At 53.4% G+C, this 57,513-nt stretch carries 53 protein-coding genes and 1 pseudogene (1 of these 54 only partly in view); 29 read left to right on the forward strand and 25 right to left on the reverse strand.

Annotated features, from left to right (window positions below; translation table 11 throughout):
• From G491_RS35485 to G491_RS0113820, 3 genes are all read right to left on the reverse strand, one after another.
• A partial coding sequence (locus G491_RS35485; protein WP_248635396.1) for a DUF6444 domain-containing protein occupies positions 1-238 on the reverse strand: 238 nt, incomplete at its 3' end.
• 241 nt (positions 239-479) lie between these two features.
• Complete coding sequence (locus G491_RS0113815; RefSeq protein WP_028315009.1) at positions 480-1,775, reverse strand: MgtC/SapB family protein; 1,296 nt, start codon at positions 1,773-1,775, stop codon at positions 480-482.
• A gap of 228 nt (positions 1,776-2,003) precedes the next feature.
• Entirely contained in the window at positions 2,004-3,581 is a 1,578-nt protein-coding gene (locus G491_RS0113820) for a sigma-54 interaction domain-containing protein (protein ID WP_028315010.1), read from the reverse strand.
• Between the two features lie 329 nt (positions 3,582-3,910).
• Between G491_RS0113820 and G491_RS30850 the strand changes: the two genes are divergently transcribed.
• The 7 genes from G491_RS30850 to G491_RS0113860 all read left to right on the forward strand — a co-directional run bounded on the left by G491_RS30850 (position 3,911) and on the right by G491_RS0113860 (position 11,195).
• Positions 3,911-5,128 carry an acyl-CoA dehydrogenase family protein gene (locus G491_RS30850; protein ID WP_051327259.1) on the forward strand — a complete coding sequence of 406 codons (1,218 nt, stop codon included), beginning with the start codon at positions 3,911-3,913 and terminating at the stop codon, positions 5,126-5,128.
• Positions 5,129-5,139: 11 nt separating this feature from the next.
• A complete protein-coding gene (locus G491_RS0113830; RefSeq protein ID WP_028315011.1) occupies positions 5,140-6,255 on the forward strand; it encodes an acyl-CoA dehydrogenase family protein in 1,116 nt (371 codons plus the stop codon).
• 81 nt (positions 6,256-6,336) lie between these two features.
• The gene (locus G491_RS0113835; protein WP_028315012.1) at positions 6,337-8,031 is read left to right on the forward strand and encodes an acyl-CoA mutase large subunit family protein; all 1,695 of its coding nucleotides are present in this window, start codon (positions 6,337-6,339) and stop codon (positions 8,029-8,031) included.
• A gap of 1 nt (position 8,032) precedes the next feature.
• Positions 8,033-8,431, forward strand: coding sequence for a cobalamin B12-binding domain-containing protein (locus G491_RS0113840; protein WP_028315013.1), 399 nt, complete (start codon positions 8,033-8,035; stop codon positions 8,429-8,431).
• 14 nt (positions 8,432-8,445) lie between these two features.
• Complete coding sequence (gene meaB / locus G491_RS0113845) at positions 8,446-9,384, forward strand: methylmalonyl Co-A mutase-associated GTPase MeaB (protein ID WP_028315014.1); 939 nt, start codon at positions 8,446-8,448, stop codon at positions 9,382-9,384.
• A 549-nt stretch (positions 9,385-9,933) separates the two neighbouring features.
• A complete protein-coding gene (locus G491_RS36720; RefSeq protein WP_084511532.1) occupies positions 9,934-10,071 on the forward strand; it encodes an SEC-C metal-binding domain-containing protein in 138 nt (45 codons plus the stop codon).
• Positions 10,072-10,235: 164 nt separating this feature from the next.
• On the forward strand, positions 10,236-11,195 hold the full coding sequence (locus tag G491_RS0113860) for a hypothetical protein (protein WP_028315015.1): 960 nt from the start codon (positions 10,236-10,238) through the stop codon (positions 11,193-11,195).
• A 71-nt stretch (positions 11,196-11,266) separates the two neighbouring features.
• Here the strand turns inward: G491_RS0113860 and G491_RS33960 are convergent, their stop codons facing one another.
• Positions 11,267-11,953, reverse strand: a complete 687-nt coding sequence (locus tag G491_RS33960) for a TetR family transcriptional regulator (protein WP_051327260.1) — start codon at positions 11,951-11,953, stop codon at positions 11,267-11,269.
• A 168-nt stretch (positions 11,954-12,121) separates the two neighbouring features.
• A complete protein-coding gene (locus G491_RS0113870) occupies positions 12,122-12,727 on the reverse strand; it encodes a TetR/AcrR family transcriptional regulator (RefSeq protein WP_015948896.1) in 606 nt (201 codons plus the stop codon).
• 272 nt (positions 12,728-12,999) lie between these two features.
• Here G491_RS0113870 and G491_RS0113875 point away from each other — a divergent pair, with 272 nt between their 5' ends.
• Genes G491_RS0113875 through G491_RS0113885 form a run of 3 tightly spaced genes read left to right on the forward strand, consistent with a single transcriptional unit; the run spans position 13,000 to position 16,367 of the window.
• Positions 13,000-13,356, forward strand: a complete 357-nt coding sequence (locus tag G491_RS0113875) for a hypothetical protein (RefSeq protein ID WP_015948895.1) — start codon at positions 13,000-13,002, stop codon at positions 13,354-13,356.
• Positions 13,357-13,386: 30 nt separating this feature from the next.
• Entirely contained in the window at positions 13,387-15,054 is a 1,668-nt protein-coding gene (locus G491_RS0113880) for a thiamine pyrophosphate-binding protein (protein WP_028315016.1), read from the forward strand.
• A 35-nt stretch (positions 15,055-15,089) separates the two neighbouring features.
• Complete coding sequence (locus tag G491_RS0113885; RefSeq protein WP_051327261.1) at positions 15,090-16,367, forward strand: SMP-30/gluconolactonase/LRE family protein; 1,278 nt, start codon at positions 15,090-15,092, stop codon at positions 16,365-16,367.
• Between the two features lie 242 nt (positions 16,368-16,609).
• Here the strand turns inward: G491_RS0113885 and queC are convergent, their stop codons facing one another.
• The 4 genes from queC to G491_RS0113905 form a co-directional block, all read right to left on the reverse strand.
• Complete coding sequence (queC, locus tag G491_RS0113890; protein WP_028315018.1) at positions 16,610-17,314, reverse strand: 7-cyano-7-deazaguanine synthase QueC; 705 nt, start codon at positions 17,312-17,314, stop codon at positions 16,610-16,612.
• A gap of 90 nt (positions 17,315-17,404) precedes the next feature.
• Positions 17,405-18,052 carry a radical SAM protein gene (locus tag G491_RS0113895; protein WP_015948882.1) on the reverse strand — a complete coding sequence of 216 codons (648 nt, stop codon included), beginning with the start codon at positions 18,050-18,052 and terminating at the stop codon, positions 17,405-17,407.
• Complete coding sequence (gene queD / locus G491_RS0113900) at positions 18,053-18,433, reverse strand: 6-carboxytetrahydropterin synthase QueD (protein WP_028315019.1); 381 nt, start codon at positions 18,431-18,433, stop codon at positions 18,053-18,055. It lies immediately after the preceding gene.
• Positions 18,434-18,551: 118 nt separating this feature from the next.
• A complete protein-coding gene (locus G491_RS0113905; protein ID WP_028315020.1) occupies positions 18,552-20,240 on the reverse strand; it encodes a flagellar assembly protein A in 1,689 nt (562 codons plus the stop codon).
• 350 nt (positions 20,241-20,590) lie between these two features.
• Here G491_RS0113905 and G491_RS0113910 point away from each other — a divergent pair, with 350 nt between their 5' ends.
• Positions 20,591-22,297: an AMP-binding protein gene (locus tag G491_RS0113910; RefSeq protein ID WP_028315021.1), complete on the forward strand. Its 1,707-nt coding sequence runs from the start codon at positions 20,591-20,593 to the stop codon at positions 22,295-22,297.
• Between the two features lie 10 nt (positions 22,298-22,307).
• Positions 22,308-23,099: a thymidylate synthase gene (locus G491_RS0113915; protein ID WP_028315022.1), complete on the forward strand. Its 792-nt coding sequence runs from the start codon at positions 22,308-22,310 to the stop codon at positions 23,097-23,099.
• Positions 23,100-23,910: 811 nt separating this feature from the next.
• Here the strand turns inward: G491_RS0113915 and G491_RS0113920 are convergent.
• The 10 genes from G491_RS0113920 to G491_RS0113965 form a co-directional block, all read right to left on the reverse strand.
• Positions 23,911-24,564, reverse strand: coding sequence for a hypothetical protein (locus G491_RS0113920; RefSeq protein ID WP_157468286.1), 654 nt, complete (start codon positions 24,562-24,564; stop codon positions 23,911-23,913).
• On the reverse strand, positions 24,479-26,269 hold the full coding sequence (locus G491_RS36315; protein WP_028315024.1) for an RHS repeat-associated core domain-containing protein: 1,791 nt from the start codon (positions 26,267-26,269) through the stop codon (positions 24,479-24,481). The genes G491_RS0113920 and G491_RS36315 overlap by 86 nt, the downstream gene beginning before the upstream one ends.
• Before the next feature lie 865 nt (positions 26,270-27,134).
• Positions 27,135-27,299: a hypothetical protein gene (locus G491_RS35495; RefSeq protein ID WP_157468289.1), complete on the reverse strand. Its 165-nt coding sequence runs from the start codon at positions 27,297-27,299 to the stop codon at positions 27,135-27,137.
• 892 nt (positions 27,300-28,191) lie between these two features.
• Entirely contained in the window at positions 28,192-28,515 is a 324-nt protein-coding gene (locus G491_RS0113935; protein WP_028315026.1) for a DUF6694 family lipoprotein, read from the reverse strand.
• Positions 28,516-28,585: 70 nt separating this feature from the next.
• Positions 28,586-29,101, reverse strand: coding sequence for a peptidylprolyl isomerase (locus G491_RS0113940; protein WP_015948876.1), 516 nt, complete (start codon positions 29,099-29,101; stop codon positions 28,586-28,588).
• Between the two features lie 90 nt (positions 29,102-29,191).
• Positions 29,192-32,713, reverse strand: coding sequence for a pyruvate:ferredoxin (flavodoxin) oxidoreductase (nifJ, locus tag G491_RS0113945; RefSeq protein ID WP_028315027.1), 3,522 nt, complete (start codon positions 32,711-32,713; stop codon positions 29,192-29,194).
• Between the two features lie 204 nt (positions 32,714-32,917).
• On the reverse strand, positions 32,918-33,745 hold the full coding sequence (locus tag G491_RS30860) for a nitrilase family protein (protein ID WP_169829437.1): 828 nt from the start codon (positions 33,743-33,745) through the stop codon (positions 32,918-32,920).
• 59 nt (positions 33,746-33,804) lie between these two features.
• Positions 33,805-34,251: a siroheme decarboxylase subunit alpha gene (ahbA, locus tag G491_RS0113955; protein ID WP_015948873.1), complete on the reverse strand. Its 447-nt coding sequence runs from the start codon at positions 34,249-34,251 to the stop codon at positions 33,805-33,807.
• Positions 34,252-34,305: 54 nt separating this feature from the next.
• The gene (locus G491_RS0113960) at positions 34,306-34,692 is read right to left on the reverse strand and encodes a secondary thiamine-phosphate synthase enzyme YjbQ (protein WP_028315028.1); all 387 of its coding nucleotides are present in this window, start codon (positions 34,690-34,692) and stop codon (positions 34,306-34,308) included.
• A gap of 123 nt (positions 34,693-34,815) precedes the next feature.
• Positions 34,816-35,133, reverse strand: a complete 318-nt coding sequence (locus tag G491_RS0113965; protein ID WP_015948871.1) for a TusE/DsrC/DsvC family sulfur relay protein — start codon at positions 35,131-35,133, stop codon at positions 34,816-34,818.
• A gap of 211 nt (positions 35,134-35,344) precedes the next feature.
• Between G491_RS0113965 and mobA the strand changes: the two genes are divergently transcribed.
• Complete coding sequence (gene mobA, locus G491_RS0113970; protein ID WP_051327263.1) at positions 35,345-35,986, forward strand: molybdenum cofactor guanylyltransferase; 642 nt, start codon at positions 35,345-35,347, stop codon at positions 35,984-35,986.
• Positions 35,979-36,458, forward strand: coding sequence for a cyclic pyranopterin monophosphate synthase MoaC (gene moaC / locus G491_RS0113975; RefSeq protein WP_015948869.1), 480 nt, complete (start codon positions 35,979-35,981; stop codon positions 36,456-36,458). Before mobA ends, moaC begins: the two co-directional genes overlap by 8 nt.
• A 16-nt stretch (positions 36,459-36,474) precedes the next feature.
• On the opposite strand, the gene G491_RS0113980 is transcribed toward moaC, so the two are convergent.
• On the reverse strand, positions 36,475-37,488 hold the full coding sequence (locus G491_RS0113980; protein WP_028315030.1) for a hypothetical protein: 1,014 nt from the start codon (positions 37,486-37,488) through the stop codon (positions 36,475-36,477).
• Between the two features lie 245 nt (positions 37,489-37,733).
• Here G491_RS0113980 and rpmH point away from each other — a divergent pair, with 245 nt between their 5' ends.
• The 7 genes from rpmH (at position 37,734) to G491_RS0114010 (ending at position 43,393) form a co-directional block, all read left to right on the forward strand.
• The gene (gene rpmH / locus G491_RS0113985) at positions 37,734-37,868 is read left to right on the forward strand and encodes a 50S ribosomal protein L34 (RefSeq protein ID WP_015948867.1); all 135 of its coding nucleotides are present in this window, start codon (positions 37,734-37,736) and stop codon (positions 37,866-37,868) included.
• Between the two features lie 5 nt (positions 37,869-37,873).
• Positions 37,874-38,230 (forward strand): ribonuclease P protein component, encoded by a 357-nt coding sequence (gene rnpA, locus G491_RS0113990; protein ID WP_015948866.1) that lies wholly within the window; start codon positions 37,874-37,876, stop codon positions 38,228-38,230.
• Positions 38,136-38,435: a membrane protein insertion efficiency factor YidD gene (yidD, locus tag G491_RS34935; protein ID WP_428829358.1), complete on the forward strand. Its 300-nt coding sequence runs from the start codon at positions 38,136-38,138 to the stop codon at positions 38,433-38,435. The genes rnpA and yidD overlap by 95 nt, the downstream gene beginning before the upstream one ends.
• A 41-nt stretch (positions 38,436-38,476) precedes the next feature.
• Positions 38,477-40,150, forward strand: a complete 1,674-nt coding sequence (yidC, locus tag G491_RS0113995) for a membrane protein insertase YidC (RefSeq protein WP_028315031.1) — start codon at positions 38,477-38,479, stop codon at positions 40,148-40,150.
• Between the two features lie 13 nt (positions 40,151-40,163).
• Complete coding sequence (jag, locus tag G491_RS0114000; RefSeq protein ID WP_028315032.1) at positions 40,164-41,123, forward strand: RNA-binding cell elongation regulator Jag/EloR; 960 nt, start codon at positions 40,164-40,166, stop codon at positions 41,121-41,123.
• A gap of 48 nt (positions 41,124-41,171) precedes the next feature.
• On the forward strand, positions 41,172-42,551 hold the full coding sequence (gene mnmE / locus G491_RS0114005) for a tRNA uridine-5-carboxymethylaminomethyl(34) synthesis GTPase MnmE (RefSeq protein WP_028315033.1): 1,380 nt from the start codon (positions 41,172-41,174) through the stop codon (positions 42,549-42,551).
• A 167-nt stretch (positions 42,552-42,718) separates the two neighbouring features.
• Positions 42,719-43,393: a zinc ribbon domain-containing protein gene (locus tag G491_RS0114010; protein WP_015948861.1), complete on the forward strand. Its 675-nt coding sequence runs from the start codon at positions 42,719-42,721 to the stop codon at positions 43,391-43,393.
• Between the two features lie 72 nt (positions 43,394-43,465).
• On the opposite strand, the gene G491_RS0114015 is transcribed toward G491_RS0114010, so the two are convergent.
• The 3 genes from G491_RS0114015 to nadD are packed head-to-tail and all read right to left on the reverse strand — an operon-like array spanning position 43,466 to position 45,028.
• On the reverse strand, positions 43,466-44,008 hold the full coding sequence (locus G491_RS0114015) for a type I restriction enzyme HsdR N-terminal domain-containing protein (RefSeq protein WP_028315034.1): 543 nt from the start codon (positions 44,006-44,008) through the stop codon (positions 43,466-43,468).
• Positions 44,001-44,381, reverse strand: coding sequence for a ribosome silencing factor (gene rsfS, locus G491_RS0114020; protein WP_028315035.1), 381 nt, complete (start codon positions 44,379-44,381; stop codon positions 44,001-44,003). The genes G491_RS0114015 and rsfS overlap by 8 nt, the downstream gene beginning before the upstream one ends.
• Complete coding sequence (nadD, locus tag G491_RS0114025; RefSeq protein WP_028315036.1) at positions 44,378-45,028, reverse strand: nicotinate-nucleotide adenylyltransferase; 651 nt, start codon at positions 45,026-45,028, stop codon at positions 44,378-44,380. The genes rsfS and nadD overlap by 4 nt, the downstream gene beginning before the upstream one ends.
• A 322-nt stretch (positions 45,029-45,350) precedes the next feature.
• Between nadD and G491_RS35500 the strand changes: the two genes are divergently transcribed.
• The 8 genes and pseudogenes from G491_RS35500 (at position 45,351) to G491_RS33965 (ending at position 55,120) form a co-directional block, all read left to right on the forward strand.
• Positions 45,351-45,521 (forward strand): hypothetical protein, encoded by a 171-nt coding sequence (locus G491_RS35500; protein ID WP_157468292.1) that lies wholly within the window; start codon positions 45,351-45,353, stop codon positions 45,519-45,521.
• A 115-nt stretch (positions 45,522-45,636) separates the two neighbouring features.
• Positions 45,637-46,752 (forward strand): hypothetical protein, encoded by a 1,116-nt coding sequence (locus G491_RS0114035; RefSeq protein WP_028315038.1) that lies wholly within the window; start codon positions 45,637-45,639, stop codon positions 46,750-46,752.
• Positions 46,753-46,756: 4 nt separating this feature from the next.
• Positions 46,757-47,458 carry an AAA family ATPase gene (locus G491_RS0114040; RefSeq protein WP_028315039.1) on the forward strand — a complete coding sequence of 234 codons (702 nt, stop codon included), beginning with the start codon at positions 46,757-46,759 and terminating at the stop codon, positions 47,456-47,458.
• A gap of 78 nt (positions 47,459-47,536) precedes the next feature.
• Positions 47,537-49,228: a B12-binding domain-containing radical SAM protein gene (locus G491_RS0114045; protein WP_028315040.1), complete on the forward strand. Its 1,692-nt coding sequence runs from the start codon at positions 47,537-47,539 to the stop codon at positions 49,226-49,228.
• Positions 49,229-49,394: 166 nt separating this feature from the next.
• Positions 49,395-50,618, forward strand: coding sequence for an inorganic phosphate transporter (locus G491_RS0114050; protein WP_051327265.1), 1,224 nt, complete (start codon positions 49,395-49,397; stop codon positions 50,616-50,618).
• A gap of 15 nt (positions 50,619-50,633) precedes the next feature.
• Positions 50,634-51,302, forward strand: coding sequence for a TIGR00153 family protein (locus G491_RS0114055; protein ID WP_015948852.1), 669 nt, complete (start codon positions 50,634-50,636; stop codon positions 51,300-51,302).
• Between the two features lie 485 nt (positions 51,303-51,787).
• Positions 51,788-52,285: pseudogene (locus G491_RS36725) on the forward strand (PocR ligand-binding domain-containing protein); the annotation flags it as partial.
• Complete coding sequence (locus tag G491_RS33965) at positions 52,286-55,120, forward strand: hybrid sensor histidine kinase/response regulator (protein ID WP_248635398.1); 2,835 nt, start codon at positions 52,286-52,288, stop codon at positions 55,118-55,120.
• A gap of 38 nt (positions 55,121-55,158) precedes the next feature.
• On the opposite strand, the gene G491_RS0114065 is transcribed toward G491_RS33965, so the two are convergent.
• Complete coding sequence (locus G491_RS0114065) at positions 55,159-56,415, reverse strand: glutamate-5-semialdehyde dehydrogenase (RefSeq protein ID WP_028315042.1); 1,257 nt, start codon at positions 56,413-56,415, stop codon at positions 55,159-55,161.
• Positions 56,412-57,513, reverse strand: partial view of a glutamate 5-kinase gene (gene proB / locus G491_RS0114070; protein ID WP_028315043.1) — the 3' portion only. 89 nt of this gene lie beyond the right edge of the window; only the last 1,102 of its 1,191 coding nucleotides appear in the window; its start codon lies off the right edge, out of view — the gene reads right to left on this strand; it ends in the stop codon at positions 56,412-56,414. The genes G491_RS0114065 and proB overlap by 4 nt, the downstream gene beginning before the upstream one ends.

Below are 57,513 nucleotides of genomic sequence, written 5' to 3' on the forward strand. Positions count from 1 at the left end.
GATCGGACGAGGGCGGTTTGCTGGAATTACCGGAGTTCTTGTTGAGCTGGGCTTCCAATTTTTCAATGCGTTTGTTTTGCTGTTGAATGATTTGGCCCTGTTCCTGAACAAGCTGGGTGAGTTGGTCCACGGATTGTTGAAGCTGTTGGACGGTGCGTTCCAGATAGAGCACATACTCACGCATAGGTTGGGGAGTGAGTTGCCAGTCCAGGTCGGATATGGGGCGCTTGGGTTTCATGAAACAACCCTAGCACATAACACAGAGGACGTCTAGTAGGAATAATTCCTAAGTAGGACTTTTTTTAGCCCCCTGAACGCTTACTTTTTATTTATGGATCATATTTTTGAAAATACGATCCACAAGTCCCTTTGTGAATAACACAATAGCAACTAAATATAGGCATGGTGCGCCGATAATAACGCTGTGAAAATAATTATACAGCATTGCCTATTGGGCGCAGCGGAACGGATTTACCGTCCTAAAGAACCAAAAGGACCAGCAGGCCGAGAAGGGTGACCGAAAGAAGAATGCCCCCCACCAGGGAGCCGAATTTCCAGCCGCCGGAGTAAACGGCGATGCCGCTCTTGACCACGCTGTTGGAGACCACGGCAATGGTTATGCCGACGGCCCCCACATGCCGGTCGAGGGTGAGGCTTTTCGTCTGCTCCACGATGGAAAGGGTGATGGGGTCCACGTCCGCCAGGCCGCTCACCAGGGAGGCCAGGTACAGGCCCTGGTCGCCCAGGGCGTTCTGGGCGATCTTAGCCGCAAAGAGGATTCCCACGAAAACCAGGGCGAACTTGAGGGCAGGCCCAATGGAAAAGGGGTTGGAAAGGGTCAGTTCATCGGCTTCAGTGCGTTTGCCGGCCGTCCCCTGGTTATGGGCGCCGCGCCACAGGAAGATGGAGGCGATGAAGGCCCCTGCCATCATGGCGCCGATGGACCAGACCAGTTCCCGGGTCAGGGCGCGATCCAGGATGAAAACCACCATTAGAACCCGTGCGAACATGGTGGCATTTGCAATGACCGTGGCCATGGCGCAGGCTTTCCTTAAAGCCGGGGCGCTCTTGGCCTGGGCCGCCATGGAGGCCGTCACCGCCGTGGAAGAGGTGAGCCCTCCGAACAGCCCGGTTATTCCCAAGCCCCGCTGGGCTCCGAGAAACTTGGTGCAGAAATACCCCACAAAGCTGATGCCCGAGATCAGGATCACCAAAAATGTCACCTTGTAGGGATTGAAAACATCATAAGGCCCGATGGTGCGGTTGGGAATGAGGGGAAGAAGGATGAGGATGATGACCAGGAACTTAAGCGTGTCAGTGAACTCGATGCGCTTGAGCTTCCCCAGCAGCTTGGGCATATTGCCTTTCATGGCCAGGAGTATGGTGATGATCAGGGCCAGCACCACGGCCGAGTGGGCTTGGTGATAGCATAATGCGCCAAGGGCCGCACAGACCACTCCGGCGATTTCCGTGGTGATGCCCGGATCCGGGTCCCGGTCGAGGACGTATTTCAAGGCCAGAAAAAGGATCAGACCGGCCAGGATGACCGGCGCGGCAAAGGAGTATTCATTGCCCAGAAGGGCTGCGGCGAACCCGCCCAGAGAGAGAATGGAAAAGGTGCGCACGCCCAGGAGGGTGTTGGGCGGGCCTTCTTCCTCCTCCCCTGGCTTGTCGCAGCTCTTGGACGAGGGAGCCAGGCTCCGTTCCAGCCCAATTAAGATGCCTATTCCCAGCGCGTACAGGATTTTTTCAAAAGTCGCCCAGTCCAGATCCATAAATCAACCTTCCCTCTTTTTTATCCCAGATTAAGAGATCTTCCCCTTGAAAAATGTTAAGCTGGTTAGGATTTCATCAGCTATCATATTCCAACAGGCAAAACAACATAATGAAAACCCGTTTTTGGGCGGCACGCTTCTTTCGTTGAAGCTCAGAAACTCGTCTATATTCCTCATTTAACTGTTGCAAATTTTGCAACAGGCGCCTCCCGAAATATCCGTAATTCATTATAAATTGGATTGATACTTGTCTTTGACCTCTTTCAGCTTAAAGGGAATGCCCAGCTTTTTCATCTTAGTGCGAAGCGTGCTTGGATTGACGTCCAGGATTTTTGCGGCGCCGTTGGGCCCGTTGATCCTGCCTTTGGTCAGGGCCAAAACGTTTTCTATGTGGTCCGCCACCACGGTTTCTAAAGGAAGAGGTGTTTTGGATTTTTCCTTGTACGCCCCGAATTTCGCCCCTCCCTCGGTTTTGGCGATGTTCAGGTTTTTGAACGACAAGGCGCCGCCGTCCCACAAAATAAGGGCCCTTTCTATGATGTTCTCCAACTCGCGCACGTTGCCGGGCCAGTGGTAGTTCATGAGGTGGTAAATGGCTTTGTTGTCCAGCTTGGGGGCGGGATATATTTTCAGGTCCCGGGATTTTTTCCGGATAAAATGGTCGGTGAGGGCGGGGATGTCATTTGTCCTGGTGCGCAACGGAGGGACGACAATGGGAAACACGTTGATCCTGTAATACAAATCCTCCCGGAACGTCCCTTCGGAAACCATCCTGGCCAGGTTCCGGTGAGTGGCCGCAATAATCCGTGCGTTCACCTTAATGGACTTGGACCCGCCCACCCGCTCGATTTCCTGGCTCTGGAGCACGCGCAAAAGCTTGACCTGGATGTCCGGCTTCAACTCCCCTATTTCGTCCAAAAAAATCGTCCCGTGATGGGCGCGTTCAAAGCGCCCTTTTCGCCTTTCGGAGGCGCCGGTGAAGGCTCCGGCTTCATGGCCGAAAAGCTCGCTTTCCACCAGGGTTTCCGGTATGGCGCCGCAATTGACGATAATCAGCGGCCCGTCCTTCCGGGGGGACATGGAATGGATGGCGTTGGCGATCAACTCTTTGCCCACCCCTGTCTCTCCGTTTATCAATACAGGGGTGTTTTGCGGAGCGATGAGGTTGATCATTTTCACCACGTCCCGAAGGCCCTGGTTGCGCCCGATTATCTCGTTGGGGGTGATCCGCTTTTTCTGAAGTTCAAGCCGATCATCCAGAATGCTTTTTAATTTGACGACCTCCTGCATGAGGAGCAGATTGCCCACAGCCATGGAGAAAGGAATCTTCAGCAGGGAAAAAAGCTCCAGCTCCCCTTGCGTATAGCGGTCCCTGCCATGGGCCGCGACGGTGACGGAGCCAAAGCGCTTCCCCTCCCTTTTAAGAAACATGGAAATACTGGAGTAATTCCGCCCGGTGAACGCCAGCAGCGTTTCACTGATCGGGTCCTCTTCCGGCCGATTGATAATCCGGATGTCCGGGAGGGTTTGGCTCCTTAAAAAATCCCGCGTCTTCGGGGGCATCAGGAGTATGGCCTCCTTCATTTCCTCGGGGAAGCCGCCCGATATTGGGTTTTCTTCGTCCCGGGGCTGCCAGACAATCGTCCGAATGGATTTTAAGGACGGCTCCAATAGCTGGATCGCCAAACCATCCGCGGGCATGTATTTCGCCAACACAAGCAGGCAATGATGGATGACGGCCTCAAGCTCCCCGTCCTCGCCCAGGGCCTGGGTCGTCTCCCGATAAAAGGCGTCCGCTTTGACCATGCACCCTCTCCTTTGTTATTGATTGCCCTTATATATATCAAAAATGCGGAATAAAGCAAATATATCTTTCTTTTGATTGATTATTCTTCATAAATAATAGGAGTTTATCGAGAAAATATTAATAGAACTGAGATAGATTGACATATTTATGCAATAACGCGCTTTTATTTACTTTATACCGCATAAATTTTCATCCCAAAAACTTATGGCGCTATAAGCAACTTTTAATATTAGCAATAATAATATAGCCGCTTGCTGGCATAATCTCTGCAGAACAGTCAAAAAGGCCCTCTTAACCTATCTTTTAATCAACCTCAACAGGAGCGGTTATGGATTACAACCTGACGAAGCAGCAGATTGCCTTAAAAAAGGAGTTTGAACATTTTTTTCAGGAGGAAATGAAAAAAGCGCCGCCGGAGTACTGGCAAAGCGGGCAGTTTGAAACGGTCTACATCTCGGATGCCGGGTGGGAATTTTATAAATACATGAAGGGCAGATACGCCGAAAAAGGCTGGGCCGCCCTGGCCTGGCCCATAGAATACGGCGGCGCCGGCCTCACCTTGATGGAGCAGTTGCTGTTTGACGAAGCCCAGTCATTATACGGGGCGCCCCGCGACATCTACGGCATCCGAATGTTCGGGCAAGCCGTCCTGGTGTTCGCCACGGAGGAGCAAAGGAAAAGGATTCTGCCCCCCATTGTCAGCGGGGAAATTCAGTACTGCCAGGGCTGGAGCGAGCCTAATGCGGGCTCCGACCTTGCGGCCTTGACCACAACCGCTGTTCGGGACGGGAATGAATATGTGGTCAACGGCCAGAAAACATGGACCAGCGGGGCGCATCGCTCGGACAAAATTTTTCTGCTTGCCAGGACGGACCCGAATTCCTCGCGGGGGGAAGGGCTTTCGGTGTTCAACGTGGATTTGAAGCTGCCCGGGATAGAAATCAGGCCGGTCCATTTTATGAACGGGGATCATGTTTTCAATGAAGTCTATTTTACGGACGTCAGGGTTCCCGCATCCGAACTCATTGGGGGGGAGGAAAACGACGGCTGGCGTCAGACCCGGGCCACCATGAATTTCGAGCGGTCCCTGATAGCATTTTTCGCTGGGACCAGGCGGCGTCTGGACGAATTTATCGAATATGTAAAGACAACCAAGCGCGACGGCCGCTATCTGGCGGAAAACCCCATCATCCGGCATAAGATCGCACAACTCCATGTGGACATCGAAGTGGGGCGCTCTCTTGCTTATTCCACGGCGTTCGCCGAGTTAAGCGGGAACATGCTTTTTTCCGCGGCCGCGGCGTCGGAATCCCGCGTTTTCGGCGGCGAGTTGTACCAACGGGTTGCCAACGTGACTACTGAAATCATGGGCCTTTACGGGCAGGTGGAGTCTTCCAGGTGGGCCCCCCTCCATGGCATTGCCAGCGACGGCTATCAATTTAACATCGGATTCAACATAGGCGGCGGAACCTCGGAAATACAGCGCAACATCATTGCCTGGATCGGCCTGGGAATGCCCAGACTCAAAACCGTCAAAACCAAATAAGGGGGGTGCTCATGGATCTTTCTTTCAGTTCGACTCAGAAGCTGCTGCGGGATTCCGCGGCCAAATTTTTATCCGCGGAATGTCCTTACGCCCGGGTCAAGGAAATAGAAGATTCCGAGCAGGGATACGATCCTGTAATCTGGGCCCAAATGGCCGACCTGGGCTGGCTGGGATGCGCTTTGCCCGAGGAGTACGGCGGCACGGCCAGTTCGTTTGTGGACCTCATCATCATTCAGGAAGAGATCGGCAGGCGCCTGGCGCCCAGCCCCTTTTTCTCCACCGTGGTCCAGTGCAGCGAACTCATCCGGGCAGGAGGAAGCGAGGAGCAAAAATCCGAACTGCTCAACGCCATCGCCGAGGGCAGGTTGATTATGTCCCTGGCCCAATACGAGCCGGAGGCCAGCTACCTGGAATCGGGCATAAAAATGCAGGCCACTCCCCAGGGAGATCAATATATTCTCAGCGGCGTCAAAATGTTCGCCATGGACGCCAATATTTGCGGCAAGCTGATCACGGCGGCACGAGTTCCGGATATGGGCGTCACCCTTTTCCTGGTGGACGCGGATCATCCGGATATTTCCATCTCCAAAATTCCTACCATTGGAAAAGACAACGCCTGTGAGGTCATCCTGAATAACGCGGCGGTTCCCAAGTCTGACGTCATCGGGGAGGTCGGCGACGGGTGGGAGCTTCTTGAAAAAATGAACGCCAAAGCCGCCGTTGCAAAGGCCGCCGAGATGGTGGGCGGCAGCAAGGCCTGCGTGACTATGGCCGGCGAATACGCCAAAATGCGGGAGCAGTACGGCGTCCCCATCGGGGGCAATCAGGCCATCCAGCATTATCTGGCCAACATGCTCGTGGCCTACGACACCAGCTACAGCTATTTGTATCAGGTGGCCTGCATGGTTGATGAGGGCAGGGACTTCGCCTTGGAGGCCTCTACGCTCAAGGCTTGCTGCAACCAGAATTACAAGTTCATCAGCGAACGCGCCGTCCAAATACACGGGGCCATCGGAACAACCAGAGAATGCGACATCAGCCTGTTTTACCGAAAGGCCAAAGCGTGCGAATACGCCTGCGGCGACACCTTTCTGCATTTGGATAACATAGCTGACAGCCTGCTCTAAGTAGCCCCGGCTTGCTGCGGGGGACGTCATTTCAAAACAGGAACACGGATATTTTCAGCAATTATCCGGAAAGAGGGAGCTATGAAAAAAGACACTGTCCAACTCGACCGCCATGCCGGCGGATTGGTAAGATGGGCGACTCAAGGCCATATTGAAGTCAAGGAATTTTACACGCCGGAGGATGTCGCAGATCACTCCTATGAGGAAACCCTTGGAGACCCGGGCCAATATCCTTACACGCGGGGACTGTACCAAAGCATGTACCGGGACCGGCTTTGGCTTAAATCGTTCATCGTGGGCTATGCGACGGTGGAGGAGACCAACGAAGCCTTCAAAAAATACATTGCCGCCGGGATGAACGACTTAAGAATCGGCGGCGATTTGAACGCCCAGGTGGGGCTGGACCCGGATCATCCTTCCGCGTTCAACTCCATTTCGTGCGCCGGCCCCACCGTGCCCGGGCTGTACCGGTTCGAAAAAATTCTTGAGGGCATTGATCTGGAGCAGGGGGTGTACGAACTGGGCGACGCCAGCCCTTCCAGTTGCCTGTTTCGTTACTCCATGCTGCTGGCTTTGATGGAAAACCAGGAAAAGGACATCAGCAGAATTCGGGGGAACGCCGTCAACGACCCCATCCGGTCCAAGCTGGTATTCGGCATCCGCGATTTCACCACGGAAATCAATAAACGCATCTGCCTGGATTTTATCGAATTCTCGAAGAAGCATACGCCCAAATGGCACCCATTCTCACCCAACGGGGTGGACCTGAACCAGTCCGGCATGGACGCCGTGGCGGAAGTGGGCGGCGTTCTGGCTTTGGGCGAGGCCGTCTGCCGGGAGCTGCAAAACTCACGGGGCATATCCGTAGACGAATTCGGACCCATGGTGTTTTCCATGGACGCGGATTCGGATTTTTTTGAAACCATTGCAAAATTCCGGGTCGCCCGAAGGATGTGGGCCAGGATCGCGAAGGAGAAGCTGGGCGCGAAGACGGAAAGGGCCATGAAGTTGAAGATAGGCATCAGGACTTCGGGGCTTTCCCTCCAGGAGCAGAACCCCCTGAACAACGCCGCCCGGATCACCTTGCAAATTCTAAGCTGCGTTTTTGGGGGCGTTAACTCCCTGGACTCGTCGTGCATGGACGAAGCCCTGGGGCTGCCATCCTTCGAAGCCAGGATGTTCAGCTTGAACGCCCAGCACATCGTAACCCATGAAGCGAATATTCCCATGGTTGCGGACCCGCTTGGCGGATCCTACTACCTGGAGTGGCTGACAAACAAAATCGAATCGGACGTCACTGCCTATATGGCGGAAATGGAGGCCAACGGCGGAATATTCGAATGCATGGAAAACGATTGGCTAAAAGGCAAGATGCTGGAAAACCGCAGGAAAGTCCAGAAGGAGAGGCAGGACGGCAAACGGCTGATCATCGGTGTGGACGCGTTCAAATACCCGGAGGGGCCCATCAATCAGGCGATCATCGATTCCGCTTACCATGCGCCGCCCCTGGACGTGCGCATGAAAGTCCTGGCCGAGTTGAAGGAGTTCCGGGAAAGCAGGGATCCGGAAAAACTGAAACAAGGGTTAAAGGCCGTTTATCTGGCGTCCAAGCATGGCGAGAACGTCGTCAGGCCAATCATAGACGCCATCAAGGCCGGAATGACGCTTGGCGAGATGGTGGGCGTGATAAGGCTTGGTTACAGCCTGCCGTACGACAACCTCAATCAAATCGACACGCCTGAATACGTCAAAGTAATGCTCAAGGAGGCCAATTGATATGGAAAACAGAAAAATCCGCATACTCATCTCAAAGATCGGGTCGGATATCCATGAATTGGGCGCGTTCATGCTCCTGAACGCGTTCCGGGACGCCGGCATGGAGGCTATCTACACAGGCCGTTACCAGTCCCCGGCCGGGGTCGCCAAGGCGGCGGTGGCCGAGGACGTGGACGTCATTGCCTTGAGCGATCACACAGGCAGCATGCCGATTATCGCGGACTTTGTCATTCAGGAACTCAGAAAACTCGATGCGGACGATATCCACATTATCGCCGGCGGGCTTATTTCCACGGACGACGTTAAAAAGCTGGAGGAAATGAACGTCACCGGCAATTACACCGCCGGAACGCCGCTGGATGAAATTATCGAACACGTGAGAAAAGTGGTTCGCGCCTGAAAGAGAAGCTGAAAATGCCAAGAAGACTGCCGGTTGAGAAGGTCATTGAACTGATCGAAAAAAGGGACGTGAGGGGCCTGTCCAAAGGCGTTTCCATGATCGAAGACGGGGGGGAAGATCGGAACACGCTACTAAAACACGCCAAGAGCCGAATATCCTCGCCCGCCTTGTCCATAGGCTTTACAGGCCCGGGCGGAGTTGGAAAAAGTACGCTGATTAACAGCGTGATCAAAAAGCTGCGAGAATTCGACAAACACGTGGGCGTGATCGCCGTGGACCCCACCTCCCCCTATACGGGAGGCGCGGTGCTGGGCGACAGAATCAGGATGTTCGAACATAGCAACGACGACAAGGTGTTCATCAGAAGCCTGAGCACCCAGGACGCCATGGGCGGCATCTGCGAAGCCGCAAAACACGCCCTTAATCTGTACAAGGCCTTTGATTTTGACGTTATCCTGCTTGAAACCATCGGCGTTGGCCAGGACGAGGTGGACGTCTCCATATACGCCGACATCACCCTGGTGGTCTTCGCTCCCGGATTCGGCGACATCATGCAGGCCTGTAAAGCGGGAATTATGGAGATCGCGGACATTTTCGTGGTCAACAAGGCGGACAGGCCCGGAGCTGACGCGCTGCAGGAATATCTTCACAACATTCTTCAGTTCTCCAATGGAAATCACCGGCCGGAAATTGTCAAAACAGTCGCTGAAAGCGGCGAAGGAATCGACCAGTTGATTGCCGCCCTATCCCGTTTGGCGAAATTCCCCAGACAAAGCCCGGAGGAGAAGCAAAGACGGCGGGTCTCGGACGAAATTCGATCCTTTGCCCTGGCTGAAGTAAACCGGTTTATCAACAGCCGCCTGAACGAAATGGCCGAACCGGTGATAAATGGAGACCTTAGCTCCCAGGAAGCATCTGAAATTCTTTTAAAACAGCTTTTTAAAGCCCAATGACATTGCGTCAGCGTGAAGTTCGACTGCCGCCATTGGCGCCAGATAACTCCAGGGGGCTGGCCATTCTTGAGGTCAGCCCTTTTTTTCCCAGATCTTTCGCGCTATTTCAAGGGCGTAAAACCGGTCTTTTGCATAGTTTTCCCATCTTTTTTGACTAAGCTGTTGCAATGTCAAAACGGCCATGCTAAAGGACGGCTCCTGAAAGGCAAACAAGCCGAAATTTTATCACCCCGCTCCTCACAAAGGACGGAAAGGAGGTTGCCCATGTTTTATCCCATTCTATCCCGCTGGATAATCAACCTCCGTCCGGTTCCCTAACCAAAGACACCGGCCGGAGGGCCCGGCTCATTTGATCCCTGCCAATGCGACAGGCGTCATGCTGAGTCTAACAGGCGATTTGCGCCCGGTTTTCACCGTGCGCCGCCCTAGCCCAAAGGAGGTGCATCATGTCCAAACAACATCCACTCAACGCGCAGGCAAGGTTTTGAACCCACGAACAAGCGCCGCAAGGGATACCCATCCGAGACAAGGGTAAAACGCGGTCTGCGCATCGTTCACGGGGACAAGGAGCTTGAAGAAAAACTCGGCAGGAACGACCCCTGCCCCTGCGGATCCACCAGACGATTCAAGAACTGCTGCATGAAAACCAAGCGGTACGACGGATCGCTGAGGGACCACTACTTTTAGGGAAAAGGGTTGAAAACAGCCGCGCCCAACCCCTTTTTGCAAAAGTGCAAAAAGGGAACGCAACGGCTGTGCGGAAAAGGCCGGCCTGGGCGGATTTTCGCCTAAACGCCTGAATGGCGGCCTTTTCCCTGTTTTCTCCCATCCCTGCGAGGAGAAAAAAGTCCATGAAAGAGGAAACAGTTAACGAAATCATTGACTGCCTTCCCAAGGGAAGAACGCCTTTCTACTACTTCAGGGACCGGTACGCATTGATGATGCTCTCTTACTTTGTAGGGGACGGCAAGCGGGTTCAGGAAATCAAAAAAAGTCCATTGGGAAGGCTTATGAACAAACCCATTGTTAAGAACGCAGCCAAAAACGCAGGCTCCGGCCTGCTGACCAAAGGCGCCCTGGATTCCGTCTGGCCCATGACGCCGGAATGCTACCTGCTGACCCTTGGCAAATGGGGCAAAAACGACAGGTGGAACACATGGTGCGACCAGACTTCCAGGCGGGGAACGAACCTGGTTCTGCAATTGAACTTTTCGGGCAGGCACAACCAGCCGTTTAAACGGATTTTCGATGCAAAATATGGAAGCCCCTTTGAATGCTGTGGGCACCCAAATGCGGGCAAAGGCCGCAATACGCTTGCCTGGGCCAGAATCGACCTGGACCTTGACACTGATGAGGCCCTTATCGAAGAAGTTCAAAGCGATTGGGTTAAGATGGCCTTGAACGGAAAGGAAAACGCGGATAGGATTACAAAAGATCCCAGCGATAAACCGAATATCCACAGGTACTTCGAACACGTTGGATGCAGCCCTGAGGAGCTTAGGACCTATGTCGACGGCATTTTAAAGCCCCACATGAAAATATGGGACGAGGCCATGCTTTCCGCGGCCGTCTGGTTCTTAAAGGAGGAAATCGGCATCAGAAAGATTTTTTTCCATACATTCGATTCAGGGTGCAACCTCAAAGGGTTCATTTTTGGCAAGCCGCCCAGGTCGTTGTACACCAAATTGCCTGAAAAATTTTGTTTCACAAAGACAAGGGACTATCCCCAATTCCTGGAACGAAAAAGCAACCGGAGAGTCAAGGGCATCCTGAAAAGCAAGGACCTCCGGTTTTTCCATCTGGATTTTTAGGCCAATAAATAAAAGGCCCTCCCGCCTGTATGGGGGAGGGCTTCAGCAAAGAAAATCTTGCAGCATCGGCGTCAATGCGCCTGCCTTGTGGTGATGGGCATGCGCTTGGCCGCCTGCCAGACCAGTTTGGCGAAACCGCCGCCCTGGATAATGGCCCCAACTTGGGCCACCCACACGCTTCCTGGGCCGATGACGTTGGAGGGCCGGACGATTACGGCGCCGCCGGCAAACCGGGATTCATAACCTTTGACCAGGGCTTCGGCCTCCATTTTGGCGTCCCCGTAAAACACGCCGGTCTTTTGGCAGGGATCGGATTCCTTGCGCCCTTTAAGATGCTTGCCTATTTCACGGATAGGCTGGAGCGCGAAGTTGTAAAACTCCTGGGAGACCGCCAACTCGTGGCTGGCGGCCGCTTCCATGGGCGTGCCGAAGTAGTCTTGAAACTTGGGCACATGCCAGGTGAACATGAGGTTGTAAAAATGGGAGTCCTCCAGGCCGAAATCCAGGTAGGCCGCGGCCAAAGCCTTGAGCCGGTCCATGGGAGCCGCAACCCCTTCCAGGGCCGTGCGGCATTTTTCGTGCAGCCGCTCAAAGCCTTTGGTCAGGACCGCAAGGTACAGTTCGTCCTTATTTTCGTAGTAAACGTAAAGCGTGCCGCTGGACACCCCCATGCTGCGCGCCACGCCCCGCATGGTCAGCCCGTCGAATCCTTTTTGCCCCAGCAGTTCCAGGGCGTGGTCCAGGATGCGGTTTTTCATGGCCTGGATTTCTTCGGGGGGTCATGGGTTTTTTGGGCATTGGGAGTCTCCTTGATTGTTGACTGCCGTTTATTGAACGCCGTCCAATTTATTTTTCAAGAAAAATTGGCGACTATACAATCAAAGCGGCCGGCGGCGCTCCTTGCTCATTTATCGAATGGCTTACTTTTACCGGGGTTTGATAAACTGGTAGATCATGTTTGTGAGGGCGTTGATGAGGCGTTCCTCCTCCATGCGATGGCCTATGAACTTGGCGGTGTGGGCCGCGTTTTCCACGGAATTATGGATTATCAGAGCGGAAGCGCGGGCGTCCTTAATGTGCAGCAGATCCTTGAAAGTAATAATAAGGGACTCCAACTGGGCCACCTGCCTTTCCCGGTCCCTTTCATACACCTCGTTGATGTCCGGATCGGAATAGCGCAGGGCGTGGGTCTGGCGGTGGAATTCCGGGGATATATCGTAAGCCCTGAACACATGCCGAACCAGGCTTCGCACTTCCTCCTCCCCCCATTTCTCAGGCGGGGATGAGTTCACCTCTCCCCAAATGGCGGTGTAGTGCCTGTCCAGATAGTCCTCCAGCATCTCCAAAAGCAGGGTCTTCTTATTCTTGAAATAGGCGTAAAAGCTGCCGATGGAAACCCCGGCCTTCTTCACGATCTCCTTGGAATTGGTCCCGTGGATGCCTTTTTCCGCAAACAAGGCGAAAGCCGCGTTCATGATGGCGGCCCGCGTTTTGATGCTTCTATCCTGTTGAGGCTGTCTTACCTTGCCCATGCCGTTCCTTTCTTTGCATGGCCGCAATGTAGCCAACTCGCACCGGGGTGTCAATCCCATAAATCCATCCCCCTATAAACATTATCGGGTTAACCAGCTATAATTCATGTAAATAATATTTATTGACAATATGAACTAAAGTTCGTATTCTTGCATAAATGAACTTTAGTTCGTGTTTTTGGCGCATGTGCGCCTCCACCCATAAGCGGACGCCCTGATAACCCGAAGCCTTAAACCTATCCGCCAGGGCGGCCTTAGTTACGGAGATAAGTATGAGATTTTCCCTTCTTTTGTACGCCCTGTATGCAGCGTTGCGGGTGGCCTCAAAGACTCACAAGGGGTTCAGGCATTTCATCCGCAAGGCCAGAGTGAAAATTCTGATCAAGACCGCCGCCGGGGAGCCTGCGCGGCTTTTTATTTTTGACCAAGGGCGCATCAGTTCCCTGCCCGGCGATCACGCGGATTACGACGCGGCGCTGGTCTGGAAGGATGCAGCCGCTGGCTTTTCCGTGATGACCAGCAGGAAAAAAGACGCCGTGTTCAACGCCGCGGCGCGGGGAGACCTGAAGGTGTTGGGAATGAGCGTATACGCCATGTGGTTTCAGGAAGCCATCGATCAACTCATGTAAAATCGGAACAAAATTTCATAGGAGGATTCCATGTCACAAATAACCGGCGGACATCTGGTCGCTAAGTATTTAAAGGAAATTGAGGGCGTCGAGGCGGTTTTCACCCTTTCAGGCGCGCATATCGAGAACATTCTGGACGGGTTGAACGAGTTCGGCATTCGCAGCGTGGACGTCCGGCACGAGCAAGCGGCGTCCATGATGGCCCACGCCTGGAGCCTGTACACCGGAAAGCCTGGCGTTTGCCTGGTGACGGCTGGGCCCGGCTTTACCAACGCCCTGACCGGCATTGCCAACGCGTTTTTGGACAACGCCCCCTTGGTCGTCCTGTGCGGCCGGCACCCTTTGAGGGACGACCTCAAGGGCGCTTTGCAGGAGATGAACCAGATCGACATGGTCAAGTCCGTTGTTAAATGGAGCGCCACGTGCCACGACATCAAACGCATTCCGGAGTACCTTTCCATTGCATTCCGCCAAGCCGTGGAGGGAAGGCCCGGCCCCGTTTTTCTGGAGCTGCCCCCGGACATCCTGTCTATTGCCGTGGACCTGAAATCGGTGGACATCCCCAAGCGGCGCACCCTGAAGACCTCCGTGACGCCCGTTAAGGAGGACCTGAAAGCCGCCGCCAAATTGATCGATCAGGCAAAAAGGCCCTTGTTGATTGGCGGCAGCGGCGTGGGCTTTAGCGAATGCGGCAAGCAGGTCGCCGCCTTTGCGGAAAAGACCGGAATCCCCTTCGCCCTGTTGAACAACGGGCGGGGCGCCCTCCCGGACAGCCATCCCCGCTCCATCAATGACGGTGGCTTTACGGCGGTCATGGCCGCCCTGCCCCAGGTGGATCTGGTTATCATCGTGGGCTTGCGTTTGAACTGGGTCATGGAGTCAGGCCAGACCTTTCCCGACGCCAAGGTGGTGCGGATCGACATAGACCCCACGGAAATCGATCGAAACCGGACCTCCGACGTTGGGTTGGCGGGCGACGCCGGACAAATTCTTGACCTTTTAACGCCCATGGTCGCAAGCAAGGATAGAAGCCAGTGGGAAAAAGACCTTCGCGCCGCTTACGGGGCGTTTTTGGTGACGGAGCGGGAGCAGCGCGAAACGCCGTCCTATCCCATCCATCCCAACCGGTTGGTCGCCCAAATCCAAAAGGTGGTGGGCGAAGACGCCTATTATGTGGTGGACGGCGGAGACACCAGCTATTACGGCAGCGCTGGTTTTTCCTCCATCCATAAGGCCGGGGTCACGGCGCCTGCAAGCTCTTTGCTGGGGTGCATTGGCACAGGCGTTCCCTTCGCCCTGGCCGCAAAGATCGCGCATCCAAACAAGCCGGTGATCCTGCTGAACGGCGACGGCTCCTTTGGTTTCAACGGCATGGAGTTTGACACGGCCGTGCGCCTGAACATTCCCATTGTCTGCGTGGTGAATAACGACTGCGCCTGGGGCATGATCAAGCACGCCCAGGAGATGAGCATCGGCCCGGAGCGCTGCACCTGCTCGGAATTGGGAACCCGTCATTACGAAAAAATGGTGGAGGCCCTGGGCGGATACGGCGAGTTTGTGGAAAAGGACGAGGACATCGTCCCGGCCTTGAAGCGGGCCATTGAATCCGGCAAGCCCGCCTGTGTGAATGTCATGACCGACTGCACTGCGGTGAGTCCCGCCACGGTGGTGTTTTATCAGACCTTGTCCGATTTTTAATAAGAGGCGGACCATAGTTGCAAATGGAGGGAAGCATGGGGTTTTTGACCGGTAAAAAAGGAAAGGCGATCAGCATAATACTTATGGCCTTGTTTGCTGCGGGCGCCATCCTCTGGACGGCGACGGCGCCTCCGCCGTATATCCGCATCCATCCGCCCATTGAAATGGGGGAGGTTCCGCAAGGCGTCACGGATGTGCAGGCTGAGGGCGATCCCTTGGGCGAGCTGTTGGTGGAAATGAAAGACTTGCCCGGACACGACGAGATCGTCCTCCAGGAAGATCTCGGCCGCGCCTTTGTAACCTGCATGGACGGCAAAATCTGGAAGGTGGATTTTATCGCCAATACCGCAGAGCCCTTTGTGGACCCGCCCCTGATGGCGGCGGGCGCCCGGCAAATACCCGGCGCCCCGGACACGATCGTGTTCTGCACATCGTACCTGCACGGTGCAGCCTATCCGGAAGGCGAGAAGGTCGGGATTTACAAACTGTCCGTTTCCTCCAGACAGGTCGCCCCATTACTCACCAGAGCCCCCGTCATCCGCGAGACCTACGCAATCCCCGGCGAAAACACCGGGGCGGTTTACACCGGCGAAAACTTCAGGCCGTTTAAAATAGAGGAAATGACCGAGCAAAACAGCCGCCCCCTTATGTTCTGCAACGACCTGGACATAAGCCGGGACGGCAAGCGCATTTATTTCAGCGAGCCTTTCGCCTATGAGGGCGCTTCCATGGGAGGCGGCGCCGTGGCCGAAGCCGTCTCATTGGGAAAAAACGGCATGCTGTGGCAGCTTGATCTGGAGGACGGCAGCGTAGGGCTGGTTGGCCGGGGGTACTCATTTTTGGACGGCGTGCTGCTGGAGTATGAAAACGGCGACCGGGAAAGCTCCATCCTCATAACCGAGACCATCAAATTCCGGATATTGCGGCTGCATCTGGAGGGCGCCAAAGCAGGCAAGGATAGGGTGCTTTGGAAGAACCTTCCCGGCATGCCGGACGGATTGGACCGGGACGCCCAGGGCAGAGTCTGGGCGGGCTTGCTGAAAAGGCGCTCGCCATTGGTGAACTTCATCCACGCGAATCCCTGGATCAAGCCTTTGTTTCTGCGAATTCCGCCGTCCATGGTTCCGGCGGGCAAGGAAACGGGGATTATCGCCTTTTCGCCGGATTGCTCCCAAGCGCTTTATTCCACCATGCACGACGGCAACGCCATGAGCGACATTTCGGTTGTCGTTCCCGGCCGGGACAGGTTCTATTTGCCTCGGTTCGACCTGGAATCCCATGGATTGTACAGCATGAACAACCCATTGGATTAATATATTGCGACTGTGTTTAAGGGAGGGTCATATATGAAATAAGATCGCCATTGTCACCGGCGGAGGCGCAGGAATCGGCAAGGCTGCGCGCCTTGCTTTGCCAGGAACGGCGCCCATGTGGTTATTATTGAAAATATCGAGGCGGACGTTAACAGCGTCGCCGAAGAAATCAGTGCTCTGGGACGGTTCAGCCCCTATCCGCAGCTAAGGTAATAAAAAAGGCGCCGCAATGTTGCGCAGGTTCACCCGCCAAAATACTTAGTGGGGTCGGGAACGCCGGCCTCTGCAAAGCCTTTTTTACGAAGCAGACAGGAGTCGCACTGGCCGCAGGCCAGGCCTTCAGGCGAGGGGTCGTAGCAGCTATGGGTCAGACCGTAATCCACGCCCAAGGCGATCCCCTTTTGGATGATTTGCGCCTTGGTCAGGTCTATCAAGGGGGTGTGAATTTCGATCTTTGTACGGCTTTCCACGCCCGCCTTGGTGGCCAGATTGGCCATGGCGGTAAAGGCCTGGATGTATTCGGGGCGGCAGTCGGGGTATCCGCTGTAATCCACCGCGTTCACACCGATGAAAATATGCGAGGTTTCCAGAACTTCGGCCCATGCCAGGGCGAAGGAAAGGAATATGGTGTTCCGGGCGGGAACGTAGGTGACGGGGATTTCCTTTTCCATATCTTCCGGCGCCCGGCCCTTGGGAACGTCGAGATCAGCGGTGAGGGCCGAGCCTCCAAAGCACGTCAGGTCTATGTTTGCAACTTGATGCCGGACGGCGCCCAGGGTTTTAGCGACCCTTTTGGCAGCCTCCAGCTCCGTGGTGTGGCGCTGTCCGTAGGAAAAGCTGAGGGCGTAGACCTGGAAGCCCATGTCCTTGGCTATGGCCATGGCCGTGGCGGAGTCCAGGCCGCCGCTTAATAAAACAACTGCTTTTTCCTTTTGGATGGCGTTCATGGGAAAAACCGCGTTCTTTCAATTCCTTGTTGATTTCGCACTCTTTCAGCAGTCCACCTTTTTATTACTGGTCCAAGATGCAACCTGCCTTTACACGCCGCGAGCGTCCTTGCCCCATATGAATTTATGCATTTGCAGATGCAGCCGTACTTCCAGGCGGTCTTGCAGAATCCATTCGGCCAGGGTCTTGGGGTCCAGTTCGCCGAAGACCGGGGAAAAATGGATGGCGTTCATCCGGCATCCGTCAAAATCCAACAGGCGAACCCGCTTGCGTGCAAACTCGTAATCCTCCCGGCTGGCGATGACGAACTTGAGCTCGTCCTTTTCGGTCATGCGCGAGAGATTGCTGTAATCGTTGTGCTCCTCCATGCCGCTGGAGGGGCACTTAACGTCCACGATGCGGATGCACCTGGAGTCCACTTTGGCAATGTCCTGGCTGCCGTTGGTTTCCAAAAGCACCAGAAGGCCTATATTCAAAAAGGCGTCCACCAGGGCCGGAGTCTCTTTTTGCAAAAGGGGCTCCCCTCCGGTTACTTCCACAATGGGGCATCCAAACTGGCCGGCCTTTTCCATGATTTCCGAGATACTCATGGTCAGGCCCGCGTCATAGGCGTAACCCGTATCGCACCAGCGGCACCTTAAATTGCACCCGCTCAGGCGGATAAAGACGCAAGGCATTCCCTGATACGTGGACTCTCCCTGAATCCCGTAAAAAATCTCGCAAACATCCAGCGCCATTTACTCCTCCCAGTAGGCTGCGCCCGCGCCGGGAGCTTCAAAAACCTTCACCCGGCTGACCTTGGTGTACTCGTTGTTAAGATGCGATCCCAGTTGCTTATAAAGAAACATGGCGACGTTTTCGGAAGTGGGATTTACGCTTTGAAATGCGGGATGGTCGTTTAGCATGCAATGGTCCAGGCCTTGGGTGATTTCTTCTACGGCATTTTTAACGTCCTTGAAATCAATCCCTATTCCCACGTCGTCCAGCTTACGGCATTGAATGGAAACTTCGACCATCCAATTGTGGCCGTGAATACGGGAGCAGTCCCCGTCGTAGCCGGTTAGTGCATGCGCTGCGCTAAAATGGGTTTTAACGTATATTTCAAAAACTCCGGCCATAACGGTTTTCTCCAACGGGTTAGTTTTGGAACATTGTACTTCCTATCAGGAAATACCCCATATGATGCTTGTTCGTCAAATGTTGGCTTTGGGAAATTTGGCGGGCGGGGGTTGAACCTCATACTTTTTGACGGGCTACCTCCATAATCCAGATGGGGCGGTCGTTTTCGTCCACGGTGCGTTTTTCCTTGATTCTGATGAAGGACATGTCCTCCGGCATGGTCAGGGAGGCATGAACCCCTTTAAGCAGCGTGCCGGAAAACACCGCGCCCTTGGTTTTAAGCTCCGGGAGCCCTGGCTCCTCTTTATCTTTGGCTATGAGATATTCGATTTCCTGCTCCAGGTCTTTGATGCGTTCTTCCAAAGCCTGTTTTTCTTTTTCTTTATTGCGCTTGTCATCAAAAACCAGTTCTTGCTTTTCCAGCAAGGTGTCAAGGGCCTCCCCCACCTGGACGGATTGCTGCCTGATGGCGGCCGCCCTCATGGTCATGGCGGAGACGTCCCCTTCTCCTTCCTTGATTTTCCTGTCCAGATCCCTGGCCGCCACCATGGCTTTATCCTGCACCTGAGCCAGACGGCCTACGTTTTCCTGCAACTTTTCCTGAGCCTTGTTGATCTCCGCCAGCAAAACGTCTTTTTTCGCCATCTGTTTTTTTGTCAGTTGAATCTCTTCTTTGATTCTATCCAACTCACGCATGAGCCGTTCGTCCACCCCCAGCAGCAAAGTGCAGGGCTTGGAGGAATCCGACCCCACCTGCATGGCCTCCACCCCCTGTTTGGCGCACACGCCTGAGGAAAGGATTTTCCCATGGGGGATGATGCAGGCCCCGGTGGTAATGACCCTGGAGTCGAGGATTTGCTTTCCAACCACCACGTCGCCCACGGCCTCGATGGTGGACCCGTAGACGTGTTTGGCCCGGACGGTTCCTCCGGCCTGAATTTTCGCGCCCAAAATTCCGCCCATAACCACCACGTCGCCTTTTACGTTGATAACGGCTTTGCCGATTTCCTTGGCGGTCAGGCTGCCGCCCTTGACTTCAAAGCCGTCCTGAACGCTGCCCTTGACTTCTATAGCCCCTTCAAAACGCACATGGCCCGTCTCAAGGCTGACGTCTCCAGGAATGGTAAGGCCCGGGAACACGAACAGACGCCCGTCGCCGGTGACGGCCGGCCTGCCGTCCGTTGACGCGATGACAGCGCTTCCGTCCTCGGACTTTATGGCGCCCTTCCCCACCCGGACCATGGTCTTTGCTGACTCCACTTTTGGAGGCTCGATTTGCTGGCCGAAAACGTCCATGCCGGGGACGCCTTGCGAGCCCTCCACAACCCTGGCGATGACGTCCCCCTTCTGAACCTGGGGAATTTCCCCCCGATCCTTGAAGTCCAGCTCCCCCCCTTCTTTGATTTTGCCGACCTTAAGGGGATCAATATCAAAAAGGTATTCAATGTGCCGGGCGGTTCCGGGGACGGCCGGCGCGCCCTGGGCGACCGCTGCAGGCTCGCCATCGGCCCTTGCCTTTTCTATGGCCTGGGCAATTTCTTCCTGGCCGGCAATCCCGTGGATGATGTTGCGGGCGTCCAGAAGATCCAGGACCTTTTCGGGCGTAATTGCAGGCGCTTCCGGGTCTGTGCATACCAATGCCGCTTCCATGTCGTCATGGAATATTTCGATTTCCCAGCCGTGTTCCTGGCGACGAACCGCTCTTCCTTCCTGGGAAGGATCAAGGTTCTGCACGCCTCTTATTGGCCTGGAATCATCAATACTTTCTATTTTGCCGGTTCCGTCCGGCGATGCTTCAGAGGCCATCCTTCGCCCCCGCCATTTGCGTGATATAGGTTGTAAAAAGACTTTTCCGCCGCCCGGCCCGCAGGCCGTTGCAAGGCTAAATTACCTAATGCAATCATGGCGCCATCCCATTAATTTTACATTGTTTTTTAACTTCATGGCGACCTGAATGCATTATATTGGGCCTTAAAGCGATTAATCGCCCCAACGACGCATTTGCTTGTATAGAACGCCTTATTTTTGCTACACTAAGAAATGATCCAGTTTCAATCAATCTCCACATCCGTTAAATGATCCAGAACAAATATTTGTGTGTACGTTCTTTGTCTTAAACCCACCGTGCAGAATTCTTGCTGCAGAAAGGACGCATCATGCATTACAGCGACAAACCCTGGCTCAAACATTACGACCCCGGCATAGAAGCTGACATTGAAATTCCTTCTCTCTCTTACAGGGATATTCTGGACCAGGGACTGACCCGGTTTCCCGACAAACCCGCTTTATTCTTCATGGGAAAAGCAATCACATTCAAAGACCTGGACCGGATGTCCGCCCGGTTTGCGGCCCATCTGGCGAAATGCGGATACGGCGTCGGCGACGTGGCGGGGATTCATATGCCCAACATCCCCCAATACCTGATCGCCCTGGCCGGAATTCAAAGGGCGGGCATGGCGGCCACCGGCATATCCATGCTGCTCAAACCCAGGGAGCTGGCCCACCAGCTCAACGATTCGGGCGCCAAGGTTCTTGTCACCCTGGATGTTTTCTTTGAGCAGACCCTGTGGGAAATCAGGGATCAGGTTCCGGCCTTGGAAAAGGTGTATTACGCCAATGTGGGGGACTTTATGCCTTTTGTGAAAAAATCCCTGGGCGCCGCCCTGAAAAAAATCCCCACCGGCCTGATCCAGCCCATATCCGGAAAGACCGTGGAGCCCATTCTAACCATTCTCAAGGAGGGGGACCCGACGCCCCCCAAGGTTTCGGTGAAACCGGAAGACACTTGCCTTATCCAGTACACCGGCGGCACCACCGGCCTGCCCAAGGGCGTGGTGCTGACCCACCGTAACATTGTGGCCAACGTGGAGCAGCAGGTGCGGTGGAGCAAATTTGAAAACGGAAAAGACGTGTTTTGCTCCGGCTTTCCGTTCTTCCATATGGCCGGCAAGATGATGGGCATGGCAGCCATGTCCACCAGCAACGCCCAGTGCCTGATTCCGGACCCCAGAAACACCAAGCACATCGCCAGCGAAATCAAAGCCCACAAGGCCACGGTCCTGGTCAACGTACCCACTTTGTACCAAATGCTTTTGGATGAACCGGCTTTTAAATCCCTGGATTTTTCCAATGTGCGAATGTGCGTGTCCGGCGCCGCGCCTTTTTCCGTGGACGCCATCAAGCGGTTTGAAGCCCTTGTGGGGAAAGGCAAGGTGATCGAGGTGTACGGCATGACGGAAACTTCGCCCCTTTCAACCTCCAATCCCCATGTGAATCCAAAAAAAATCGGCTCCGTGGGCATGCCCCTGCCCAACACGGACATCATGATTATGGACGTGGAGACCGGAACCCAGGAAATGCCCTTTGGGGAAGAGGGGGAAATCGTGGTCAGCGGCCCCCAAGTCATGGCCGGATACCACAACAAACCTCACGAAACCAGCCACGCCCTGCGCGAGCACGACGGCAAGATTTGGATGCACACCGGCGACGTTGGCCGTATGGATGAAGACGGATACATCTATCTGGTGGACCGGGCCAAGGACATGCTTATTGTGGGCGGATACAAAGTATTTTCCCGCGAAGTGGAAGAGGTTCTTTCCAATATTCCCAGCGTGGAACTGTGCGCCATCATAGGAATTCCCAACCCGGAAAGGCCGGGCAGCGAAACCGTAAAGGCGGTGGTGCAGCTTGCGGTGGAGTATCTTGAGCGCGACAGGGGTCAGTTGAAAGAAGAAATCCTTGCTTATTGCCGGGAAAATATGTCACCTTACAAAGTGCCCAAAATTGTAGAATTCGTGGATGCTATACCCCTTACCGCCGTGGGCAAGGTGGACAAAAAGGCGCTACGCCCTCCCAAGCAATAAGGACAGGTTTATGAAAATTCATTCCATTCAGGCGCGCGACCTGCCTGATCTTTGGTTTCAAGCCGTACACGACATTTTGGACCATGGAAGCCGTTTTGTGATCGACCGGGGCTCTTACGCCGGACAAACCCGGCTGGAGTACGACTATTTCACCGGACATGTAAAGTTTCCCGGAACCCAACCCCTGCTGCCGGACATTCCGCCGGCCTGCGGCATCCCCAACCCCGTGGAGCATGATTACATCTACGGCGGAGAAGGTTATGAGCGCTCTTACATAGAATACCTCATGACCCCCCATAAGGAGGAAGGGGAATCCTACACCTACGGGGAACGCCTGACCGGCGCGCCCATCACGGGCGACAAGCTGGACTGGTGGCAGGCCCAAAACAAGGAGATCATCGACTTCCGGGAGCCTGACGGCAAAGTGGTCTACGAAAAAGACGGCCGGCTTTACCTGAACCAAATCGAATGGATTATCCAAACCTACAAGAATTTCGGGCACCGAAACAACCAGATGGTCCTGCAGGTGGCCCATCCCTCGGACCTGACCCTGCTCGACCCTCCCTGCCTGCGCTCCATTGACACCCGCATCCAGGATGGAACCCTGCACTTTTTCGTGTACTTCAGGTCCTGGGACTTGTGGGGAGGCCTCCCGGCCAACCTGGCGGGAATCCAGAACCTCAAGGAGTACATGGCCACGGAGATCGGCGTCAAGGACGGGGAAATGGTCGTGGAAAGCAAAGGCCTCCACCTGTACGGCTACGCCGAAGACCTAGCCAAGCTCCGCTGCCTGAGAGACTAAACCAATATTAACATCAAACAGGGCCTTTTCTCCAAAATAGAGAAAAGGCCCTGTAAAAAACCGGCCACCAAAGGCAAACTGCAAAAAAGCAGAAAAGCGTACCTCCGGCGGGTCGCTTTTTTGAAAAAAAGCTCCGCAAAAAACCTTTAAAAGGCGACTCGCGCAGGGCGTCTTTCAAAATCGTAACTTAAGTTGAGCCCAGCCAAACTCAACAAATTCAAGGACATTTAAAGTAGTTGGGCCTCCCAGGCAGAGCAGTATCCCGCCGTGATCATGCAGCGACATGTAGGTCGGATTACGCGGAGCCAGGATAGAGGTCCAGACAAGACGGGGTTAAAATTTCCATAAAAAGTGATAGACGCCCATCCCTTCATGCGGAGCAATCCGACAAGACAGAGGATAATCGGGAGGCTGTGTTTCCAATGCATTTGGGCAGCCCTGGCAGAGTCCCTGCTTTACGCCGCCGGGCTCGCGTAGGGACATTTGGTTCAAACAAAGAGATTGTGGATAACCCGCAACTTGGCTGAGTTGGCAATGCTTACAAACCAACGGCATTTCCACCGTCTCGCCGCCGTTTTTGCTAAAATATGGCCCCTATGTAATGAAAAATAATATATGATTTCAAAAAGATATAGAGTTAGTGACTTATTAAGGGACGTCCCCCTGAATTTCCCATGATTTCATAATCATATAGAGTTAGTGACTTATTAAGGGACGTCCCCCGGAACGTTCAAAAGTCAAAATCACCCTTGACAGGAGGCATTATAGGATGTCTCCAAGAATTCATTGGGTGTCCCCGAAAACACAACGATCATCGATATTGTTTTTCAATTTTACTTCCCAATTTACCCCATTTGAATTCGATTTCATTTTTCCGCAAGAAATTGACAAATCGTTTTTCGTTATTCCACCCTACATATATTTGTCCATCAATCAGTTCAAAATAAACGTACATACCCAAGCGGATATTGTCTATATTTGCAAGAGGAACGCAAATAGGTTCCTTTTTATAAAATATCCAGAATATTACCTTTTCAGCATCTATATCATATATTAGTTTGTAGACCGTCTTCCTCAGAGCGACTCTGGCAAACAGATAAAGAGCAATAAAAATAGCGGGTATTATAGAAACTGAGGCTTTAGGCAAAATGAGAGTCCCCCCTGAAAACAGTTTCCCAAAAGAAATGCTCTCAAAAACAGCAAGGCCAAACCAAGCAATTAAAAGTATTTTTCCTAAATGGCTTAAAAATGTTGCATTAAATCCAACGTCAAAAACATACTTGGCACAATCATCTTCACTATTGCAGTTCATATCAACCGCCCCTTCAAATAAATAGGTAATATGAGGGGAGAAGGCTTCTCCCCTCGTTTTCATAAACTTATGGCGTATAAGCCCCATCGTCACTTTCATTCGATGATCCGGTATTCCCTGAGCCAGTATAATCTGAGTCATCAGATCTTCCACAAGAGTCTCCTGCTTTATCTTTATGCCCCTGGCCTTGAACCGAATTGACGGTGTCTGAGGGGGTACTAGTTGTATTTCCATGCGATTGATCTGTTGCGGTCTGGTCATCCCCTGGCTTATTTTTGTCCTTCTTTTGTGTTGAAGAGGCTACGCTGTTATCATAGGACTCTAAACCAACATTTACCGTCGCCGCAACAGTGTTATAGGTAGCAGGAACAGTTGTAGTTGCGATTGCTTCTCCTAATTTAGCCTCCGCTGCGGTCATTGTGCCGGATGTACAAGCGTTTTTGGCTGCTGTAGTCATTCCTCCTGATGCGAGGCCATTTCCTATATCCATCGCCTGGGCCTTTAGATCTCCGGCTTGGTTTATCGCTTCAGCATAGGGATCGGTTTCATCATTGTTATCGTAGGCTGCATCAATAAACCCGGTGGTGGCTCGCCCGGCCAAACCTCCATAGTAAGAAGCAGCCATTGATGATAGTGCAGGGTTAGCAGTTCCCGTTACGGCTCCAACGCCAAATCCAACCAGTCCACCGACAATACCTCCTGCAATTTTGCTTGATAGACTCTTGCCGTTAGCAATTCCACTAAGTGCACCGCAAAAGCCCCCAACTGCCGCCCCTATCCCTGCTCCTGCAAAGCCAAAATGCCCACTAGGATCAGTGTATCTTAATGGATTATTCCGGCAATAGGCGTAGGGATTGAGCTGTTGGGGATCGTATAGATTGGGTATCAAAGAATCCGGGCTGATGAACCGGCCGATGGCGGGATCATAATGCCTGGCGTCGTAATTGTAAAGGCCCGTGGACTCGTCCAGTTCCTGGTCCGTGTATTTGTAGGGCGTGGGAGTTGCCACAGATCCGGTGTAAAAGCGGTCCTCGCCGAAGGGCCGGTAGTCGGCCTGTTCCACCACGGCGCCGGAGTCGTCCGTCACCACGGTGGAGCTTCCCAGATGATCCTTGGAAAAATACTGGACGCCCTCGCCGTCCGTGATCTTGGCGATGCGCCTGTCCGCGCCGAAGATGTACTTGGTCGCCACGCCGTCCTTGACTTCATACAGGCTGCCTGCGTAAAAGGTCGTGCTTTCGCCCACCACTTCCTTGCGCACCCGGGCGCCGTTTCCGTCATAATAGAAATTGGTGGTCACATCCGGCTGGCCGGACACGGATTTCACCACCTGGGTTGGCATGTTGTCCGCGTTATAGTCAATGGCCAGGGTGGCGCTGATGCTGCCGGCGCCTTCTAACTTGGGACACGCCGTGATGTTGCCGTTGGCGTCGTAGGAGTAGTTATATACGGTTCCGCCCGCCGTCACCGTATCCAGCTTGTGGGTGACGCTGTTGTACGCATAAATCATGGACGATCCGTCCTGGGATTTGGTCAGGATGTTGCCTATGGAGTCGTAGGTCCAGGCCATGGAGCCCGTGGTGGAGGCCTCGCTTGTCAGCCGGTGCAGGTCGTCGTAGGCGTAGGTGTAGGCGTGGCTCCGCATGTTGTCGGTGATGGAGGCGATATTGCCGCCGTCCGTATAGGTATAGGCGTAATTCTGGTAATCGGTCGCGCCGTAGGAGGTCTGGATGGCCATGAGCCGCGTGGAATCCGGGTCGTAGGTATGCTCCGTGGTCACGCCGTTGGCGTAGTCCACCTTTTTTTTTGGGGGGTAGCCCTGGCAGAGCAGTATCCCGCCGTGATCATGCAGCGACATGTAGGTCGGATTACGCGAAGCCAGGATTGGGCTCCGGACAAGGCGGGGTAAAAATTTCCATAAAAAGTGATAGACGCCCATCCCTTCATGCGGAGCAATCCGACGCCATGGAGGATATTTGGGAGGATGCGTTTCCAACGCATTTGGGCAGCCCTGGCAGCGTCCTTGCTTTACGCCACAGGGATCGCGGAGCGGCATTTTATTCAACCGAAGAGATCGTGGATAGCCTGCAACTTGGCTGAGTTGGCAATGCGTACAAACCAAAGGCATTTCCTCCCGTCTCGCCGCCTTGGGTATACCAAATTCGTCCGCCATCCATGTCAACTTGATCAAAAATAACACGTGATTTCAATGAGATTTAAAGTTAGTGGAATAATCAAAGACGTCCCTAAGAAATGAAAAATCGAAAAATCAAGGTCCGGCCCCAGGCCTTTATTCCAACAAGGAAGTGGTCCAAACAATTGGGACCGGGGCACCCATCACTATTCATAAGTACGTAAAAGGCCTTTAACAACAGCGTCAACATAATATAATACAAAATACATCGTAATAAAAAATGCTTGCATAGTAACAATAATCAAAGGCTTGAAAGAAGATGGTCTCGAAGCAAACGCCTCTGCAAAAAAATCACCAATAGGGTATAAACAATTGTTGAGTAAAAATGCTATGATAAAAAGTAATAAAAATATTATACTTTGAAGATTAATTCGAAACAAATTCGACTTGACTATTTGCCATTTATCCTCCTTAGCTAATCTTCGTACTTTTAGCGTAAAAGTTAATAGAAACAGACATGCCAAGATAAAAAACACCAATCTTGAATAAGCTAAAATATAATAAATATCGAATAGGCCAAGGTCTGCATTTACTGGTCGCAACATGGATTCTCCTTAATATCTTTGAAGCATGACATCTGTTCAGCTGCACATACACCTTGCGCGGTGGAATATTTGATAGCGTTATTTGCCAGATACCCTGTATTCAAGCCTTCGATCATGATTTCAGCTGCCCGATGCGTTGCTTCAGCCATAATAAAACAACTCATTCTCTTGTTATAAGAATCATGTTTTCGACACTCATTAATCATTCTTCGATAACTTTGATCTTCAAGTGCCTTTTGTTTATCAATAAAGGCCTTTCGCTGATCCTCTAATTTATAGAACCACTCTTCGGCTTTACTTGTACATTCATCATATTCCTGATTACAGTCTCTGCATATTCTGCGTATTCTGCGGGACGTCTCTCAAAAACTCAAGCGTATTCTGCGGGACGTCTCTCAAAAACTCAATAACCTCATTATCGGCGGCATCCCAGGCGCCTAACGCCGCCAGGGGCAGGCGCGGGGGCCTGCAACTACGATATAACTTGGCCTACTCGCGCTACGATACTTCGTCGCCCCTTGGGGGCGCCTAAAAACGCGCCAAGCGCTTTTTAAGCAGGGCAAGCCCGGCAACTGCAAATTATTTATGACGCTTGCGGCCTGACGTAAAAAGGACGCTGGATTCCCGATAAAAACGCTCGGGAATGACGGCTTAAAAAAGCGCCCCACTCACATGCGACGCAACGGCGTCTTGCTAACAAAGCGCCTGTTCTGGTACAAAGCGATTTATGGGGATGTCTCCCATCACGATAACTTCCCATACCAATCCTCAGAGCCGCCAACTGATATAATAATTTCTATGACGTTCATCTGATAATATCAACTATAAATTGAATCTCTCAATGAGTAAACCTGAACGCAATGACTCAAATTAGTGTACTTTTCGGAGACCTCAATAAGACGCACCAAAGCCCCGGCCAGGCGCCGCTGCCTGAAAGACTAAACCCTGCCTGCAAAGCAAAACAGGGCCTTTTCCGGTTTGCAGAAAAGGCCCTGTTTTATAAATCATGTTTGGCGAAGCCGGGGCTTCGTCTTTTTTCAGCTACTTCTTTTTACTGCCTTCCCGAATCTCCTTGGCCATTTTCATGACCTGCTCGGCGTTTTTGCCGTCCAGGTCTTTTTTCATGTTGGTCATCATGTCTTCGGGGGATTTCATGCTGCTTATGACGTTGCCCATGCTTTTAAACCCAATGACCATGAGCGCTTTGTCAAACTCCGAGGCTTTTTCCGGCTCCAGGGAGTTCCTGACTTCCGTGATGGACTTTTTGAAGGCCTCGTCGCTGGAACCGTCGATTTCCGGCCCGCCGCCGCATGCCGCGAACGTAGCGAGCATCAACACAACCAACAAGGTGAACAGTCTTTTCATATGCCTCTCCTAAAAAGAAGGCGGGAGCAAGAGCATCCCGCCTCTGAATCGAATCAATCCTGCGTCCGCTCTATTCCTCGATGGTGATGCTGTTGACTTTAACCGGAGTCTTGGGGCGGTCCGTGGGGCCGGTTTCCACCTTGCCGAGCTCTTCCACCACGTCCATGCCTTCAATGACTTTGCCGAAGACGGGGTGCTTGGAGCGTCCGGGGGTGAACCAGTCCAGGTAATCGTTATGGACCAGATTGATGAAGAACTGGGAGCCGCCGGAGTTGGGCATGCCCGTATTGGCCATGGACAGGGTTCCGGGCTCATTGGAGAACTTGGCGTCTTCCGGGAACTCGTCCTTGATGCAGCCGCTGTCCGGCCCGCCGGTTCCGCAGCGGGGGCTCAGGGGGTCCTTGCTATGGGGGCAGCCGAACTGAATCATGAAGTCGGCGATAATACGGTGAAAATGCAGGCCGTCGTAGAAGCCCTCTTTGGCCAGCTTGATAAAATTGCCGGCCGTGCCGGGCATTTTATCCTTGTAAAGTTCCGCCTTAAAGGCGCCCATGCTCGTGTCAAAAACAGCGACAGGATTTGCCATGGTATAATTCCTTTCGAATTTTTAAAAATGGCGAAAAAGCAAAGCGGGGAGGCCCGGTTGCAGGACTCCCCGCTTGTTGATTACGGTTAACTATTTTTCTTCAGCGTCACAGCCCTCAGCCAGTTGCTTGAGCATCACGTACCTGTCCGCAAGTTTTTCCTGCAGGCCGGCGTTCAGCTTTTCAAACTCCTCGGGGAAGGTCTTCTGCAGGGATGCGTAACGCACTTCGCCCTTGAGGAAGTCGGCCAGGGTTCCGTCAGGCTCCTTGGAATCCAGGGAGAAGGGATTCTTGCCTTCGTCCGCCAGCACCGGGTTGAACCTGTACAGCGGCCAGTAGCCGGAGGCCACGGCCAGTTTTTCTTCTTCCTGGCTCTTGCCCATGCCCTTTTTGATGCCGTGGTTGATGCAGGGCGCGTAGGCCAGAATCAGGGAGGGGCCTTTGTAGGATTCCGCTTCCTTGAGAGCCTGGAGGAACTGCTTTTTATTAGCGCCCATGGACACGGAGGCCACGTACACATAACCGTAGGTCATGGCCATGCGGCCCAGGTCTTTCTTGCCGGTCTTCTTGCCGGAAGCCGCGAACTTGGCTACGGATCCCAGAGGCGTGGCCTTGGAGGACTGGCCGCCGGTGTTGGAGTACACTTCGGTGTCCATGACCAGCACGTTGATGTCCTCGCCGGAGGCCAGGACGTGGTCCAATCCGCCGTATCCGATGTCGTAGGCCCAGCCGTCGCCGCCGAAAATCCAGATGGAGCGTTTCAGGAACAGGCCCTCCATGGAGAGGATTTCGTCGGCCAGGGGCGTTTCGGGTTCGTCCAGCAGCAGGGAAACAATTTTATCGCCGGCGGCTTCGGAGGCTTCGGGATCTTCCCGGCCTTCCAACCATTCGTCGATGGCGTCTCCCAGTTCGCTCGAGCAGATTTCCTTCATTTCAAGGAGCTTGGATGCCAGGGCGTCGCGCTGGGATGTGACCGCCTGCAGCATGCCGTAGCTGAATTCCGCCGGATCTTCGAACAGGGAGTTGGCCCAGGCCGGACCGCAGCCGTCGGCGTTGGTGCAGTAGGGCACGGAAGGCGCGGAGCCGCCCCAGATGGAGGAGCAGCCGGTGGCGTTGCCGATCATCATGCGTTCGCCGTAAAGCTGGGTAAGCACCTTGACGTAAGGAGTTTCGCCGCAGCCTGCACATGCGCCGGAAAATTCCATGAGGGGCTGTTCGAACTGGCTGCCCTTGACGGAATCGCGGCTCATGGGGTTGGTCTTGTAAGGAATGGTGTCTGCGAATTCCTGATTGGGAACCTGCACCTCGGTCTGGGTGGCGATGGGCCTCATGACCAGGGCCTTTTCCTTGGCCGGACAGATGTCGGCGCAGTTTCCGCAGCCCTGGCAGTCCAGGGTGTTGACCTGAATCCTGAAGCTAAGGCCGTCAAACCCCTTGCCCTTGGCTTCCAGGGTTTCAAAGGAGTCGGGGGCCTCGGATTTTTCCTCTTCCGTCAGGAGGAAAGGCCTGATGGCCGCGTGCGGACACACAAAAGAGCACTGGTTGCACTGGATGCAGTTGTCCATGATCCATTCGGGCACTTCGATGGCCACGCCGCGTTTTTCGAACTTGGTGGTGCCCAAGGGGAAGATTCCGTCCGGGGAGAAGGAAGAAACCGGCAGGGCGTCGCCTTTGCATGTGAGCATGGGGCGCATGACGTCCTTGATGAATGCGGGCTCGTCCGCGGCGGCTTCTTCTTCGTCCTGAGCGGTGGCCCAGGAGTCGGGAACGGAAATTTCCTGGATGTTGGCGATGGTTTTGTCCACGGCGTCGTAGTTCATCTGGACGATTTCGTCGCCCTTTTTGCCGTAGGCTTTTTTAATTTCGTCCTTCAGGTAGGCGATGGCGTCGTCAACGGGAATCACGTTGGCCAGGTTGAAGAAGGCGGTCTGCATGATCATGTTGATGCGTCCGCCCAGGCCCACTTCCTTGGCGATGGCCGTTGCGTCGATGTTGTAGAACTTCAGGCCCTTCTTGGCGATGGTCTGCTTGACGTCCGCGGGCAGCTTTTCATCCATCTGATCCTGGGTCCAGGTGGAGTTGAGCAAAAAGGTTCCGCCTTCCGCAATGCCTTCCAGCACGTCGTAGATGTTGACGTAGGTGGAGTTATGGCATGCGATGAAGTTGGACCGGTGCACCTGGTAGGTGGACTGGATGGGCTGCTTGCCGAAGCGCAGGTGGCTGATGGTGATGCCGCCGGACTTTTTGGAGTCGTAGGAGAAGTAGCCCTGGGCGTACATGTCGGTCCGGTCGCCGATGATCTTGATAGCGCTTTTGTTGGCCCCAACGGTTCCATCGGAGCCCAGGCCCCAGAACTTGCACGCGATGGTGTCTATGGGAGCGGTCTCGAACTTCTCGGGAACTTCCAGGGAAGTATGGGTGACGTCGTCCACGATGCCCACGGTAAAGTGGTTTTTAGGCTTCAACACGGTCATGTTGTCGAAGGTCGCCTTGACCATGGCCGGAGTGAATTCCTTGGAGCCAAGGCCGTAACGGCCGCCCACCACCACCGGAGCGTCTCCGGATTCGTAAAAAGCGGTGCACACGTCTTGGTACAGGGGATCGCCGATGGCGCCGGGCTCTTTGGTGCGGTCCAGAACGGTGATGCACTCCACGCTTGCGGGCAGAGCGCTCAGGAAGGCGTCGGAAACCCAGGGACGGAACAAGCGGACCTTGACCAAGCCCACCCTTTCGCCCTTGTCCACCATGTAGTTAACCACTTCTTCGATGGTCTCGCAGGAAGAGCCCATGGAGACGATCACCCGTTGCGCTTCGGGATGGCCCACATAATCGAACAGCTTGTAGGACCTGCCCGTGATGCCTTCCACCTTTTTCATATAGGCGGAGACAATGCCCGGAACGTCCTGATAGAAGATATTGGAAGCCTCGCGGCCCTGGAAATAGATGTCAGGGTTCTGGGCCGTGCCCCGGAGTTCCGGGGTCAGGGGGCTCATGGCTCTGGCGCGGAATTCCTCAATGGCCGCGAAATTGGTCAGGCTGGCCATGGCGTCGTAGTCAATGACTTCGATCTTTTGAATTTCGTGGCTGGTGCGAAATCCGTCGAAAAAGTGCAGGAAAGGCACGCTGGATTCGATGGCGGCCAAGTGGGCCACCAAAGCCATGTCCATGGCTTCCTGGACGGAGTTGGAGGCCAGCAGGCTGAAGCCGGTCTGACGAACGGCCATGACGTCCTGATGGTCGCCGAAAATAGACAGGGCGTGGCCTGCGATTGCGCGGGCGGTCACGTGGAAAACGCCCGGGAGCAATTCGCCCGCAATTTTATACATGTTGGGAATCATGAGCAGAAGGCCCTGGGACGCCGTAAACGTCGAGGTAAGGGCCCCGGCGGCAAGGCTGCCGTGCACTGCGGCGGCCGCGCCTGCTTCCGACTGCATTTCACGAATGCGAAGGGTTTGACCAAATATATTCTTCCTGCCCTGAGCGGCCCATTCGTCCGCGATTTCGCCAATGGGAGAAGAAGGGGTGATGGGGTAAATTGCCGCGACCTCGCTCATGGCGTATGCCACATGGGCGGCCGCGGTGTTTCCATCCATGGTTTTCATTTTTCCGGACATTTTTTGCTCCTTTTAATCGGGGTTTGTCGTCTTGCACAAACTTACTGATTGCGATGCGTTACATAACCTGCCTTGTTTTGGGGGAATGTCGGCAGGAAGGCCTAAAGTGACGGTGAACGCCGCGCAAATCAACTTGGAACTTTAATTTGTAAAAACAAACGGTGGGTAAAGTCAACTCCTTTCCGGGTAAAAAGTCCTCAATACTTAAATATTGTGCTTCAGGACCTTCCGGCTATACACTTCCGGCCGCCTCCGGGAGAGAAAGGACGTCATGCGGTGGCTGCGCACCTGATTGATCAAATCCGCCCTTAAATCAGCAATCAACAGGCCTTCGCCCCCTTGCAGACGGGCCTCCACCCGCCCCAGAGGATCCAGAACCAGAGCGACGCCGGGAAAGGAAAGCCCCGCTTGGTTTTCGCCGGATTGGTTCACGGCCGCGACATACAGGCCGTTGTCATAAGCCCTGGCCGTTAAATGCCTGAGCCAGGACTCCTCTTTTTCCTGGGGGGTTCCACGGGGAGAGGCGTGGGGAATAAAAAGGATGTGGGCGCCAGCCAGGGCCATGTTGGTCGTCAACTCGGGAAAATGAGCCTCGTAACAGAGTTGGATGCCGAAAGCATAATGGCTATTCCTGAAGACGGGCAACTCGCTCCCCGGGGTAAGCCAGGCTTCCTCCACAGTGCTCAGATGGGTCTTTCGATGAAAAAACACCCGGCCGTCGGGAAAACACGCCAAGTGGGTCGCGTACTTATTCCCCCGGGGTCCAACCTCCACAAGGCCGGCCAAGACGGTCAGCCGCCTGGAGCGGGCGATTTCCGACAGCGCCTGGTATTCCCGGCCGTCCCTTTCCAAGGCTTTGGGGAGCGGTTCGGAGGCGCAGTAGCCGGTGAGCGTCATTTCGGGCAAGACCAACACTTCGGCGCCGCCACTGCGAGCTTCTTTCGCGTAGGCATCCACAGATTGCAGGTTCCGGTCCGATTCCCACAGGGGGCAGTGCATGGGGGCCGCTGCAATCCGCACATCTTTTCTCATGGGTTTAAAATCCATGGCAAAGGCTTTGCTCGCACCCTAACCTGAAAAAGCCGGGGGCCTTATAGCTCGAACTGCGCCCTGATTTTATAGACATTGGTGGCCGGCAGGTTGATAATGTCCTCCACCCCGGTTTTTGCAGAGATTTCGCTCAGGTTGGCCTTGATTTCATCCATGGACGGAGAAATAAAGGTGAACCAGATATTATAGTCGTTTTCCCTTAAATAATTGTGGGTCACCCCAGGGTATTGGTTGACGGCTTCGGTAAACATTTCCACCTTGCCCTCCGGAACCCTTGCGGCGCAAAGCGTGCTGACAAAACCCAGCTTGTCCGGCACGAAGTTGCCGCCTATCCTGCGGATGATCCCGGACTCCTTGAGCCTGGAAACCCTTTCAATCACCTGGGCCTCGTCCAGGCCGAACTCCTCCCCGATGGAGGCGTAAGGACGCTCGGTCCTGGGAAAATCGGATTGAATTCTATTGATAATGGCCTTGTCTGTTGCGTCCATGGCAAACTTGTCCCGATCCAATGTCATTAGTATTTTTCGGCCATTCAGGCTGACTTATAAAGCGACGACTCTGACCTTGCGCGTCCTGGGGCCGTCGAACTCACAAAAGAAAACGCCTTGCCAGGTTCCAAGGACCAGCCGGCCGCCGGAAACTTCCACCAAAACAGAAGAGCCCATCATGGAGGACTTGATATGAGCCGGAGAATTTCCCTCGGCGTGGCGATAGTCCAGGTTGTCGGGAACCAGGATGTTCAAGGCCATGATGATGTCCCAGGCCACGTCCGGGTCGGCGGATTCGTTGATGGTTACGCCGGCCGTAGTGTGGGGGACGAATACCATGACGGCGCCGTCCTGCACGTCCTCTTCCCGGATAAAATCCTGAACCCGGGAGGTGATGTCCACCATTTCGGTTCTTGATCGCGTGGAAACCGTGAATTGCATGGCCATACTCCATCTGTTGGGAGTTGCGGCGAATCAGCAGGGTTTAAAAGCCCGTCCCATTAAATAGAAAAAGCCTTGCACAAGGCAAGGCTTTTTCAAGATGCAACTTAAAAAACTTACAGACTACACGCAGCCCGTGGGTTTGGGCAGGCCAGCCATTTTACAGGCTCCCTTGCCGGGTCCGGACGGGAACAGCTCGTAGATGTGCTTCAGTTTGAAACCGGTGACCTTGGACAGAACGCGAACCATGGGAGCGATGCCGTTCTTTTTGTAGTAATCTTGCAGAACGTTGATCACTTTCCAGTGTTCTTCGGTCAGTTCGTCAATGCCTTCCACGCCCTTGACGTAGGTGACCCATTCTTCGGACCAGTTCTCAAAGGAATCGATGAATCCGTCTTCATCAACGGTAAAGGATTTTCCTTCAAATTCGATTGTTGCCATGTCCAACTACCTCCTTTTATACAGGATTTATCAATCTGGCTTTACTCGCCATTACATGCCGCAATACATACTCAGGGTGTAATATAGGACACAGTGGTCAATGTCAATAGCAAATATTACAGTTCCTTGCCCATATTCTTCCCTTTCATAAGCCTGTAGCACAGGAGCAAACTTCTTGCAAACCATTCCACTAACAGATAAAAGGCCCTGTATGAACGCCAAGATCACCATACCAAACAAGCCCCTTTCCACCGCCAATTGTGCGGCCGCCATATTGGCCGGAGGCGCCAATTCCCGCATGGACGGAAAGAATAAGGCTTTTTTGAATATTAACGGCAAGTCCATTTTCGAATACTTGGTGAATCGCCTCAATCCCTTTTTTATGGAGATTTTCGTCATCAGCAACAATCCCCGGGAGTATTTAAAATACGACTTGCCCGTATACTCGGATCTTTTTACCAGGCGCTGCTCCTTAAACGGGGTTCACTCCGCCCTGACATACGCCAAGGCGCCCTTTGTTTTTTTGGCGCCCTGCGACATGCCTTTTCTTCAGGACGGAATGATACGCCTTTTGCTTGCAGAGCAGGACCCGAAATTTGATATTATTATCCCCAAGACTCAGGCCGGGTACGAGCCTTTATGCGCCATATACTCCAAGCGGTGCCTCAAGCCGGCGGCCAGAATGCTTGAAAGCGACCGCCTGAGCATCCGGAGCATCTTTTCCCAGGTTCGGGTGAAAGAGATTCCCGAAGACAAACTTTACGCGGCGGACCCGCAGCTTGCATCCTTTATAAACGTAAACACGCCCCAGGACCTGGAAATGGCCAGGAACAAGGAGAAACTTAATGGCTGATTTTTCCCATTTGGATGAAAAAGGCAGAGTGCAGATGGTGGACGTCTCGGACAAAAAAACCACTGACCGGCTGGCTATCGCCGTAGGGAAGCTCTCCATGAAGCCGGACACCCTGGCATCTATCCTGGATCAGGCCATGCCGAAAGGCAATGTTTTGGAGACGGCGCGGATCGCTGGAATTATGGCGGCTAAAAAAACCTGGGAGCTTATCCCCATGTGCCATCCCCTGGAACTGACCCATGTGCAGGTGGATTTTTTCCCGGAGACGGAAACCTCCAGCATCCGCATTGAAGGCCAGGCCCGGGTGGCCGGCCGCACCGGCGTGGAAATGGAGGCCCTCACAGCCGTCTCCGTGGCCGCCCTCACCATTTACGACATGTGCAAGTCGGCGGACAAGGCCATGGCCATCGAAAAAATTCATTTGGTGAGAAAATACGGAGGAAAAAGCGGAGAATTCGTCAACGAAGGATAGCCCGCCTCTGATCCCGTTAAACCAAAATGGGCCCTGGCGTGGGAGCGGCGTAAGCCATGAGCTTTTCCCGGTTAAGCTCGCCCAAAGACACGGACAAGGCCTCGCCCCGGCTTTTCGCCAGCCTGAACCAGTTTCTCAACTCAGCCAGAAGATCTTCCTGGCCCACCCCTAAAGAGGGAACCCGGTCTCCGATGTTGTTGTCCATCCTGCCGGAATTGATGTAGGTCCATTGGTCGTCCCGGGCCGCAACCACGCCTGTATGGCCGCGCGTCCTGGTGGACAGGGACAGGATGCCCCCGTGCCGGAGGTTGGGGCCGAGGCTCTCGTACACCTCTTTAGCCAAAACGTCCGGATCGTTTATATTAATGTAGGTCCCGCTAAACAGATGGTTCCCGCATGCGTTGACCAGGCCCTCGCCGGTAAGATAGGCGTTGGACGGCAGGCTGGAAGCCAGAGCCCGGTTCATAAGGGCGTCTTTAAGGCCGCCTCGGCCGCTGTATTGGATTCCCAGGCTGGAAAGGCCTTTTACGACCAGTTCGTAGCAGTCCACATCCTCGTAATTTTTTCCTATCTCCTGGCTGACCGCCCGCACCAGGCTTTCCGCCAGGGAATCGGCTTCTTTGGAAAGATCCGGTGTGCGCCTCACCTGGACGTTCTTGCGGGTTTGTACGGCCGGCTCGGCAAGATTTTCCTGGCGCCAGGAAATCTCCTTTGTTTCAGGATCTATCCAAACCTGGGCGCCTGGTTGAATTTTAGTAAAATCTTTATTTTGGTTTATTGGGCTATGTATGATATTCCATGTGTCCGTTGCGAACTTGCTGTTTCGGACCAAAAGATGGGAAACAGTGTAGTTTTCGGATGTTATGACGCCCAGGGACTCTTTGGCCTGTGAAGTTAAGGGAGCGGACTCGCCGTCTTTCCCGGCCCTGGCCAGGACGGCGGAAAAATCCCCTTTGTTTTTAGCGGTTTTTTTTATCGAAGATTCCGATAAAACGCCCGACTGGGGGCCTGTTCGCGATATTTCGGACATGCTTTTTCTCCTGAATTTCCTGACAGGGCTTCATCGGCCCTGATCGAAAGAGAAGCATCTTTCGTGCCAGTTTTCGGAAAGCCGGAAGGAGCCGACAAAAGAATTCAACTGATGCTTGACAAAAAGGGCGGTTCATGTTGTACTTGCTGGTCTTTGTATGGGCCGGGGCGGGCCTGAGTGAACGACCTTGTTCCGACCCCACGACTACGACGATAAAAAACTGATTAAATGCAGGAGACATTAATATGAAAAGGACGTTTCAACCCAGCAAAATTAAAAGAGCCCGCACACACGGATTTCTGAAGAGAATGTCCACCAAGGCCGGGCGCCGCATCATCAAACGCAGAAGGGCCAGGGGCCGCAAGCGCCTTAGCGCATAAAGACCATGGGCTCGTTCTCCTACACCAAGGAGCAGCGCCTTCGAAAAAGGCCACAATTTCTGGCTCTTGGTGAGCGGGGAAAACGGGTTCAAAACGCTTACTTTATTGCGGTTTTCGCCCCTGCCCAGGGAAAAGTCTCCCGATTGGGCGTTACAGTGACCAAAAAGGTCGGAGACGCCGTCACCAGAAACAGGATCAAACGCTGTGTGCGCGAGTATTTTCGTCTGAACCAGCATAGGCTCAAAGCCCCTGTTGATATCAACGTGATTGCCAAAAAGGCTTGCTGCCAGCAGGAGTCGCCCTTGCTGGCAGCCTCCCTGGACCATCTGTTCAACAGGGTTTCGGAGGGCTCCCGCCATTAAACGATTATTAATCATTCCCATCCGCATATACCAGCGTTTTGTGTCCCCCATATTGGGTCCTCATTGCCGTTTTTACCCCAGTTGCTCTCAGTACGCCGTGGAGGCCATAGAAAAACACGGACCGGTCAAAGGCGGCTGGCTGGCTGTCCGAAGAATTTTACGGTGCCATCCCCTGAACCCAGGGGGGTTTGACCCGGTGCCCTGACCTGGGCAAATTTGTCGTTTGCCCCCAGGAGTTTAGGTAGCATGGAACAATTTCGTTTAATCTTGGCCGTCGCGCTGTCCTTGATGGTTTTTATTGCATACCAGTATTTTTTCGGCCCCAAGCCGCACCAAGGCGAAACGCCTGTGGAAAGCCAGGAAATTGCACAAGTGCAACAGAGCACGGACGCCCAGGAAGCCGCTGCTGCAATAACCCCTGCGCCGGCCGCCGCTCCCATCCCTGAAATCGCGGCGTCTCCCGGCCGCCCAGCCAGGGATATCACAGTGGATACGCCCCTGTATCACGCGGTGTTCACGGAAAAGGGCGCCGGATTAAGCGATTTGACGCTAAAAGAATATTGGGAAACTCAGGCAAAGGATTCCGCTCCCAAGAGAGTGGTTGACCTGCCGCCCGGCGGAGCGACCCTGCTTACCACCATGGCGCGGGGCAGTCTCGGCAATTTGGAAAGCGCCGTATTCAGCGCCCAAAGCACCGAAGACCTGAATGTTCAGGAACAACCCCAATCCCTGATATTCACTTATACCGCGCCGTCAGGAATTATAGTCACCAAAACCTATACTTTTCAGCCTGACTCCTATGCCATGGACTGCCAGCTTTCCGTGGCCAACAACACTCTGGGTCCCATCAACGACAACCTCTCCGTCATCCTGAACAATTATTATACGCCCAGCAGTAAGCCTTCGGATAAATCCGATAGAATTGTTTTCAGCGGCCCCATGGCCTTTGTCAACAATTCCATGGAAGAGTTCAAGGTCTCGGAAAAGAAGCCTGAAAAAACCATACAAGGCCCCACCGGATGGGTTGCACTCACATGGCGATACTTCATGTCCGCTGTGGTCTTTGACCAAACCCAGGAAGGCGTCATTAAGGCGTCCCTCAATTCCGCCAACAATGTGGCCCAAACCCTGTTCACAGGCAAGCCGATGGCCATCCCCCCTGGCCAGACATTCACCACTTCTTATAAGGCCTTTTTCGGACCCAAGCAGGGAGACATTTTGAATAAGGCGGGCCTGGAGGACGCCCTGGACTTTGGGTTCTTCCACGTAATCGCCAAACCCTGCTTGCTTCTGATGAACATCATGCACAATTATGTCCCCAACTACGGGGTGGTTATTATTCTGTTGACCCTGCTCATCAAGATTGTCCTTTGGCCTTTGGGCAGTAAGAGCTACAGGTCCATGGAAAAAATGAAAAAGCTCCAGCCGCTCATGCAGGAGCTTCGGGAAAAATACAAGGACGACAAGCAAAAGATGAACCAGGAGGTTTTTGCGCTGTACAAAACCTTCAAGGTCAATCCCATGGGCGGCTGTTGGCCCATGCTCATCCAAATCCCCATTTTCATCGCGTTCTACAAAATGCTGTATGTAGCCATCGAGTTGCGCCACTCCCCGTTTATCTGGTGGATTACCGACCTCTCCGCACCGGACAGGCTGTTCCACCTGCCTTTCCCGGTGCCGTTCATGGCAGAGCCTTACGGGATTCCCGTTCTTACGCTTATCATGGGCGCCAGTATGCTGCTGCAGCAAAAAATGTCCCCACCCCCTGGGGACCCCACCCAAGCAAAGATGATGATGCTGTTGCCTCTTGTGTTCCTGTTTATCTTTATCAACTTTCCGTCAGGGCTCGTCCTTTACTGGCTGGTCAATAACGTGGTTTCCATCGCCCAGCAGTATTACATAGGAAAGACCAGTTCCTGAACACGGAGGAACCATGAATTCGAACGTGGAATTTGAAGGAAAAACAGCGGAAGACGCTGTGGAACTCGCTTGCAAGGAATTAGGAGTCAGTAAGAAGCAGCTTAAATACGATGTATTGTCCTATGGATCCACTGGCATTTTCGGCTTGGTAGGGGTAAAAAAAGCACGCATTCGCGTCTATCCTCCGGCAGCCAACGCAGAGGCGAAAAAAGGCCGCAAGTCGGGCGCCGCCAAGGGCAAGGGCAGGAAGCCGAAAAAAGCCGCGGAACCCAAGCCTGCGCAGGTTGAAGAAGAGCCTGCTACGCAGGAGGCTTGCGAACCGGCTGCGGAAAATGCCCCCGAACCCGTGGAAGCGACAATCGCCGAGGAAGTTCCCGAAACTCAGGAGCATCAGGAAGACCAGACGGCTATAGAAGAGGCTCAGGCAATGGAAGCCGACTTGGCAGACGATGCAGACGAAAACGAGCCTAACGAAGCCGCCGAAGACGATCCCAACCTGGAGCAATGCATGGAACTGGCCATAGAGGCGTCCGTCACCATGGCCCGCACCATTGCCGAGGAAGCCGCCGGAAAGGCCTCCCAGAACGAGGACGGCGACATAGTCGTCACCCTGGAATGCGAGAAGCCGGCGGTGCTTATTGGGCGCCGCGGCCAGACATTGGACGCCATCCAGTACCTGGTGGAAAAAATCGTCAACCGCGCCCGCAGCAAAAAAATCAGGGTGCGTGTGGACGCCGGCGATTATCTGCTCAAGCGGGAGGAAAGCCTGATCAAGCAGGCCAAGCGCCTTGGCGCCAAGGTAAGAAAATCCGGAAAGCCTGCCAGTTTCAGCCCCATGAGCGCTCATGACCGCAGGATCGTGCACCTTGCCTTGAAAAACGAAAAAGGCATCCGCACCCAGAGCAAAGGCAACGGCTATTTGCGCAAGCTGGTCGTATTCCCCCAAAGGGGGCAGGCCAAGAAACAATCCTGAACTTAAACGCCCGGGCCTGGAAAGCAGGCCCGGGTTTTGTTTGGCGCCATGAACCTTTCTCAAACCATTGCAGCCATCGCCACCCCTCCCGGAGTAGGCGGCATCGGCGTTATACGCATATCAGGCCCCCTATCCTCTTCCATCTTAAAAAGCATTTTTCAGCCGGCGCACTCATCCTTCGATATTTGGCCGCCCGAAGCGTATAAACTGATTCGGGGAAAAATCGTCGATCCCAAGACCACCGCAGTCAAGGACGAAGTCCTGGCCGTGTTTATGCCCGGCCCTGGAACCTATACAGGAGAGGACGTTGCCGAGATTCAGGGGCACGGAGGCCCGGTGGTTTTAAGCGCGGTGCTGGAGACGGTGCTGTCCCAGGGGGCCCGCCTGGCCGAACCCGGGGAGTTCACCCGCCGGGCGTTTTTAAATGGCCGCATGGACCTCTCCCAGGCCGAAGCCGTGGTGGACCTCATCCACGCCCGCACCTCCCGGGCGGCGAAAACCGCAGCCGCGCATGTGGGCGGCGCTCTTAAATGCCGTGTGGAAGACATACTGGACTCCATCATGGAATGCCGAGCCCACATTGAGGCCGCCCTGGATTTTTCGGATGATACGGGCGACGGCGAAACAAAATGGATCCTGGCCAAACTGGACCAAGGCGTCATTCCTCCCTTAAGAGAGCTGGCGGAAGCCGCCGAGCTGGGCAAAGCCCATATGGAAGGGCTAAGGGCCGCCATTGTCGGCCGTCCCAATGTGGGCAAGTCCAGCCTTATGAACGCCCTGGCCGGCCAGGAACGGTCCATCGTCACGGAGACTCCGGGCGCCACCCGGGACGTGATCCGAGAGCCCGTGCTTATTCGAGGCCTGCACTTCACGTTGTCCGACACGGCGGGGCTGCGCACCTCCTCGGACGCCGTAGAGATGATCGGTATGCAAAGGGCCAAAGACGCCATGGGCGAATCCGATTTGGTCATGCTAGTCGTCGAGGCCGGAAGCGACCTTTCCCCTGAAGACCAGGAGTTGCGGCGTCAGGCCGAACACTCCTGCAACCGCGTGTTGATGGTTTACAACAAGATGGATCTGCACCCTGGATTTATCCCCTCCCCTGTCAGGGATTACGCCCCCGTGGCGGTCAGCGCAAAAACCGGCCAGGGTCTGGACGGCCTCCGCCGGGCCATGGAAAACTCTTTGAGGCAGGGGCGGGAGCTGGACGCCGCGCCCGGAATCATTCCCAATCTCCGGCAAAAGGGCGCCCTGGAAAGCGCTTTAGAAAGCGCAACCGAAGCCCGGGGTCGCATTTTGGAGGAGGCTTGGGAGCTTGCGGCCTTTGACATGGAGGAGGCCCAAAAATCCCTGGAGCAAGTCCTGGGGCTTGGCGTTTCTCCCGACATTTTGGATCGCATCTTTTCCGATTTTTGCATAGGAAAATAGGGATTGGAAAAAGGTATACACTATCTGGGGGTTAAAATTGTTCCACGTGGAACATCTTGGGGCTGCCCCCTGGCATTGCCGCCGTATTGACAAGCCAGCCAGGGCTCTTACTTTGTAGAGAAAGGGCTTAAGCCCCTAAACCCGTAAAGGAAAAGGATATTAGCCTTATGAGCTTTGAGACCAAAGAGCAAATACTTGATAAAATCATGCACACGCCTGTTCCTGTATGCCCGCATTGCGGCCAGGCCATGAAAATTTGGGAAGTGCCGCCTGTAAACTTCTCGGACGGTCTGGGATGGGGCGAGCCGTATCTTTTTGTCTGCTTCAATGACGAGTGTCCGCCTTTTGTCTCAGGCTGGAGCCACTTTGAAGAAGAGCACGGACATTGCGCATCCACGCGGTGTTTTTGCTATCCCAGCTCCGGACAGTTTGAGTTCATGCCTGTTTTTTCCAAGGTGGGCGGCACCGGCCAAATTGTGGACGAGGAAATTTTGGCCAAAATGGAACAGGAAAAAGTCGCCATCAAGGAGGGCTTTGCCTCCCTGGCCCAGGCTTACGCTGACAAGGACGCCAAGGTCCCCTTAGCCCTTCTTTTGGACGCCTGCGCTCCCGGCAGGGTCCGCATCAAGGCGGCGGACATGCTGGAGGAGTTGGGCGACGTGGATTGCCTGGAGGCTTTGCTCAATAAAAAATTCGGGAATCGGCTGATTAAGGAGGCTGTGGAAAAAACCATTAAGGCGGTCATGGAACGGACATTCACCAGGGAATGCCCTTATTGTGCGGAGATTGTCAAGCAACGCGCCAAAGTGTGCAAACATTGCGGCAAGGATTTGACGGAATAACCAGCCGCCTTAAACGAAAAATACAAAAGGGCCGGATGAAAGTCCGACCCTTTTTTTTATGCGTTTTTTAGCTTAGTATGCCTTACGGGCGACATTGACGTTGTCCATGTCGTAGGATCTGAATATCAGGCGCTCCCGCATAAGGGCCTTGCCCTCCAGGGGCTCGGGAGTGTAGGCGGCTAAAATATCCCCAGCCCGGCTTTTGTCCGGGACCGAATCTGCGCCCCGCCCCATCTGCTTTCCGGATTTCACGTCCCACAACAGCCATTCGCTCCCGTCTGTAGAAGCGGCTATGGGCGGAATGGGATCTATGCATACCCGGGCCGCGGCGATCACTTCCTTCTGCCGGGAGTCCAAAGAGCCCGCCGCGCATTTGATCACCATCACAGGTTTGCCGTCCACAAAGACTAAGAGGTCCAAGGCGGAGGCATAATCCTGTCCATTCACTTCCACGGATACAGGGTGGTCCACGGAAATGTCGGCCGCAGAAAAGCCTTTTTCCCCCAAAAGAAGCTCCTCGGCCTTTTGGCGATTATCCTCTGCGCCTATATGGGGCGCCAGATTTCCCGTCACCTTGTCGATGATATAAGGCATCTCTTTATCTGAGTTACTCATCTTCACCTTCCTGTTCTTCCGGCCGGCCCTTGGGATAATAGCGCTTGGCGTCCGCCCACAAACCTTCCAGATCGTAAAAATCCCTGGCGGAGTCGTGGAATATATGGACGATGACATCGTCGTAATCCAGGAGCACCCATTGGCCCTCCGTCTTTCCCTCCACGCCCAGGGCTTTTTGCTTGCGTTTTTTCATGTGGCGCTCCACGTGCTCGGCCATGGCCGCCACCTGCCGGTTGGACAGGCCGCTGCATATGACCATGAAGTCCGCCACGGAGGATATGCCGCGTACGTCCAGCCCCACCAGGCCTCGGGCCTTTCTTTGCCCCAAGGCGTCAAAGAACGGAGCCAACTCCTGCGGTAGGTCTTTGCTCATAAATATAGTCCTTGTCGTTTAATATATTTTTCCACGGATTCGGGCGCCAGAAAAGCAATGCTTTTTCCCTGGTTCACGGCCTTGCGAATATGGGTGGCGGAAATATCCAGCGCCGTTGTCTGTGCAAAGTAAATCCGCTTGTTTTCGTGTAAGGCCCTGAAATATCCCTGGTCAGGCTCCGGGACGGCCAAACCCGGCAGGTTCTCCCGGATATACTGTTCCACGTGAAACATTTCCGCCCTGCCCCCCTGCCACGGCCGGGCCAGGACTATGAAGTGCGCCAGGGAAAAAAGGCGCTCATATTCCTTCCAGGTATGAATCTCCAAAAAGGCGTCCAGGCCCAGGATAAAGAAAATCTCCTTGTCAGGGGACTGCAAAGCCTCCAAAGTGGCCACGGTGTAGGATGGGCCTCCCTGGCGTATTTCCATGTCCGAGGCTTCCAGGCCGGCCCTGCCCTCCACGGCCATGCGAACCATGGCCAATCTGTCCCGGGCCGAGGCGGCGGCGCCGTTTTCCTTATGGGGCGGCGTATTGCAGGGAATGAGCACGACTTTATCCAGAGAGAACTTCTCCTGCACCTCCACGGCCATGCGTAAATGTCCGATATGGATGGGGTCGAATGTTCCTCCGTATATTCCTAAGCGCATTCCCGTTTCCCGTCGCTCACGGCTCCAGCCGTGATGGTGCTGTAAATCCCTAAGTTTGGTCCGGCACACAGTCCCATTAGGATATCCTAAATAAGGGAAAATGAAAAGGAAAACCCTGGCCCGGAAAAAGCCCGCAGGAACATGCCGTGCACATGCCCTGTGCATCATAGGTACGGGCGGAGACGGGGCCGCCCTGGAAAAAATCCGTACATCCCCGCTTAAGCCCTTGAAACCGCGTATGTTTGGAATATGCCTGAAACTTGGCGCCAAGATTGCCATAATTGATTACGCGTTGGTTGGATCAATAACTATGGAGGCGTTCATGAAATCGGAAAAACAGGATATATCCGTGTGCGTGGGTCTGCCGGAGGAATACCGAAAGCTACCCCTATTTGTATTCCCTGGGGTTTTCCGGGGTGACTACCATGGCCTTGTCTTTATGAAGCATTTCCCTTTTGACAAAGGCTTTATGGGGAAAACTCCTGATTTGTGAGGTGATTTTTTAAAAAGTGTGAATAATATCATAGATTTCTTCGGTTTCTTATGATACCGCCTATATTTGGTGTAAACGCGCCCTTATTCCCATACCTGAAAACAGGAGACACGCAATGAGGCTGAGAAATCTTTTATCCATATTGGAGAATGCGGATCTAGACGGCCTGCAGCTTAAAGCCAAGCAACTGGATACGGGATATTCCTTTTCGGACATCCAAACCTTTAAGAAGGCCATGGAATCTCTGTCTGCCGTTCCGGTTTTCGAGGCGCCCATCAGCGCTTTGCGGGATTCGGCCATGGGGGCGGAGGAAAAGGATTATCTGGATCAGAGAAACCAGGCGCAGGCGGAGGACATAAAAGAATCCGCGGCCGCCCTGTTCCATGGCGCCAGGGCTCTTTTGCTGACCCTTCGCCAATTGATGCCGGCTGACGCCGCCAATGTGCTGAATATCCAAATCCCCGAGCCCGTAAACATCAAGAAGCTCATGTATGTTTGCAGCAAGCTGGAGAAAACGCTTCAGGGTTCGGTGGTCGGGGATTATACCAAAGGCAAATCCGCCATCTGCCACATCGACCCCGCCGCCAACTGGATTGAAATCGACGTGGGCACGGAAGCCGCCCTCTGTCTGGCCGGCGATTTGGCCTGGTCCGCCGCTGTGGTTTACGGCAAATATCAGGAAGCCAAAATTTTTGAAGAGCATGTAAGGGCTCTGAAATTAAAGCCGGAAAGCCTGGAGGATATCAAGAAAGGCCAAAACGAGGCCATCGTGCGTCTGATCCATATGGAAAGCCACAACCTGGTGGAAAGGCATTTGAACGGAAACGGCGGCCAGATGGAAAAGCTCAAGATTCCCATCAAGTTGATGGCGGATCTTATCAAGGACGGAGTCCGGGTATATCCTCCGGAAGATGCTACTGACAATGTTAAAGCCTTATTCCCGGACTATGACAAACTGGGCGAAATAGAATCCCGGGCGCCTGTCAAAAAGAAGGCGCCCGAACCCGAGCCGGAACCGCAGCCGGAAGAGCCTGTGGAGCTGGACGTGCAGCCCGAACCCATTGAAGCAGAAGCGGCTGAAGAGGCGCCCGAAGAAAAGGCTGACGAAGCCCCCGAAGCCCCTGAAGCCGACAAATCAAAAGCCGAAACGCCAAAACCGGTTACCGAGCCTAAGGTTCCGGTTTTGCCCAAGCAGGCGAGCTTTAACGATACTGTAGATTTGGAAGTCTAATCCCATGCATGTTTGCGAAGCGCGCCTGCGGGTGGACCTTTTCCCGGATGTGGATGTTTATCCTTTTAACCTGGATGTCTTCACGAAGACGGAAAGCCTGGAATTTACGCGGCCTGTGACCTTTTTTACTGGGGAGAACGGCACGGGGAAATCCACGTTGTTAAAGGCTATCTGTCAAAGGTGCGGCATCCACATCTGGGAGGGCGCCCATAGGGTTCGCCTGGAAAACAATCCTTGGGAAAAGACCCTGTGGAAGGCCGTGCAGGTGACCTGGGAACGAGGCCGGGTTTCCGGGGCTTTTTTTGGGTCCCAGATTTTCCAGAACTTCGCGTTTTTGGTGGAAGAGTGGGAAACCACCAGCCCGGGCGTCCTGGAGTATTACGGAGGGAAGTCCCTGGTAACCCAATCCCACGGCCAATCCTTGATGTCCTTTTTCTCAGCCGTGACCAAAAGGCCGGGGTTGTATTTTTTGGACGAGCCGGAGACCGCTTTATCCCCAAAGACTCAATTGGTTCTTCTGGACCTGCTTGCCGAGGCCAATGAAAAAGGGGAGTCCCAGTTTATTATTGCGTCCCACTCCCCCATATTGATGAGTTGCCCCGACTCCGTCATATACAGTTTCGACCAGGCGCCTATCGGCCCTATCGCCTATAAGGACACGGACCATTTCAAGGTCTACGCCGACTTTATGGAGGGTATGAAATAAGCCTTTTTTCCGGCGCCCCCCTCCCCTGCTGTCACTCCCTCCTTGACAGTCCGGCCTGCTTGTGGTTCTTGAGAGTCCATGAAAGTTTTGCTCATATATCCCCCCTTCCTGAACAAAAGGGTTTCCTCCGATGACGTGGCTTCCGTTCCCATAGGCTTGTATCATGTAGCGGCCGTATTGCGGGATGCAGGGCACGACGCCCAAGTGGCGAACTGGCACATGCCCAACCTGGACATGGCCAAGGCCGTGCAGACCATTGAGTCCTTCGGGCCGGCGGTGGTGGGGTTTTCCATTGTCAACGGCAACCGGTTCGGCGCCCTGGACATGGCCGCCATGCTCAAGGAAAGAAATCCCAACCTGACCATTGTTTTAGGAGGAATTGGCGCAACCTTTTTATGGGAGCATTTTCTTACGCACTTCCCCCAGGTGGATTATGCGGTTGTTGGCGAAGGCGAGGAGGCCATGGCCTCTCTGGTGAAATGCCTGGAAATCGGAGATTCCCGGGGTATAACTGATATACAGGGAGTCGCCGCCAGGGTGGACGGCGCGCCGGTTTTGACGGAGCAAAAGGGATATATAAGGGATATTGACGCCTTGCCCCGGCCTTCCAGGTTTTACAAGTTTCAGCACCTGTCCCTTTCCCGCGGATGCCCTCACAACTGCACCTTTTGCGGATCCCCCAAGTTCTGGGGCCGGACCATGCGTTTTCACTCGGCGGATTATTTTGTACGCCAGCTTCACACCCTGGCTAAATCCGGCGAAAAGTTCTTTTACGTCTCCGATGACACCTTTACCTTAAAAAAAGACTTGGTCATCAGGGTTTGTAAAGAAATTATCGAGGCGGGCCTGGATATATCGTGGAACGCCATCAGCCGGGTGGACCGGGTGGACGAAGACATCCTTTACTGGATGCGGAAGGCCGGATGCATCCAGATAAGCTACGGGGTGGAAAGCGGCTGCGAGACCACGCGCGACATGTTGAACAAAAATATGTCCACCCAGGATATTTTGCGGGCTTTTGAACTGACTATCCGTTTCGGCATCTTGTCCAGAGCTTATTTTATATACGGATGTCAGGGGGAAGGCCCTGAGGTGCTGCAAGCCAACCTGGACCTCATGGACGCCATCAAGCCTTTAGGCGCCGTGTTTTATATCCTGGATATATTCCCAGGAACCAGGCTGTATGAAGAGTATCTGCAAAAAAACAACCTCACGGACGACATCTGGCTGAAACGGGTGGAAGACATCATGTACTGGGAGTCGGACCCCGCCCTCACCCAGGATTTGATTGAAGAAACCGGCGACGCCCTGCGAAATCATTTTTATCGAAATCTTCCTGATTATGTATACAGCCTGCAATTGGAAAACAATCCGGATTTGACCATGGAGCACAGCGATTTTTACTCCCGCCTGGGCATGACCTTCACCGTGGGCGATTATGCTAATGACTCCCGCATCTCCAACGCATCCGGGGTTGGGGAATTTTTATTTGAAAAGGCCCTTACTTTTGCACAGGACCCACGGGCCTACCTTGGATTGGGATTGCTCCGCCAGAAATGCGGCCAGTTTGAAAAAGCCTTGGATATTCTGGAAAAGGCCCTGGAGCTGTTTCCCAACGACCAACAAATCCGCCTTTGCCTGGGGACCAACCTCATGAACCTGGGCGCCTTTGGCCGGGCATTGAAGCATTTTGAGCTACTACCCCACCTTCCCGGGGCCATTAAATACGCCGAACAATGCCGGGCGTGCATAGCGGGTTCTTACAGATAGCTGAAAATTATTTTTATCAACTCTTCCATTGATTTTACGGGCAATAACCTGAATTATCGGGTTTGCCCTTGACTTCCTATTGAATTCATAACAAAACCCTAACAAAAATTGTTTTGCAGGCTTTGGCTTGCAACCAATAATCACTCAAATTAGGAAGCGCATAATCATGCCCGAAACAGTAGTACTTATTGCAGGCTTTCTGCTCGGCTTTTATATGTCCTGGAACATTGGCGCCAACGACGTAGCCAACTCCATGGCCTCGGCCGTGGGCGCCAAGGCTATTACTGTAAGGCAAGCTGTTGTAATTGCAGGAGTATTGAATATTGTAGGCGCCGTTTTCATAGGCTCTCACGTAACTCAGACCATCCGAAAAGGCATTGTTTCCACCGAAGTGCTTGCGGACCCTCACATGGCTCTGGTGGGCGCTCTATCCGCTTTGTTGGCCGCGTCCCTATGGATCAGTTTTGCAACATGGCGTTCCTTGCCGGTTTCCACTACGCATTCCATTGTGGGATCCATGATCGGTTTTGGAATCATGGCTTCGGGATTTTCGGTAATCAACTGGGGCAAGCTTGGCCAGGTTGTGGCCAGTTGGGTTATTTCTCCCGTATTCGCCATGGTGCTTTCTTTTCTTATGTTCAAATTTATAGTGGGTCTGATTTTATCCAGGGAAGACCCCTTTGAAAGAGCTATACGATGGTCTCCTTTGTTTGTAGGGATCGCCTTTTTTGTGGTTCTTCTTTGTTTCCTATTTAAAACGCCTTTGGGAAAAACCTTTTCCATCAGCACGCCCATGGCCTTAAGCCTGGCTTTCGGCCTTGCTTTGATCTTCGGGTTTATCGGCAAGTTTCTTCTTGTGAAATTCATTCCTTCCGACAATCCGGATGGGACGGAGGAGGTTTTCAGGAAGATTCAAATCGGCACGTCCTGTTACGTGGCCTTGGCTCAGGGCGCCAATGACGTGGCCAACGCAATCGGTCCTTTGGCGCTGGTGTATTTTTTGGTTAAAGACGGCAACGTGGGCGCCAGCCTGCCCGTGCCCTGGTTTTTACTGCTTTTCGGCGGCATAGGCATAGCTCTGGGAGTCGCCATGGCCGGCGAACGCGTCATGAAAACCATTGGCGAAAAAATTACCACTCTGACTAATACACGCGGTTTTGCGGTGGATTTTTCAGCCGCTACCACGGTGATGGTAGCCTCCAAAATGGGCTTGCCGGTATCCACCACTCATGCCGCTGTGGGCGGCGTCCTTGGCGTGGGATTCGCCGGCGGCGTGGACGCAGTAAACGTAGGCATCATCGGCAAGATTGTCTTGTACTGGGTGCTTACGGTTCCGGCGGCCGCTTTGACCAGCATGTTTTTGTTCCTGATTTTAGAACCCATACTATAAGAGAAGGAGTTCTCCATGCGTATACCGTTTTCGAGTCTATTCGTTACATCACCGTTTGAGGGGCTTCAGGAACATGCGGAAAAGGTGAAGGAATGCGCCTGGGCTTATCAGCAAGGCATAGAATGCTACGTTACGGACAAGTGCGAATCCTTTGAAAAATTTCGCCACGAAGTCATCCGGTTGGAGCATGAAGCCGACGCCATAAAAAGGCGGGTCAGGGGCCATTTGCCGAAAAACACCATGCTTCCTGTGAGCAAGTTTCTCATATTCAGGTATATCCGGGAGCAGGACTGTGTTCTGGATTCCGTAAAGGACTCCCTGAACTGGTTGTCTTATCGTCCCCAGAACGCGATTCCCAAGGAATTGGAGAAGGATTTCTTCCTGCTTGTGGACTCAGTGGTGACTCCCATTGAAGAACTTTCGGCGATGGTTCAGGAAGCCAGGGAATACTTCAGTACGTTCTCCGAAAAGCAGAGAATCAAAGCCAAGGAAATCATCGCCACCATGCGTAGCCTGGAGCATGAGGCCGACATTTGCGAAGACCGGTTGAACCGGAAGATTTTCACCTGCGACGCAGATCCCATAACGGTTATGCATCTTCTTAAGCTGACGGAAATCACGGGCTCCATCGCAGACCACGCGGAAAACGCTGGAGATATGATGCGGGCCATGCTTGCGAAATAAAACCGGGCTGAAAATTCCTTCTACATATAAAACCGGATGGGAATATCCCTGTCCGGTTTTCCAATTTTTACATGCGGCGGATAAAACCTAATCTGAAGCCGTTCTTCCGGGCGCACGGATATTTTTCCCGCTCAATGACGACTCTCAGCCGAAGCTCCTCTTCCATACACAAATAGGCTTGGCAAAATTCAAGCGGGGGAAGCAAAAAGCCGATAGTACATGGAGGAGGGCATTCTTTGGACCGGGAAGAAAGCCGCCGCCGCTGTCTGCGCCCCCGAGAGGGGCCAAAACTCAGGCATGGGCGCAGACCAACCATAACATATCAAAAAAACAAGAAAAATATTGATCTGTCTGTCCGTAACTGGCACAATGCAAACATAGTGAGGTTTACGGCTGTCAGATTCCCTGCTGGCCGAATCCGGGGTAAACGCGGATAATTGCACTGCCTTAATGAGTATATGCTTTTTATAAGGTTATGATAATTCATGAAAAAATATCGCCTTGCGGATTTGATTGATGTTGCCGCGCTTCAAAGGATGGCCGACTCTTTATATCAATCAACAGGCATGCCCACAGGAATTATTGACGCGACGGACAATTCGATCATTGTCGGGTCAGGGTGGCAAGACATTTGCCTTAATTTTCATCGCGCCTGCCCCAAGACCAAACACAGATGCCAAAAAAGCGATGACTATATTAAGGATCATCTAAAAATTGGAGAATTTAGCAAGTATAAATGCCATAACGGTTTATGGGATATTGGCACGCCCATCGTCGTTCACGGCAGACATCTGGCTACGATGTTCCTGGGACAATTTTTTTTTGAAGGCGAGGCGCCGGAAAGAAACTTTTTTGTTGAGCAGGGAGTAAAATTTGGATTTGATCTTGATGCATACCTTGAGGCTCTGGATCAAGTGCCTAGTTTTACGCCAGAAAAAGTTGAATACATACTTGCCTACAACAAATCGCTAGCCCGTTTTATCATGGACCTGGCAGAAGGCGCCCTTTCCCGAAAAAAAGCAAAAAAACAGCTTTGGGAGCAAAATGAGGTCATGCAGGCAGTTCTGGAACACACCCACATGATGGCGGTGTATCTGGACCGGCGCTTCAATTTCGTATGGGTCAACCAGGCTTACGCCAAAACCTGCAAGCATGATCAGTCGTTTTTTCCAGGAAAAAATCATTTTGATCTTTATCCGCATCCTGAGAATCAAGCCATTTTTCAGCGTGTGATTGAAACGGGAGAGCCTTTTTTCGTTGAAGCTAAAGCCTTTACATTTCCAGATCAGCCTGAACGCGGAGTAACCTATTGGGATTGGAGTTTGGCGCCCACAAAGGATAATTCCGGCAAGATAAACGGCTTGGTTTTCACATTGCTCGAGGTGACGGAACGCATCTTATCTGAAAAACGATCCCAAAAAAGCGAGGAAAATTTTCGCACTCTCATTGAAAATGTGATTGATTGGGTTTGGGTGGTGGATAAGGATGGGACTTATACTTACGTGAGTCCTCAGGCGAAGGACCTGATAGGATACGAAATCAATGAAATCCTGGGCAGGACCCCATTTGATTTCATGTCTCAAACAGAAGCTGCAAGGGTCGCCCCCATTTTTTTCAAAGCCGTGAATAACCGTGAAAAAATCATAGCATTGGAAGACTCGTTATTAGCCAAAAATGGGTCTGAAGTCGTTTTTGAAACCAACGCAGCCCCCATATACAATATGGAAAACGCTTTCATCGGATATATGGGAACCTGCCGCGATATCACGCTGCGAAAGCATGCGGAAAAGGAAAGGCGGCTCAATGAAATCCGCCTGGAAGCCCTCATGCAATTGAATGAATCCGGGCCAACTGATCCGGATGAGCTATCCCGATTTGCTCTTGAAAAAAGCGCCTTGCTCACGGACAGCAATATTGGCTTCATCAATTTTCTGTCTGATGATGAAAAGCATATAACCCATTCCGTTTACACCAAAAACACTTTGGCGCACTGCCGCCCGCCCAAGGAAATCCAAGCCTTTGAAATTGCAAAATGCGAGCTGCTGTCCGAGACCCTTCGCAAGCGGCAGCCCATTATAGTGAACGAAAACCCTGAGGAGCGCGCCGCCGCGGCTGCCTTTTCATCCGGGCTGCCCCTGGTTCGGCGCTTTATATCCATTCCGGTTTTTGAGGAAGATCGCATGGCGGCTATCGCCGCTTTGGGCAACAAAGAACAGCCATACACCCGGGAAGATGTTCGTCAGTTTAGGCTTTTCATGGACGGCCTGTGGCGGATTCTTCAAAGGAAGCGAATAGAAAACACGCTCAAAATAAGTGAAATGCGCTTCCGGGAGCTTGCGGAACTACTCCCTGAAACCATATATGAAACGGACTTAGAGGGGAATCTGACCTTTGTAAATCCTCAGGCATTCCAAATGTTCGGATATACCCAACAGGATTTTGATTCTGGTTTGAACGCATTTCAAATGATAATTGAAGAGGATCTTGCTAGAGCCAAAGAGAACTATTGGAAAATAATCCAGGGCGAAACGGTTGAGGTTACGGAGTATACAGGACGAAAAAAAGACGGGACCACTTTCCCCGCCCTTTTCCGTTCTTCGTCAATCCAAAGAAATAGCGAAATCGTGGGTCTGAGGGGCTTTATTATTGACATTACACAAAAACAACAAATGCAAGCCCAACTCGAGCACTCGCGGAAAATGCAAGCCATTGGCGCCCTGGCAGGAGGTGTTGCCCATGAATTCAATAATATGCTGACCATCATTATGGGCAATGCAGAGCTGGCCGCTGAGGACATCCCCGGATGTAATGCGGCTGCAGAGCAATTAAAGGAAATACAAAAGGCGTCGTTGCGGGCCAAGGAGGTGGTGCAAAGGTTGTTAAACGTCGCCCGCAAATCCCACTCCGCCCGAAAGCCAACCCGAATTGCGGAAATTCTATATGAATCTCTTGATTTGCTTCAAAGAACCATCCCAAGTACAGTTTCCATCCGCCAAAAAATTTCTTGCACGGCCGAGACAATTTTAGCGGATTCCACCGAAATCCATCAGGTGGTCCTTAATCTTTGCACAAACGCCCAACACGCCCTGCATGAAGAGACGGGCGTCATTAACGTGAGTCTGGAGCCCATCACCCTGGATCAAGCGATGGGGACGCAATTCAACCGCCTTGAACCTGGGCCCTACGCCAAGCTGATTATATCCGACACAGGTGAAGGCATTCATCCGGACATCATGGAACGTGTATTCGAACCCTACTATACCACCAAGGAAATCGACAAAGGGCTCGGCATGGGGTTGGCGGTTGTTGATGGAATCATCAAAAAGCATGAGGGCGCGATCCATATTAAAAGCGAAGTCGGGAAAGGGACGACCGTTGAGGTGTTTTTTCCTTTGATCGAGACGCAAGCAGATATAAAGACCGCCCAAAAAAAAACTCTGCCCGCAAGCACGGAGCGCGTTTTATTAATTGATGACGAACCATCCATTTTGAAAATGCTCACTCAAATGATCAACCGCTATGGCTACGAAGTGACCGGAAGTTCTTCCAGCGTGGAGGCGCTGGAATTGTTTCGGAGGCAGCCCCATGGGTTTGATCTGGTGATTACCGACATGTCGCTGCCCCATATGCCCGGAGACCGGCTGGCTCGGGAAATGATGCGAATAAGGCCGGACATTCCCGTCATTCTTTGTACAGGCCACAATGAGCGTATGAACGAAAAAAAGGCCCTGAATCTGGGAATCAAGGCCTTTATAACAAAACCCTTTTTAAAAAATAATATAGTGCAAACAATTCAGGATGTACTGAAAAATGCCTGATCTGAAATTGCATGCGTCCATAAACCACAGTTGTTGAATCAGCTTCTGATCTGGCCCTGGCCTTCCACAACAAACTTGGTTGCAGTGAGCTCTTCCACGCCCATGGGTCCGAATGCATGCAGCTTGGAGGTGCTGATGCCTATCTCCGCGCCCAGGCCCAACTGGCCTCCGTCGTTGAACCGGGTGGAGGCGTTGACCATAACCGCCGAAGCGTCCACCTCGCGGCAAAAGCGCTTGGCTCTGGTGTAGTTGTCTGTGACAATGGTTTCGGTATGAAGCGAGCCGTATTTGGCGATATGATCCATGGCTTCGTCCATATCCTTAACTACCTTGACCGCCAGAATCAGATCCAAAAATTCCGCAGGCCAGTCTTCTTCCTGGGCGGGCTTGGCGTCTTTAAGGATTGCGCAGGTTTTGGGGCAGCCTCTGAATTCCACGCCGTCCCTGCTCAATACTTCACAGACCTTGGGCAGAAAAGCCGCCGCCTCGGCCTCATTGACCAGCAAGGTTTCCACGGCATTGCAGACGCCGGGACGCTGCACCTTGCCGTTTTGGCAAATGTTTACCGCCATGTCGTGGTCCGCCGACCGATCCACATACACGTGGCACACGCCCTTGTAATGCTTGAGCACGGGAATGCTGGAGTTGGCCACCACAAAACGAATGAGTCCCTCCCCTCCCCTGGGGATGACCAGATCGATGTATTCTTCCTGTGTCAGCAGTTCCTTGACCGCCTCGCGGTCCGTCATGGGAACAAGCTGCACCACGGTTTCGGGCAGGCCGTTTTTAGCCAGGGCTTTTGCGATAACCTGCCCCAGCGCCCGGTTGGAATGAATGGCTTCGGAGCCGCCCCGGAGGACCACGGCGTTTCCGGCTTTGAGACAAAGGCCTGCCGCGTCTATGGTTACGTTGGGGCGGGATTCGTAGATCATGCAGACAACGCCCAGGGGGATGCGCATTTTCCCCACGGATAAGCCGTTGGGGCGCTGCCACATCTTAACCATGGAGCCGACAGGATCGGCCATGGCGGCCACCTCAATGAGGCCCTGAGCCATGGATTCAATGGTGGCTTCCTTGATGGTCAAGCGGTCGATCATGGCGGAGCTAAGGCCGCTTTCCTTGGCCGCCTCCAAATCCTTGGCGTTTTCTTGGTATAAAAAGGATGCTTCTTCCTTAAGCAGGGCGGCAATGTCTGTGAGCACCTTGTCCTTCACCTGGCCCGAACATTTGCCAATTTCCCGGGAGGCCGCGCGAGCCGCCTTGGCCATATCGAGTATGATTTCGTTTACACTCACGGATTTTCCTCCTGATCTTCAAATGTAACGACTAAATTGTCGCGATGAATCACTTCGTCATAAGCTTTATGCTTTAAAATGCATTCCAGTTCGGAGCTTGGCTTGCCCTTGATCTTTCTGGCGTCGGCCGAAGAATAATTGGTAAGCCCTATCCCCAATTCCCGGCGATCCAAGTCCACCACGCGAACCGGAGCGCCTACCCCAAAGGCGCCTTCTACGGCCTTGATGCCCACAGGCAACAGGCTTTTGCCGTTATTAACCAGGGCGTTGGCGGCGCCATTATCGATCATGAACAGGCCCTTGGGATTGGCTGCAAAGCCCAGCCAGCATTTTTTGCCCGCCATTTTTTTACTTTTCGGAGCGAAAAGGGTCCCTACTTCCTCCCCATCGAAAATTTTCTTTAAGATGCCTGAAGTCGCCCCGCCCGCCACAATCATTGGTATGCCGGCGGCATGCGCTTTTTTGGCGGCGATTACCTTAGAGGCCATGCCTCCGGTGCCGTGCTGGCCTGTATGGCAACTTGCCGATTGCTCCAGGGCTGAGGTTATCTTTTCGACGTAAGGGACTATCTTGGCGTCTGAACAGGTTCTGGGGTCGCTGGTGTACAATCCGTCGATATCCGTCAGATTGATCACCACGTCCACATCCAGCAATTGAGCGATCATGGCGGACAGGTTGTCGTTATCCCCGAATTTTAACTCAGCAACCACCACCGTATCGTTTTCGTTGATAATAGGCAACACCTTCCAGGCTAATAGGGTCTGAAGGGCGTTTCGAGCGTTCAGGTAACGTCTGCGGGCCGCCAGGTCGTCTCGAGTAAGCAGCACCTGGGCGACCTTTACATTATGCTCTTCAAAAGCCAGTTCATATTCATTGATAAGGCTGGCCTGCCCCACAGCGGCTGCAGCTTGCTTTTCCGGTATTTCCGTAGGCCTCTTGGCAAGCTGCATCTTGCGTACGCCCGCGGCCACGGCGCCGGAGGATACCAGGATGATTTCCCGGCCTGTAGCATGCAGCTCCGCCAGTTGCTGGGAAAGATTTTTGACCATTTTCAAATTAAGGCCGGTTTCTTCGGTCAATATGCCTGAGCCGACCTTG

Origin of the sequence: Desulfatibacillum aliphaticivorans DSM 15576, from assembly GCF_000429905.1 — a bacterium.
Taxonomy (GTDB): Bacteria; Desulfobacterota; Desulfobacteria; order Desulfobacterales; family Desulfatibacillaceae; genus Desulfatibacillum; species Desulfatibacillum aliphaticivorans.

Coding starts and splice junctions, on each gene's coding strand:
- G491_RS0113815 (WP_028315009.1), bottom strand. CDS start 1,775: ATGGATCTGGACTGGGCGACTTTTGAAAAAATCCTGTACGCGCTGGGA.
- G491_RS0113820 (WP_028315010.1), bottom strand. CDS start 3,581: ATGGTCAAAGCGGACGCCTTTTATCGGGAGACGACCCAGGCCCTGGGC.
- G491_RS30850 (WP_051327259.1), top strand. CDS start 3,911: ATGGATTACAACCTGACGAAGCAGCAGATTGCCTTAAAAAAGGAGTTT.
- G491_RS0113830 (WP_028315011.1), top strand. CDS start 5,140: ATGGATCTTTCTTTCAGTTCGACTCAGAAGCTGCTGCGGGATTCCGCG.
- G491_RS0113835 (WP_028315012.1), top strand. CDS start 6,337: ATGAAAAAAGACACTGTCCAACTCGACCGCCATGCCGGCGGATTGGTA.
- G491_RS0113840 (WP_028315013.1), top strand. CDS start 8,033: ATGGAAAACAGAAAAATCCGCATACTCATCTCAAAGATCGGGTCGGAT.
- meaB (WP_028315014.1), top strand. CDS start 8,446: ATGCCAAGAAGACTGCCGGTTGAGAAGGTCATTGAACTGATCGAAAAA.
- G491_RS0113860 (WP_028315015.1), top strand. CDS start 10,236: ATGAAAGAGGAAACAGTTAACGAAATCATTGACTGCCTTCCCAAGGGA.
- G491_RS33960 (WP_051327260.1), bottom strand. CDS start 11,953: ATGAAAAACCGCATCCTGGACCACGCCCTGGAACTGCTGGGGCAAAAA.
- G491_RS0113870 (WP_015948896.1), bottom strand. CDS start 12,727: ATGGGCAAGGTAAGACAGCCTCAACAGGATAGAAGCATCAAAACGCGG.
- G491_RS0113875 (WP_015948895.1), top strand. CDS start 13,000: ATGAGATTTTCCCTTCTTTTGTACGCCCTGTATGCAGCGTTGCGGGTG.
- G491_RS0113880 (WP_028315016.1), top strand. CDS start 13,387: ATGTCACAAATAACCGGCGGACATCTGGTCGCTAAGTATTTAAAGGAA.
- G491_RS0113885 (WP_051327261.1), top strand. CDS start 15,090: ATGGGGTTTTTGACCGGTAAAAAAGGAAAGGCGATCAGCATAATACTT.
- queC (WP_028315018.1), bottom strand. CDS start 17,314: ATGAACGCCATCCAAAAGGAAAAAGCAGTTGTTTTATTAAGCGGCGGC.
- G491_RS0113895 (WP_015948882.1), bottom strand. CDS start 18,052: ATGGCGCTGGATGTTTGCGAGATTTTTTACGGGATTCAGGGAGAGTCC.
- queD (WP_028315019.1), bottom strand. CDS start 18,433: ATGGCCGGAGTTTTTGAAATATACGTTAAAACCCATTTTAGCGCAGCG.
- G491_RS0113905 (WP_028315020.1), bottom strand. CDS start 20,240: ATGGCCTCTGAAGCATCGCCGGACGGAACCGGCAAAATAGAAAGTATT.
- G491_RS0113910 (WP_028315021.1), top strand. CDS start 20,591: ATGCATTACAGCGACAAACCCTGGCTCAAACATTACGACCCCGGCATA.
- G491_RS0113915 (WP_028315022.1), top strand. CDS start 22,308: ATGAAAATTCATTCCATTCAGGCGCGCGACCTGCCTGATCTTTGGTTT.
- G491_RS36315 (WP_028315024.1), bottom strand. CDS start 26,269: ATGTCGCTGCATGATCACGGCGGGATACTGCTCTGCCAGGGCTACCCC.
- G491_RS35495 (WP_157468289.1), bottom strand. CDS start 27,299: ATGGCTGAAGCAACGCATCGGGCAGCTGAAATCATGATCGAAGGCTTG.
- G491_RS0113935 (WP_028315026.1), bottom strand. CDS start 28,515: ATGAAAAGACTGTTCACCTTGTTGGTTGTGTTGATGCTCGCTACGTTC.
- G491_RS0113940 (WP_015948876.1), bottom strand. CDS start 29,101: ATGGCAAATCCTGTCGCTGTTTTTGACACGAGCATGGGCGCCTTTAAG.
- nifJ (WP_028315027.1), bottom strand. CDS start 32,713: ATGTCCGGAAAAATGAAAACCATGGATGGAAACACCGCGGCCGCCCAT.
- G491_RS30860 (WP_169829437.1), bottom strand. CDS start 33,745: ATGAGAAAAGATGTGCGGATTGCAGCGGCCCCCATGCACTGCCCCCTG.
- ahbA (WP_015948873.1), bottom strand. CDS start 34,251: ATGGACGCAACAGACAAGGCCATTATCAATAGAATTCAATCCGATTTT.
- G491_RS0113960 (WP_028315028.1), bottom strand. CDS start 34,692: ATGCAATTCACGGTTTCCACGCGATCAAGAACCGAAATGGTGGACATC.
- G491_RS0113965 (WP_015948871.1), bottom strand. CDS start 35,133: ATGGCAACAATCGAATTTGAAGGAAAATCCTTTACCGTTGATGAAGAC.
- mobA (WP_051327263.1), top strand. CDS start 35,345: ATGAACGCCAAGATCACCATACCAAACAAGCCCCTTTCCACCGCCAAT.
- moaC (WP_015948869.1), top strand. CDS start 35,979: ATGGCTGATTTTTCCCATTTGGATGAAAAAGGCAGAGTGCAGATGGTG.
- G491_RS0113980 (WP_028315030.1), bottom strand. CDS start 37,488: ATGTCCGAAATATCGCGAACAGGCCCCCAGTCGGGCGTTTTATCGGAA.
- rpmH (WP_015948867.1), top strand. CDS start 37,734: ATGAAAAGGACGTTTCAACCCAGCAAAATTAAAAGAGCCCGCACACAC.
- rnpA (WP_015948866.1), top strand. CDS start 37,874: ATGGGCTCGTTCTCCTACACCAAGGAGCAGCGCCTTCGAAAAAGGCCA.
- yidC (WP_028315031.1), top strand. CDS start 38,477: ATGGAACAATTTCGTTTAATCTTGGCCGTCGCGCTGTCCTTGATGGTT.
- jag (WP_028315032.1), top strand. CDS start 40,164: ATGAATTCGAACGTGGAATTTGAAGGAAAAACAGCGGAAGACGCTGTG.
- mnmE (WP_028315033.1), top strand. CDS start 41,172: ATGAACCTTTCTCAAACCATTGCAGCCATCGCCACCCCTCCCGGAGTA.
- G491_RS0114010 (WP_015948861.1), top strand. CDS start 42,719: ATGAGCTTTGAGACCAAAGAGCAAATACTTGATAAAATCATGCACACG.
- G491_RS0114015 (WP_028315034.1), bottom strand. CDS start 44,008: ATGAGTAACTCAGATAAAGAGATGCCTTATATCATCGACAAGGTGACG.
- rsfS (WP_028315035.1), bottom strand. CDS start 44,381: ATGAGCAAAGACCTACCGCAGGAGTTGGCTCCGTTCTTTGACGCCTTG.
- nadD (WP_028315036.1), bottom strand. CDS start 45,028: ATGCGCTTAGGAATATACGGAGGAACATTCGACCCCATCCATATCGGA.
- G491_RS35500 (WP_157468292.1), top strand. CDS start 45,351: ATGAAATCGGAAAAACAGGATATATCCGTGTGCGTGGGTCTGCCGGAG.
- G491_RS0114035 (WP_028315038.1), top strand. CDS start 45,637: ATGAGGCTGAGAAATCTTTTATCCATATTGGAGAATGCGGATCTAGAC.
- G491_RS0114040 (WP_028315039.1), top strand. CDS start 46,757: ATGCATGTTTGCGAAGCGCGCCTGCGGGTGGACCTTTTCCCGGATGTG.
- G491_RS0114045 (WP_028315040.1), top strand. CDS start 47,537: ATGAAAGTTTTGCTCATATATCCCCCCTTCCTGAACAAAAGGGTTTCC.
- G491_RS0114050 (WP_051327265.1), top strand. CDS start 49,395: ATGCCCGAAACAGTAGTACTTATTGCAGGCTTTCTGCTCGGCTTTTAT.
- G491_RS0114055 (WP_015948852.1), top strand. CDS start 50,634: ATGCGTATACCGTTTTCGAGTCTATTCGTTACATCACCGTTTGAGGGG.
- G491_RS33965 (WP_248635398.1), top strand. CDS start 52,286: ATGGACCTGGCAGAAGGCGCCCTTTCCCGAAAAAAAGCAAAAAAACAG.